Source organism: Methylophaga sp. SB9B (assembly GCF_004832235.1).
GTDB classification, from domain to species: Bacteria; Pseudomonadota; Gammaproteobacteria; order Nitrosococcales; family Methylophagaceae; genus Methylophaga; species Methylophaga muralis.
On sequence record NZ_SSXS01000011.1, the window covers coordinates 57,672 to 115,342 of the forward strand.

Sequence of the window (57,671 nt, forward strand, 5' to 3'; positions counted from 1 at the left end):
AACTCGAAATACTGGAACGTGGTATCACCTTCACGGTGTACAGCGATGCAGGCAATATAGATCGTGCCTGGCCCTTCGATATCATTCCCCGCATCATTCCCAAACGTGAATGGGACTGCACCGAAAAGGGGCTGGTGCAACGGATCCGTGCTTTAAATATGTTCATCAATGACATTTACAATGAAGGTAACTTCATTCGTGATGGACTGATTCCTGAAGAAGTCGTGCTGCAATCCAAAGGTTACCGCCCTCAATGTAAAGGCATGCAACCGGCGCATGGGATTTGGGCACATATTTGTGGTTCGGATTTAGTGCGTGATGACAACGGCACCATGTACGTGTTGGAAGACAATTTACGGGTGCCTTCCGGCGTGGCCTATATGCTGGAAAACCGCAAAACTACCAAGCGTGTGTTACCGGAATTATTCAAATTGCTGCATATCAGTCCGGTCAATGATTACCCTTCTCACCTTTCTGCCATGCTGGCATCACTGGCACCGGATATTGCACAACCTAATATGGTATTGCTGACACCAGGCATTTATAACTCAGCCTATTTTGAGCATGCCGCATTAGCCCAACAAGCTGGGCTAACCTTGCTGGAAGGCGCCGATCTGACTGTTGCCAATGATGGTTATGTGTATATGAAGACCATTCATGGGCTGGAACGGGTCGATGTCATTTATCGACGTATTGATGATGATTTTATTGATCCTCTGGTATTTCGTGAAGATTCCACCCTGGGCATACCCGGAATTATGCAAGCCTGGCGCGACGGTAAGGTCGCGATTGCTAATGCACCCGGCTGCGGTGTTGCCGACGATAAAGTCATCTATGCCTATGTTCCAGCGATGATCCGCTATTACCTTAATGAAGAACCTCTGTTACCAAACGTCCCTACCTGGATGTGTCGAGATCCCGACCAATTGCAGCACGTTCTCGACCATTTACCGGAACTTGTCGTCAAACCGGCTAATGAGTCCGGTGGATATGGCATGTTGGTGGGGCCGCATTCAAGCGAGGAAAAAATTGAGGAGTTTCGCCAGTTATTAATAGCTGATCCCAACAACTATATTGCTCAACCTACCCTCAAATTATCGGTATCCCCCACCAGTTGCGGCGATCACATTGCACCCCGTCATGTCGATTTACGGCCATTTATCCTGTCGGGTAAAGACAACTATGTCACGCCAGGTGGTTTGACACGGGTTGCTTTGGTCAAAGGTTCGCTGGTCGTCAATTCCTCACAAGGTGGTGGTAGTAAAGATACCTGGATAGTGGATGATTCATACTTTGGGGGGCTGAGCTAATGTTGTCGCGAGTTGCAGAACGTGTTTACTGGCTGGCCAGGTATTTGGAACGAGTGGAAAATACTGCCCGGCTCATCAATGTTCATACCGGTCTATTGATGGACTTACCTCGGGATGTTGAAATTGACTGGTTTACGCTGGTCACCATTTTTGATGCTGATATGTTCTATCACGCTAACTTTGATCAGATTAATGAAAATAATGTGATGCAATTTTTGCTGGCAGAACCTAACAATCCAATTTCTCTGCTTAATTCTCTATCGGCTGTTAGAGAAAATGCCCGGACTTCATTGGATATCCTGCCGGAAGAAACCTGGGAACAGGTGAACGAACTATATCTACTGGTTAAAAATGAAATGGCTGCGATCAGTAATCGTCGACGTCGTCAGCAATTGTTATTAACTATTATGGAACGCTGCCAAACGGTCTGGGGCATATTGGCTAACCATATGAGCCGAAACCACGCCTATCATTTCATGCAAACAGCTAAGCATCTGGAACGTGCGGATATGACCAGCCGGATTCTGGAGATGACTTCATTACTGATGGCTGAAAATCGAAGCGAATCCTTGCGGGCGGCCGAGGGCATTTTGTGGACACACTTATTACGCGCATTAAGTGCCCAGCAGATGTACACTCAAACGCATAGCTCATCCATGAATGCTGATGGCGTGTTAACCTTCTTAATTCGCGATGAAGCATTTCCACGGTCATTATTCTTCTCGTTGAAAGCGATTGGACGCTATATATGGCCTTTGCCGCAGTCCACCACAACATTGGAACATCATCAAATAATCATGTCCGAAATATTTACTGAAAGACTGAATGAGCTGCCTGCCGAGATGATCCATACCCGTATGGATGATTTACAGGCAAAACTCGCCAATTTGAGCAGTCAAATCAGTCAGCAATGGTTTCATCCAGATAGATCGGTTGCATGAGACGTTTTTATTGCCATTGCGGGCAAGAAATATTTTTTGATAATACTTACTGCAACAGCTGTAACAGTATTTTAGGTTTTGATCCTGAGCAGCAAAAGCTCATCAGTATCGAGCCTTACAAAGGCCAGTTTCGTTCGGTAAAAAATCCGGAAAAACGCTATAAACGCTGCGTGCATCATCAGCATCAAATGCAGTGCAACTGGTTATTGTCTACTGATGATCATTTTACTCAATGCCTGTCGTGCCGTTTGACGCGTGTGATTCCTAATCAGGTCTATCCTTATAACGTCAAACGCTGGGCAGTATTAGAGTCGGCAAAACGCAGGATGCTTTATGGCTTGCTCAGGCTTGGCTTACCGATTGATAACTGGCCAGCTGATGATATCCAGCGGTTGCAATTTCATTTCCTCGAAGATCAGATTAGCAATCCGATTGATGGTCACGAGCAGGTTTTAAGCGGCCACGCTGCCGGGGTCATCACATTAAATGCCTCTGAAGCTGACAATAGTTATCGCGAAGCTACGCGTGAGGCGATGAATGAACCTTATCGAACGCTATTAGGTCATTTCCGTCATGAAATTGGCCATTTTTATTGGGATAAATTGATTAAAGATCAGTCGATTTATAACGATTTTAAAGCATTATTTGGTGATGATACCGTTGATTATCCACAAGCTTTAGCTGCTTATTACGAGGCTGGCCCTCCCGAAGATTTTCAGCAGGAATATATTTCAGCCTACGCCAGTGCACATGCGCTTGAGGACTGGGCCGAAACCTGGGCACATTATCTATTGATGCACGAAACACTTGAAACGGCAGTGGCGTTTGAGGTTATCAGACAACCCGAGACTGATCGGGAATTTCATGTGTGGTTATCGGAATGGATGCAATTGGTGCTGGTGTTAAACGCGTTAAATAGAAGTATCGGTAATTCCGATGCCTACCCGTTTGTGGTGTCAACCAAAGTACAAAAGAAACTGCAATTTATTCATGATTTGATGCACAGATAGTTAATCAATAACCACATTTTTCTTACTGTTCGCTGAATCGTGGCATCTCGGTAAAGGCTTGACGTAGTTTATCTCCCCAAGCCTTCCTTAACTCAATCAGATAAGGATGCTCTACTCCAAAGCGATAGTGAGTGCTTATATCGTAGCTATCCTTTTTATACATCAGCACTTCAATCGGTGGACCGACGCTGACATTACTCTGCATGGTGGAGTCCATTGAAATCAATGAGCAGGTTGCCGCATCAAGCAGAGAAGTATCCGGCCGGATAAAACGATCTAAAACCGGTTTGCCATATTTGCTTTCACCAATCTGCAGGTAGGGCGTCTCTTTAGAGCTGGTAATGTGATTACCTTGTGGGTAAATCATATACGCCTGTGGTGGACCGCCTTGAATTTGACCAGCAAGTAACAAAGTCGCTTCAGGGGCAAAACCTGACGCTTCATTTTCCGAATACCGGCGGATCCGACTGCTGAGAATTTCACCAATATAGTCAGCGGTATCCGATAAATAACTCAAGGTATTGAGATTTCGCGCCTGACTTTCATGAATATCACGATGGATCTGCTCTACCACAAATTGCGTGGTCGCCAGATTACCAGCACTTAATAACACTAAACAACGGTCTGCATGGGTTTCAAAACGTGTCATTTTGCTATAAGTACTCACCTGATCGATTCCTGCATTGGTTCGGGAATCGGATGTCAATACTAATCCGGCATCTAAGGTAATGGCTAAACAATAGGTCATACACGCCTCTGAAATAATCATGTCAAAGATAGTCGACATTGAGTTACAGAGCAATGCCCAATAAGGGTTATTTGAGACAGTTTTAGAAACTTGGTTGATTAAGCGTTATTTCACTTAAATTTTAAATTCGAATTCTGGCAATCAACGGCAGGTGATCTGAAGCTTGTTGTGCCAGATTGGATTTATGGACCAACAGCTCGGCTTGACAACGTTGTGGTGAAACCCAGATACGATCTAATGCAAAGATAGGCCATCGGGTTGGAAAAGTTGCTAAATGCGGTTGTTCATTAAAATGCCGATGCAGCCAGCGCAATGGCCTACCCCAGAGTAACCACTCATTCACGTCTCCTAACAAACAAGTGATATGCGCTTCCTGTTGTGATTTCAGCTGCAGCAATTGCTTAACCTGCCAGCGTCGCTCTGCCGGTTTCAGGCCTAAATGGGTAGCGATAATCTGTAGTTCGTAGCCGGCAACATCAAATGTCGCTTCAATTGCACCACGAGGCTCACATTTATCGACGCTTAAATCGATATGTTTGAAGGATGTTAAAGGCAGCCGAGTGAGTAAAGCATTGCCGTAATGGCGAGTTTCGCGAAACAAGGTAGGACCAGCAAGGGCTTCATGGCCTGTTTGATAGGCTAGATATTCCAATAAATCAAGATCATCTACACAATGATGCTCTACTTCCTGTAAAGCAATAATATCGGCATCAATCTCTCTTATAACAGCTGCAATTCTTGCAGGATCAAAGTGACCATCAGTACCAATACAGGCGTGAATATTATAAGTAGCAACGGTAAATGTATTTTGTTGTTTTATCTCGGTCACGTGTCTGTTGAAATTCTATTTAGCCATTTTTTAACACCATACATCAAGCCGCCGATGGCTAAAACGACGATTGCAAAAACAGCTATCTCAATTGGCTCGGGTTGTTGGACAACTCTCATCAGTGAATTGGCAAAAATCGTTATCGCCAAAATGCCTGGCAACATGCCGAACAAGGTTCCCAAAATAAAATCCTTGAGTTTTATATGAGATGCACCGGCTACCAGATTGATTAATGTAAAAGGCGCCACTGGAATAATCCTGACCGTAATAATGGCCAGCACACCATGATTAGCCAATCTTTTGGATAGGCGGTTTAATTTTGATCCCGCCATTTTAGAAATGCTTTTACGCCCTAGCCATTGGCCCACTATATAACCAAGAATGGCACTGAGCAATGAACCGGCAATAGCATAGATACTGCCGGGCCATGCACCGAAACTAATGGCAACCGTTACTACCAGCAAGGTCAACGGAATGGCGATGAGACCTGCAATCGCAAAAACCGTGATCACAATGATAGGGGTAAAAGGGTTATCGTTAAGAGTGCTGATCCACTGTCTCATATTTTCTGGGGTCAACCACTCATTTAACGGTGTCCATTTCCATAACGCTGTCAGTGCTATTACAGCAAGCAAAACCAGCGCCGCAATGATAATTTGTTTTTTGGGCGATTGCGGCTCGTCTATCGGTACCAGCTTACGGCTCATTGAAACAGAATCCACTGGACGCTCTGGATCTATGTAATCTGCTGTTGGGGTCAAACCATCGATACTGTCGTCTATTTCACAATCCAGCATGCGTAAGGTACGTGGTAAGTCGTCTCGGGCATCAAGCAATTTAATCAACGAGCCATGCTCGGCAAGCAGGCTTTCCAATTCAGACGCTTCAAGATCTAGATGCTCACAAAGCAAGGATTCCCGGAAAGCTTTTATCGCCTGCTGCTGATCATTATTTTCAGACTCAATGGCTAAATCACATTCACTATCCAAGCCCATTGAGCGGTTACTTAAATTTGCTGACCCCACCCGTAGCAAAGTGTTATCAACAATCATCAATTTGCTGTGCAGACTGATATAAATATCACCTAATGCTTCGTGATGCGGGTAACAAATTCTTAAACGACCATATTTATCGGCATCACATAGTTTGCGACTGACTCTTGAACGCAATACATCCATTGTATGTTGCTCCAGCCAGCCCCCTGTCATTTTAGGACAAACGATCACTACTTCAGGGCCATCGCTTTCCGATAATCGGTGGGCTAAAACCTCTGCGACTTTCCACGAAGTAAAATACTGATTCTCGATATAGATAAGCTTTTTTGCCGCGGCAACAGCATCAAGATACAAGGTTTCAACTTCGATGATTTCCGCTTGCTCATTGAATTCCGGCATAGTGCGGGCGATAGCAATATTCACTTTGTGAAAGTCGGGTTCGACCTCGCTTGGCCAAATATCTTCGTCATAATGTGGAGCTTGCTGCAGTTGCTGCCCGGTTGCTTTCTGCCATCGTTCTCGTGCCAACTCAGCAAGACTTTCTGCCACTTTGCCATCCACCAGCATCTGCATATCATGAAACGGCGGATAGGCGACATCATCAGGATCAATTCGCCGTTGATCTTCAGGGGCATGATCACGGGTGTCCCAGCGATGCTTACCGGGATCGATACCGCCGCAAAAGGCAATTTTGTCATCTATAACGACAATTTTTTGATGCTGTGAGCCGCCAAAAGGACATTCGCCATCAAGCTCGTAATGTAGACGCGCCTGTTTTTTCCAACTGGGACGAAACAGTGGCAGCCACTCTCTCTCAAGGGTATAAAGCATTGCCCAGTCCCAATTGAGAATGTACACATTTAATTCTGGTCTTTCGGCTAAAACCTTATGAATCAATTCACCTAATTCTGCGGGATGCTCTGTTGGGGTGTCACCTCGGATCAAAGTTAAGCGACTATCAATATCCCAAGCAAGAATATAAACACTATGTCGAGCTTGTTTGATAGCTTCATATAAAGCGCCAAAGTAATTTTCACCATCGACCAGCAATGCTGCACGATCGGCTTGCAGATAACGCCAGCAGTTTTCACCTGGACGAATAATTTTAGTTTCTTGCATAAATCGACACGAGCTCCCTGTCGAAGATCAAATATTGACCAAGACTAGCACAGCTACCAGCAGCGATTATTTACACAGGTTAATACCCAAGGAGAGGATTTTTCTGAATGGATGAATGACTCGAATAGAATCAAAGCAACACTAGCTTGATGTAATCGAAAGCCATAATTTTATTGGGGGATAACTCGATAATAGCCACTTTTCCCACGCATTAATAATGCTGGGGTATTTGCTGGTAATTGTTCTTCTGCTTTTTTAACGGCTTGTATCACGGCAATTTTATGGCCGTTTGGTTTATCCAGAATATATTCCACCCCAAGCTGTGACTTTAGCTTTTCATCAATAAATTGACCTGCCAGAGCTCCGCCCACCAAAGCAATAATGGTAATCGCCACACCTGCAGGATTGTCAGCCTGAGTAATACCATAGGCGGATGCACCAGCAACTGTAGCACCTACTGCTGCACCCCAACCTGGACGTTTATTACCCAGCCCTTCGATGGTGACCATTCGCGATGAAACGATCCAAACATCTTCAATGGCCATTATTTCGCCGACTTCTTCGCGATAATAATTACTCTGTGATCGTGATGCACAGCTGGTGATAAAGGGAATCATCATCAGCAAGATAAAGCACCATTTGCTTAAGTCACGAGACATATCGGGCTCCAATGGTATTAATTAACCAAACTACTTTGAGTTATTTTGTAACGATTAATTCAACAAGCCACAGATTCATTTAGCTTTAGGATTCTTTAGCCGGTTTTGCAGACCTTACTTGAGACTTCCATGCCGGCTCCAGTTCAAACTGTTGACACCAGCTTTGAATATCCGCGGCGGGCATTGGACGAGCAATTTGATAACCCTGGGCCAGTTCACATCCCATTGATAACAACATAAGACCATGCTCAACCGTTTCGACACCTTCAGCAACGACCTGGCGATTGAATGCCTTAGCCAAACTGATCACCCCTTCAACAATATTGTAATCATTGGCATCCACCAGCATATCCAGTACAAAACTTTGATCAATTTTCACCGTGTTTGCCGCCAGATGACGAAGATGAGTTAACGAGGAATAGCCGGTACCGAAATCATCAAGAGCAATCTGTACACCGACCAGCTGACGGCAATCATCAATAATTCGACTCAACATTTGCACATCACCCAGCGCACCACTTTCCAGAATTTCCAATTGCAATGAGGCAGGATGTATATCCGGATAGCGGCTTAAGGCTTGTTGTATCGATTCGATGAAGTTATTGGCATGTAAGTGATTTGCTGCAATATTGACACTCACCAATATTGATAAGCCTTTCTGTTGCCATTGCTGCAACTGCTGTAAAGCGGAATCGATGACCCACAGGCCCAAATCAAACTCCAGCTCGCTACCTTCCACATCAGACAGAAAGTCATTGGGATAGAGCAATCCGCGATCTGGATGCTGCCAGCGAATCAACGCCTCTACCGCAATAATTTCACCGGTTTTCATGTTGATTTCCGGCTGATAATGCAAAACAAACTCGTTGTTCAACAAGGCTTCGCGAAGACGTTGTATAACATTGTGCTTATGTACAACTTTTTGATTTATCTCTGGATTAAACAGTCTAAAAGTATTACGACCGGTGATTTTAGCCTGATACATAGCCTGATCGGCATGACGCAGCAGCGTGTCTAAATCAACATTATCCATGGGGTACAAGGCAATACCACTGGAAGCGCTGATCATGATGCGCAGATTATTTATCCAGTAGGGCTCTGCCAAAGTCTGATGCAATCGAGTAAGTAACTGCTCACACTGCTCGTATGAGTTAATATCCCTAAACAAAATAGCAAACTCATCACCACCAAAACGGGAAATTGTGTCTTCTTCCCGCACACTAGCCCGCAAACGATCAGCCACTTCAATCAACAACAAGTCACCAATGTTATGACCATGTGTGTCATTAACCGGTTTAAAGTCGTCCAGATCCAAAAAGCAAACACCCAACCAGGTACCTAACCGCTGGCTATGGATAACTGCCTGGGCAAATCTGTCGGCAAACAATATCCGATTAGGCAAATGGGTGAGCACATCATAATGGGCCATTAGCTCAAGCTTTTCCTGCTGTACCTTGGACTGAGTGATATCGGAAAACAAACCCACATAATTTTGCGTTTGTCCCTGCGGATCTTTCATCGAAGAAATCGTCAACATTAATGCATATAAATGGCCTTCTTTGTGACGATTCCAGATTGCACCTTGCCAGTAATTATTGTTTTCCAGGCTTTGCCACATTTGCTGAAAAAATGCATCGTCATGCTTGCCCGATTTCAACATGGCCGGGGTATTTTGTAGCGCTTCTTCAACGGAATATCCGGTAATTTCGCTAAAAGCTGGATTAACCTGCAGAATCCGGCTTTGCGTATCGGTGAGAACAATACCCTCATGTGCCTGGCTGAAAATCTGTTCTGAAAAATGGATTTGCTGTTCTGCCAATTTATGGGTAGTGATGTCATACACCACCAGCAGCAGTTCATTATTTACCGCATCATGTAACGGTGAAACTGAAAGCAGGGCTAACCGCTCACTGCCATCCAGACAGGTAATCCGAACTTCAACGGAACTATCTGGCAATGTTTTCACCCCTAGATTGGCATCCCACCAATCATTAATGGTTTTCAAAAAGTTTTTAGGGATGTTTGTTTTATTCCACCATAAAGCCAATGTCGGTAAATCATGCATGGAATACCCATAAAGCCCGGTAAATGCAGGGTTGATAAAACTTATCTTGCGATCTCGACCGACCAGAATGTAAGGAACCGGTGACGAATCAATTACCTGCCGAAATTTTAGATTAGCCAATGAGGAGGAAAACATAAACCGAACAAACGCTGTTAACAATGCAAAAATGGCTAGAGCAATTGCAAATATCAAGATTCGGGATTGCCACACAGCATTTTTGTTGGCATTCCAGCCACCTTTAGGCTGCCAGCCAGTGACCAATATCCTTCAGGCAAGGCAAGAGGCATGGTTAACGGATCATTTTCAAATAAGGCAGCATTACCAAAAAAAACTTCACCCTGTGCACCAAGACCATCTTTTCCACGGATAGCTATTTCTATAACTGAATCTTCAGCATTTAACCCAGATGCCTCAAAAAAAAGTCTCGGCATCGATGACCGCAGAAATGATGCCCCAGAAATACTCTTGCCCACTTTCATCTAAGAGATAAACGGGTATTCGGGTAATTAATCCCGTTCCGCCTTGTTTCAGTTCAAGTGGGCCTGCCAGAATGAGTTTTCGAGTAACTCGCGCACGTTCTGCAGCGTCTGCTTGGCTAGGTTCTTGCCGATAATCCAAACCAATCGCCTGCTCATTACCCGCCACTGGATACATATAGCGAATCACCATATCTGGTGCTGCAGCGATATTGCGTAATTGGGTGTGTTTGCCAATAAGATGACTCATGGCAATTTCAAACTGGGCCTGAGTTAATTCGGGATTAACCGCAAACAAGCCTGGCAAGCCTCTGACAATTTGAATGTGATTTTGTAAATTGGTGACCAGATTATTGTGGTATTGGCTTAATTGCTGTTGAACCTTGGACTGAAGAGCACTGGCTGTTCGATCCTGAATAACATGATCCAGATACGACGCCGCCACCAAAATCAGTAATGCGATGATGGCAATCATGCTATTAAAAACCAGTTTAGTTGCTATTAAAAATCGCATTAATCTTCCATTAGAACTATTTGCCAGCAAAGCATGTTCGGCTGGACACGTTACATTAAAGTCTCTGATTACACTATTTATAAAGATAAAAAATTAATTACCTAACGCTGTGGTTTACATCACAACGTGAGCCTTGTAATACAGGTTAACATTCAGAACCCATTTCTCCCCAAACCTTGATTTATCAGACACTTACGGTAACAATGAAACCTCGCATAACTACTGGCTCATTTCCGACAAACTTTTCAGATAATTTTGAAGCGCTGGAATACGAGCAAGCGATAAATCACCAATTGAAAATGGGTTCATCAAATCGAATGTTAAAACGTAAAGCCCTTCCAGCTTACATCGCCATTTTTGCGGATTTAATGACCTTATTGTTGTGCTTCTTTGTTTTGTTGCTGTCGATGTCGGAGCTTGATGTTACCCGTTTGAAAATGGTTGCCGAATCAATGCATAACGCGTTTGGTGTGACTCCGCCAGAAATTCCCGAGCCGATTCCGATGGGTACATCAATAATCAAGCAAACCTTTTCACCGAACCCTTCTGATGTGACCGTTATCCAGGAGGTCAGACAATCCGCAGACCCAACCAAACCTATTCTGGAAACCAGCAATCTCAATTTGTATCTACAAGCTAAACAACAACGTCAACTAAAAGAAATTAACGAAGCACTTCGTGAACAAATCGATGAAGGTATACTCCAAGTAGAAACACGAGAAGATCGAGTGGTGATTATCATTGATGAACAAGCTTCTTTTCCATCGGGATTAGCCTCTATCAAACCGGCCTTTATGCCGGTGCTAAATGTAATTGCAAAAGCCTTGGCAGACATTGATGACCCTCTAGTCGTTTCAGGACATACAGATAATCGTCCGTTAAGCACACCACAATATCGGTCGAACTGGGAGTTATCAGGTTCAAGAGCCACTTCCGTCGTGCACGAATTATTGCGCTACCCTCAATATGAGGCCGAACGTTTCAGGGTCGAAGGCTATGCTGATACACGCCCAGTCACCGAAAATGACACGGAATCAGGTCGAGCACGCAACCGAAGAGTGGAAATAGCTGTCCTTACTCAATAAGAGCTGTGATGCCTCGATTATTTATGGTACAACCAAGCAACGATGCGATGATTGCTCCGCCAACTCCGAGGACCTAGGAACATTCCATGAAAACATCTGATCTGCTGGTGAAAGCGCTAGAAAACGAAGGGGTCGACTATATTTTTGGTATCCCTGGTGAAGAAAACCTCGACTTCCTTGATTCATTACAACATTCCTCGATCAAACTAATCATAACCCGGCATGAACAGGGGGCAGGCTTTATGGCCGCCACCTATGGTCGACTAACTGGCAAGCCCGGTGTTTGTCTTTCAACCTTGGGGCCTGGTGCAACTAATCTCATAACTCCGGCGGCGTACGCCCAGCTTGGCGGCATGCCAATGTTGATCATCACCGGACAAAAACCAATTAAAGCCAGTAAACAGGCACTGTTTCAAATTGTCGACATCGTCAATATGATGCGGCCCATTACCAAATTCACCAAACAGGTCGTTCATGGCAACACCATTGGCGCTGTTGTTCGCGAAGCATTTCGTATTGCGGTTCAGGAGCGTCCTGGCGCGGTTCATATTGAACTACCGGAAGATATTGCGGCAGAAGAGGTTCACGATCGAATCTATGTGGTCGAAAACATTCGACGCCCGGATGCTGATAACACAGCGATAAAAGATGCTTTGGAAATGATTCGCAAAGCCAATATGCCATTGTTATTAATCGGTGCAGGTGCAAACCGGAAACGTGCTAGCAAAGCGTTAACCCGTTTTGTCGAAAAAACCGGAATTCCCTTCTTCAATACCCAGCTTGGTAAAGGCGTTATTGATGAACGTCATGACAGCTATCTCGGTACAGCAGCTTTATCTGAATCCGATTATCTACACTGTGCAATTGAAAGAGCCGATTTGATTATCAACGTTGGACATGATGTCGTCGAAAAACCGCCATTTTTTATGAAAGATGGTGGTGCGCCGGTTATTCATATCAACTTTCAACCGGCTGAAGTCGATCCTGTGTATTTTCCGCAGCTGGATGTGGTTGGTGATATTGCCACATCCATTAATCGCTTATCCGATGCCTTATCACCACAGTCAAATTGGGATTTCTCCTATTTTTATCGGGTAAAACAAGAAGTTCAGCAGCGGCTTGGTTTGTATAGCGATGATGATCGGTTTCCGATTTTGCCACAAAGTGCTGTTACTACCATTCGCGCCGCGTTGGGTGAAAAAGATATTCTGGCTTTGGACAATGGCCTTTATAAGATTTGGTTTGCCCGTAACTACCAGTGTTACGAAAATAACACTTTATTATTGGACAATGCCTTGGCAACAATGGGAGCCGGTCTGCCTAGTGCGATGCTCGCCAAATTATTGAATCCGGATCGTAAAGTGGTTGCTGTCTGTGGCGATGGCGGTTTTATGATGAACTCACAGGAAATGGAAACCGCTGTTCGGCTTGGTCTGGATTTGGTTGTTATCATTCTCAATGACAATGCCTATGGCATGATCAAATGGAAGCAACAAGGCATGGGGTTTAAGGACTTTGGTTTAAGCTTTGGTAACCCTGATTTTGTGAAATACGCTGATAGTTACGGTGCCATGGGCCACCGTCCGACCAGTTATGTCGAGTTCGATAAAATGCTGCGTGATGCACTCGACACTCCCGGTGTACATCTCATTGATGTCGCTATCGATTATTCTCTTAATCACTCAATTCTCAATGAAGGTTTGAAACAGAAAATCTGCATTCTATAAGGAAGCTTTATGTCTACCGCACCCCACTTCGCCCTGTCTATTCCCGGCGTAGCAGCCAAGCAATGGGCTAAAATCGATGTCACCAATCCCTATAACGATAAGTTGATCGCAACGGTAGATGTGGCTGATGCTGACACGGTAGAAACAGCACTACAAACTGCAGATCGACTGTTTAAAGATAGAAGCAAATGGCTTAGCGTTCCTCAACGTTTAGCTATTTTGGAAAAATCACTCAGCTTAATGCAGCAACAAGCAGATGAATTAGCCAAAGGTGCTGCTGAGGAAGGTGGCAAACCGCTGATTGATTCAAAAGTTGAAATGGTGCGTTGTATCGACAGCATTCGTCACTGTCTTGATACGCTACGTCATCAAACTTCCCATCCAGTGCCAATGGGTGTAAATCCTGCTTCCCAGCATCGTTTAACCATGCTGCACAAAGAACCGATTGGTGTGGTTGTGGCTATCAGTGCGTTTAATCATCCGTTAAATCTGATAGCCCATCAGGTCGGTCCAGCTATTGCAGCGGGCTGTCCGGTCATTGTTAAACCTGCAGAAAATACGCCGTTATCCTGTTTCCGTCTGGTGGAGATTTTTCATCAGTCTGGTTTACCTGTTGAATGGTGCCAGGTTTTACTAACAGAAAACCATCAAGTTGCAGAACAGCTTGCCACTGATCCGCGTGTTGCTTTTTTAAGCTTTATCGGCAGTGCAAAAGTTGGTTGGTATTTACGTTCAAAACTGGCGGCTGGAACACGTTGTGCACTTGAGCATGGTGGTGTGGCCCCGGTTATTGTCGATGAAAAAGCCGATATCGATGCAGCCATTCCTGGTCTGGCCAAAGGCAGCTTTTATCATGCTGGTCAGGTATGTGTGTCGGTTCAGCGAATTTTTGCCCATCATTCGATTGCCCGTGAACTGGCTGAAAAGCTGGCCGCAGCCGGTAATAAAATGTTGATTGGCGATCCATTATCGGATCAAACAGAAATCGGCCCATTAATTCGTAATAGTGAAGTGGCTCGGGTCAATGACTGGGTACAAGAAGCGGTTAACGAGGGTGCAGAATTATTATCCGGCGGTGAAGCACTGGAAAATAACTGTTATGCCACGACTGTATTATTTGATCCGCCAGCAGATGCCAAAGTCTCCAAAAGTGAAATTTTTGGCCCGGTGGTTTGTATCTATCCTTATCAGGATGTGGATCAAGCAATTGCTGAAGCCAACAGTCTGGATTTTGCCTTTCAGGCGGCGGTTTATAGTCAGAATATTGATAATGCAATGTATGTGGCAGAGCGGCTGGATGCGTCGGCAGTGATGATTAACGAACACACTGCATTTCGTGTCGACTGGATGCCATTTGCCGGTTTGAAACACTCAGGTCATGGTACTGGCGGCATTGCCTATAGCATGGAAGATATGCAGATCGACAAAATGATTGTTTTGACCTCAAAGAATATTCCGTAATCAGCCTATAAAACCTCATATGGCAGACAAAAAGAGACCGCCCGTAGGCGGTCTTAAAATGAGGGAGAGAGAAAAAGTACTTATTATTGAGACATCGCCCGCAACATCCAGGCCGTTTTCTCATGAATTCGCATACGGTCTGAAACCAAAGCCAATGAAGATTCATCATCCGCAGCTTCTGCCAGTTTCAATACTTCACGGCAGGTTTTAACCACTAATTCGTGATTGTGCGTCAAAATTTCTGTCATTTCTTTCGCTTCAGGTACACCGTCTTTTTCCTTGATCGAACTCAATTCGGCAAACGCTTTATAAGTACCCGGAGCTGAGACACCCAACGTTCTGATTCGTTCCGCTATATCGTCAACTGCCGTCGCCAATTCAACATAATGCTCTTCAAACATTAAATGTAGTTCACGAAAGCGCGGACCAGTCACATTCCAATGGAAGTTATGGGTTTGCAGATACAAAGTATAGGTGTCAGCCAATAGTTTTTTCAGACCTTCGGCGACCTTCTCTCTGTCTTTCTTATTAATACCAATATCAATAGAACTCATACATTTACCTCCTGATAAAACTCGAAGTCAGCCGTGAAATCACGGCGACCATGATCCATATATCTGTTTAGTTCACATCGTTCAGTGAAATACCAATTGCGTCAGCAACACCTTTGCCATAGGCAGGATCGGCTTTCAGGCAATTACGAATATGACGTTTTTTCACTTCATCATCAGCACCGTCAATTGCCCGAGCAGTGTTTTCAAACAATACCTGCTGTTTCTCTGGCGTCATCAAACGAAACAAGTTGCCTGGTTGTGAGTAGTAGTCATCATCATCTTCTCTAAAGTTCCAGTGATCCGCCGCACCATTAATCGCTAAAGGTGGCTCACTAAAATCAGGCTGTTCCTGCCACTCACCATAACTGTTTGGCTCGTAGCCTTTAGTCGCACCGTAATTACCATCGACACGCATTGCGCCATCACGGTGAAAACTGTGTACCGGACAACGAGCAGTATTTACCGGAATCTGATGATGATTTACCCCCAATCTATATCTATGGGCGTCACCGTAAGAAAACAACCGTCCATGCAACATTTTGTCGGGCGAGAAGCTGATGCCCGGTACGACATTGGCAGGAGAAAACGCCGATTGCTCCACATCCGCATGGTAATTCTCAGGATTACGATTCAGCTCCATTACGCCAACATCTATCAACGGATAATCTTTATGTGGCCAGACTTTCGTCAGGTCAAAGGGATGAATATGATAGGTATCGGCATCTTTTTCCGGCATGACCTGTACTTTCAATTCCCAACGGGGATAATCAGCACGTTCAATTGCTTCAAATAAGTCTTTCTGGTTACTTTCACGATCCTCGCCTACCACTTTACCAGCTTCTTCATCAGTCAGGTTTTCAATGCCTTGCTTGCATTTAAAATGAAACTTGACCCAGAAACGTTCATTATTAGCATTGATAAAACTATAGGTATGACTGCCAAAACCATGCATATGCCGATAGCTTTTTGGCAAACCACGATCACTCATTACAATCGTAACTTGATGTAACGCTTCTGGAAGTAAGGTCCAAAAATCCCAATTGTTCTGAGCGCTACGCATATTGGTTTTCGGGTCACGTTTTACAGCATGATTCAGATCCGGAAACTTCAATGGATCACGTAAAAAGAATACCGGCGTGTTATTGCCGACCATATCCCAGTTACCTTCTTCGGTATAAAACTTAACGGCAAAGCCACGGATATCACGTTCTGCATCTGCTGCGCCGCGCTCTCCAGCCACTGTGGAGAAACGGGCGAATAATTCAGTTTTTTTGCCGACTTCGGAGAAAATTTTGGCGCGAGTGTATTGCGTAATATCGTTAGTGACCGTAAAGGTTCCAAAAGCACCAGAACCTTTGGCATGCATTCGTCTCTCTGGAATAACTTCACGATCGAAGTGGGCCATTTTTTCCAGAAACCAGACATCTTGCATAAGTAACGGGCCGCGAGGACCTGCTGTCATACTATTCTGATTATCTACGACTGGTGCGCCACCGATTGTGGTGAGTTTTTGTTTGTCTGCCATGTTCGCCTCCTTGAGGGCAATAAAAAAGACTCATCTACGTGAGTTTGTCCTTACTATAGGCTAAAACATTGAATCGTTGAAACAACAAATTCCTATATTAACAATCGGTTTTATCGATTAAGTTATTTATTAAGCGAATATTTAACGCAATGAACGGTATTCACCTTCCCGGCCTCGCTTACTTAAAACTAACTGCCACAGCTGCCCTTGTTTAGAACGAAAGAATCCGGCACAGCTGTGTAAATAATATTTCCACATTCGGTAGAACCGTTCGTCATAATTACTTGATAACGCTGGCCAAGCTGTATCAAAGTTTTCCCACCAGGCCATTAACGTCTTATCGTAATCAGTACCAAAATTGTGCCAGTCTTCTATGACAAAACGACCATTGATGACCTTCGCCAACTCTTCTGCCGAAGGCAATTTTCCATTGCGGAATATATATCTATCAATCCAGGGGTCGACCTTCAAAGAAGTAGCATGTATGCCGATGGTGTGCAGCAAGAATAAGCCCTCAGGCTTTAATAACTTCAACGCGCTTTCAAAGTAGACGGGATAGTTTTTAGGACCAACATGCTCAAACATGCCAATGGAAACAATCTTGTCAAATTGGCCTTCAAGATCGCGATAATCCATTAACTCAATAGTAACCGGTAATCCTGCACATCGCTCGCGAGCAAGAGTTTGCTGCTCCTTGGAGATAGTGATACCAAGCACTTCAACACCATAATTCTTGGCAGCATATTGAGCAAAACTTCCCCAACCACAACCGATTTCAAGTACCGATTCTCCGGGTTTAAGCATCAGTTTTCGGCAAATTAAATCCAATTTATCAATTTGTGCTTGAGCCAACGTATCGGCATTAGCCCAATAACCGCATGAATAACTCATTGTCGGATCGAGCATCGCCTGAAAAATATCATTACCGGTATCGTAGTGTTTTTTACCTACTTCATAGGCTCGTTTGCTAGTTTGGCGATTAAAAATATTTTGACGGATAATTTCGATAGTCAAACTGAGCTTAGCAACGCCACCCAAATGCTTTTCAACATCGGCTTTAAGTAAACGGTGGAATAACTCATCCAGCTCATGGCATTCCCACATATTGTCCATGTAGCTCTCACCGAAGCCTAACGAACCTTGGGTGAGAATGCGGCGATAGGCTCTGGAATCAAACACCTGAATATCCCATGGATTATCACCGTTGAATTCAACCCCGGCCAAAGCAGCCGCTTCTCGCAAAATAGCTGGAGGTGAAACCGTTTTAGTTTGACTTAGTCGCTCTTCAGTCAACTTAACATGAGCCACTTTTGAATTTGAATTATTCATAGGCGTTATTGCTCCTCTGTTATAAGGTTTATAGCCTTACCTTAGCTGAAAAGCATATTGATTTGTATAAGGTAATTTCTGAATTTTTCCAGGTGTGTCAATAAGATGAAAAAATTCGTGGAAAAATCTAAGCTTTTGAATTTAACACTTCATTTTTTTACTTAAAGTCCCGAGTTAACATGCCGCTATTACGTTAATAGATCACCACCTTTTGGTCAGCATTTCCTCAAGTTAAATAAATATAGAAGGGCAACCTCATGAAAACAAATCTGCCAATAACAAATAATGAAGTTGCCTTCCCTGACGGTGAAGAAATCGTATCAACCACCAGTATGAAAGGCATCATTACGAGCTTTAACAACACCTTTCAAAAAATCAGTGGTTTTGAAGCAGATGAACTGATTAATAAAAATCACAATGTCATAAGACATCCGGAAATGCCGGCAGAGGCATTTGATGATTTATGGAAAGCAATGAAATCCAAGCATCATTGGATGGGAATTATAAAAAATCGTGTTAAAAATGGTGATCATTATTGGGTGGATGGGTATATAAGCCCAATGATCGAAAACGGCGATGTGGTCGGTTATGAATCTGTACGGACCAAACCCACACGTGAACGTGTAGAACGCGCTGAAAGAGTTTATAAACGCATAAATAATGGCCAGTCAGCAATTGATGGCAGTTGGTTTTATCGACTCAATTTAAATTATCGCTTTCTGTTGGCTCACGTAATAGCACTCGTTATTTCATTGGTGGTGGCAAGCTCGCTGTTGCAGGTTGAACCATATAAACTTGCCATCATTGCTGCAGTGACAATTGTGATTTTTTGGGGCTTATCTACCTGGGCTTTTTTACCATTAAAACAAGCAGCTAACCGGGCACGGGAAGAAATCAACAATCCGTTAATGGCATTAATTTATACCGGCCGCTCAGATGAAATCGGCCAAATCCAGTTAACTGCTGAGTTTTTAAAAGGCCGGTTGGGAACCACATTAGGTCGAATCAGAGATTCCGCTGCCAGTATTGAACAAGAGGCAGACAACAGTGCACATTCTGTTTCAGATATTCAATCGGCTATCCGCCAGCAAGCGATGCGGATGGAAGAAGTCGCGACAGCAATGACCGAAATGACTGCCAGTATTCAAGAGGTTGCTACCAACGCCGCCTATGCTGCCACCAAAGCTCGTGAAACTGACGAGCTGTCAAAGCAAGGTGTATCAAGCGCATCAAAAGCTGTAAATTCTTTAGGCGATGTAAGCGCTGCCATCGGTAACATTTCCAAAGTAGTTGCTCAATTGGATAAAGATACTCGTAATATCGGACAGATCATTGAGGTAATTACCAGCATCGCCGATCAAACTAATCTATTAGCTTTGAATGCCGCGATTGAGGCTGCCCGAGCTGGTGAACACGGTCGTGGCTTTGCTGTGGTTGCTGAAGAAGTTCGTTCATTAGCCAGTAAAACTCAACTGTCCACTCAACAAATTCAAAACTTAATTGGTGAGTTGAATAACGCGGTGAAAGAAGCGGTGAAAGTGATGGAACAAAGTCAGCAAACCAGTGGCACCAGTGAGCTGCATGTCAAAGCATCTATCCAAGCGCTGGAAACCATCGCTAATGAAGTCAGCAATATTAATGAGCTGAATTTCCAAATTGCTGCTGCCGTTGAAGAGCAAAGCAGTGTCAGCGAAGACATTAATCGCAACATTGTGCAAGTTAATGAAAGCGCGTCACAAGTTTCGCATGGTGCCGAAATTGCTGACAACGCGGCCCATAGCTTATCAACCCAATCTCATCATATGAGCGACATGATTAAGCGTTTCCAACAAGGTTAGTTTATTTAGCAAAATAGCTTTAAAGTTCAGCTTAAATTAAGCCTGATTGACTAAAATCAGGCTTAATTATGTTAGATAACTCATATTTAGTGATTAGGAAAAATATGCAACGGCTATTTTCTTCAATACTGCCATTAATCGGATTATTACTGATTTCAGTTTTACTCGTAACACCCGTTATGGCTGACGATGTAAGTCATTCAGAAGCACGCATGTTGCGTGAGTCTGGTAAGATCCTGCCATTAGAAACCATTATTGAGAAAGCCAAAACTTATCGCACAGGCCAAGTTATCGACACAGAGCTTGAACGTGATGACGGCATGTTAATTTACGAAATTGAAATTCTTGATGAACAAGGTCGTGTTTGGGAGCTTGAATTTGACGCAACCAACGGCGATTTGCTTGAACTGGAGCTGGACGACTAATTATGCGGTTACTTCTGGTCGAAGATGATGCGCAAATGGGTCCCACCCTGCAAAATGCGTTGTCCCAAGCAGGTTACGCTGTGGATCTTTCGGTAGATGGCATTGATGCTGAAGCGCTTGGTGATATTGAACCATATGATCTAGTTGTACTGGACCTAGGGTTACCCAAACGCTCTGGAATGGAAGTTTTACAAAATTGGCGTAGTCGAGACAATCATGTTCCCGTGGTTATCCTGACAGCCCGAGGCAGTTGGGAAGAAAAGGTCCAGGGCTTCAAAGCGGGCGCCGATGATTACGTTGCCAAACCGTTTCAAACTGAAGAATTATTAGCCCGTATCAGTGCCGTTCTGAAACGCAGTTCCGGCACCAGCGGCGGACCATTACAGGTTGCCGGGTTGCAATTGGATGAAGATGCTCAATCGGTTAAATTAAGCGATGGCACAACGTTTACTTTGACAGGAACGGAATTCCGCTTATTACGCTATTTTATGCTGCATCCTGGTCAGGTTATTTCTAAAAGCCGGCTCACAGAGCATGTCTATGAATACGATAGTGACAAGGACAGTAATGTTATCGAAGTTTATGTTAATCGCCTGCGACAGAAAGTGGGCACCGATTTAATTCAGACCCGCCGCGGGCAGGGCTATATTTTCGGCTCAGCATAATGTCGCTTAAACGCCGGCTTTCACTAGGTCTGACGTTTACCTTAAGTCTGTTGATCTTACTGCAATGGGCATTGATTACGCTGGTAATTGAACGGGTTACCGAAACACAATTACTGGAACGGCTGGAAAGCGAAAGCGAAGGATTACTGGCCAGTGTCGAAATCAACCCCGATGGCAGCTTCGAATTAAATTCATTACGTATTAGCAGTTTGTATCAACGACCATTCTCCGGTCATTATTTCGTTGTGTGTACCGAACAGTCCTGCAGACAATCCAGATCTTTATGGGATGAGTCGTTAAACATCGAACCGATCCCCAGCGGTGAGAGAGTTCAGGCATCCTTGATCGGACCAAATGATGAGCGTTTATTCACCTTGCATCGAGGCTATTACAAACAAGGTCACAATCTCACCATTATGGTGGCTCAGAATATCAGTGCTTTGGATGAAGATATTTTTCAGTTTCAAATGCTTTATTCATTGGTTTCCGCCATTGGTTTAGTCTTATTACTTTTTATTCAATGGCTAATTGTCGGTAAGGCATTACAACCATTACAACGAATCCAAAAACAGCTATCTGGTTTGCGCCGCGGAGAAACAGCAAAAATTGATGCCAAGGGACCGGCAGAAATTCAACCGATGATTGAAGAGCTGAATCGTTTGCTCAATACCATGACCCGCAAAACACAACGCTCCCGAGCCGCGTTAGGCAATCTAGCTCATGCCCTGAAAACCCGGCTGACATTGCTAAATCAAACTGCTGAACGCGAGGCAATAAAAAACCTGCCGGATATTCAAAGCTCATTAAATCAGGTGAGTCGCGATATGGGACAAATTATTGAAAGAGAATTAAAACGTGCTCGCTTATTGGGTTCTGCAATGCCAGGTCAAAAAGTTGAACTGGAACAGGAAATTGCTGAGCTAAGTAAGACATTACAACTGCTTTATCGTGACAAATCCCCAGTCATTGACTGGGAGATAGAACCAGACTTGTTATTTATCGGTGATCGGGAAGATTTGCTAGAGATGTTGGGCAACTTGCTGGAAAATGCCTGTAAATGGTGCCGAAAGCGGGTCAACATTAGTGTCTATCAAAATGATTATTGTCATTTTGTGGTCGAAGATGATGGTAAAGGTTGTGATGAAAGCGAATTATCGCAACTCCCCCAACGCGGATACCGAGCTGACGAATCCGTCCCTGGAAGTGGGCTCGGATTAGCAATTGTTTCAGATATAGTAGATAGCTACAGTGGTGAAATGTTGTTTAGTCGCTCTTCAATGGGAGGCTTGAAAATAGAGGTTCGATTACCGCTTATCGTATAAAAAAACCCGCCGAAGCGGTTTCCGAAAACCATTAGAACCAATCCCAATCTCTGCTGACTTTTCTCACCTCACCGGTCTCGGCATTAACATAGACATCCCATTCCTTACCGTCCTTACCCAGCACTTCGATTTCATAATCCCAGCCACCAAAAAATGAACGGTTTTCCAAATCAATGTCATCAATGATGCCCGGCTTGGCTTCTAAAGCAATGGATTTTGCTTCGTCCACACTAATCAAACCCAGCTGTTCACTTTTCGTTTGCATTTCAACTATATCATCAGCAAAAGCTGAAAAACTTATTACAGAACTCACCAGCGTAAACATTAATAATTTTTTCATATCGCCACCCTATTAGTTATGGATTTTTACGATATAAAATTAAAATTAAATTAAGCTGAATTATTCAATCTATTTTTAGCTACAACAAATAAAAAAACGCCCGTCAAAGACGGGCCGCTGCTTTTTACACCAGGATAGAGTTAACTATCAATCACGTTCTACTTTACGAAGCTCACCAGTTTTGGCATGAATATCGATATCCCATTCAGTACCGTCTTCCTGGACTACTTCAACTTCATATTCCCAGCCACCGCCGTTATCAATACTATCCAGTTCGATATCTTTAACTACGCCTGGTTTTTCCTGTAATGCGATGTTTTTAGCCTCATCAATGCTTATCAAACCAAACTGTTCAACTTTCATTTGCATTGAAGCTAAATCATCATTAGCGATTGCAGTTGCAGCTGAAAATGTCAGCGCTGAAGCAAGTAATGTCGCTAATGTCATTTTATTTAAATTTTTCATTTTTGGTACTCCTTTCCGATTAAGGTGGGTTCACTTTACAAAACCAAACTTAAATCAAACTGAATACAATTAATTTTTATTTTTTTGATTTATATTTCGTTGTTCTGCATGTTCAGCAGCAAACTCATATAAATCCACTAAATCTGTTTCTGAAACATCTATGACGGTATCTATTTGAGAAAGTGCCCATTGAAAATCCGCTTCGTTTAACAGCAGTTTTTCATCCGCACTTTTAATAAATTGCTGATGATGTTTATGGTGGCTATCTCGTTGTGGATAATGGCGTCCGGGCAGGAGGTTGTTAATTAATAACGAGAGGAAAAGCAGGCCTCCAGCATTGATGATCACCACGGCATAAACAAACTGCCAGGCAATGGCGCTGTGTTCCGGAAGGCCGATTACAGCAATTATTGCGGTAGCGGCGGCTGGGGGATGTAGGGCATGCAATAGATGCATTAATAGCACTGATAATCCCACTGCTGTTGCTGTAGCGATAATTGGATCGGCTATCCAATAATTACAGTTCACCCCCACAACAGCTGCAATTAAATGGCCTGCCATTAATGGCCAAGGCTGTGCCATAGGACTATGCGGCAACACGAATAATAAAAACGTTGACGCTCCCATTGAGGCAAGCACCAATAATTCCATTTCCATTGTGAGTTGAAGCCGGCTTATGAGGGACATTAGCAGCAAAATTGCAGTAAATGCCCCAAGGCTAGCGCTTATTATCTCTCTGGATTTAGGATGATTTGATAATACTTTTTGCAAAACTTTGAATGAATTCATTGCGTGATAATGCTTTACTGATGAAGGTTGAAATCCATCTACTGGCACTCTTGAAGCAAACGGATTTCACTATTTGTTTGAAGAAGATTTGTTAGAGAGCTTCAGCCGGACCAAAAAACTCTGCAAAGATGGCTGAATCTTCAACACCCTGCTGTTGAAGCAATAATCGTGTTGTCTTCATCATTGCTTTCGGACCGCACAGGTAATAATCCGCTTGAGGATCTGGTAATAACTGCTCCAATAAGGCTTTATCTATGTGACCTAGGCTTTGGTGCAATTTGTCAGAATTGACGATTGAAGCAGGTTGGCTAAGGCGAACATGCCAGTCAAAATTTTCATAGGTGTGAGCCAGAACTGACAGCTCTTCATGAAACGGCAAAACATCATTATTTCTGGCCAATTGTATTAAGGTAAAAGGCCGCTGCGGAGAATGGGCTAATCCATGATGTAACATGGAAAGCAGTGGGGTGATGCCAACGCCACCGGCAATAAATACCACCCGCCGATGGTTATCTGATGGCAGCTTCAAAGTAAAAACTCCACTTGGGGGTGTCACTAAAAGCTGATCGCCTTCGTGAAAACTGTCATGTAAACGATTGGATACCACGCCATCCGCATGTTCAGGCAATTGGTTTTTTTCTTTTTTGACACTGATACGAAAGTAATCTTCTCGCGGAGCAGCAGACAAACTATAATTGCGCATCACTTGGCTGCCGTCGGCCAACTGAACTTTAAGGGTAATGTATTGGCCTGGCAGATAGGCTTGTAAGGGCTTTTTATCCATCGGACTTAAATAGAAAGAAGTGATGTTGCTGCTTTCCTGATGACGTCGAATCAGGTTAAAAGCTTTGAAGCCTTGCCAACCATGTTGCTGAGTTTGTTGATTATATAAATCATCTTCTCTATCGATAAACAGTCCTGCTAATAACCCATAAGCATCAGCCCAGGCATCAATAATATCGTCGCTTGCAGCCTCACCTAAAACTTCACGTAATGTTAATAACAGATTATTCCCAACGATGGGGTAATGCTCTGGCTTAATGCCTAAAGCAACATGTTTGTGCGCGATCAATTCAATTGCGTGCTTTAATTTTTCAGGATTATCAGCATGTTGGGCATAGGCGCAGAGTGCACCTGCCAAGGCGCGTTGTTGCGTGCCTTCGTGTTGATGAGCCGGATTAAAAAAAGTTTTTACTTCCGGATTGTTTCGGAACATATTTTTGTAAAAACAATCCGCTATTTTCTCGCCATGCAGCTCTAATATTGGCAGTGTTTGACGAATAATATCGAAAGTTTCTGGCTTCATTGCCAAACTCCTATCGTTTAAATAGGTATTTTACATGCTTATTTAAAAACGCATAGTATTGTCCATCTTTTAGGAGTTAACGAAAAATGCAACTCACCACGCATACCGACTATGCGCTTAGATTGTTAGTGTATCTGGCAGTACATCATGGTAAGCAACCTGCAACCATTCAGGATGCAGCGACACGATTCGACATTTCTTCCAATCACCTTGCTAAAGTCGCGCAGACTCTGGTGCAACATGGCTATATTGTCAGCCATCGCGGTCGGGGGGGTGGTTTAAAACTGGCCTTACCCGTTGCGGATATCGGTATTGGCAAGTTAGTTCGTAAAACCGAAAACTTGCAATTACTTCCCTGTTTTAGTGATGAAATCGCCTGCCCAATCCAACCGGCGTGCATCTTGAGAAACGCACTTCATAAAGCTCAGGCAGCATTTTTAAATGTATTGGATGACTATACTCTGGCCGACGTCATCTTTAACAAAGATCGTTTACAAGAGTTACTGGAAATCCCAGAATCCACATGAAAACTTCTTGGCAGAAATGGCGCAGTGAACAACGATTTAGTTTGACTGAAAAACGTCTCGGATTTGCCAATGAATTACGTCTGTTACACCAAGCCGCATTATTTAAAAATTTACAATCCATCATCGACCCCTTACCCAAAGGCACCATCGGATTTTATTGGCCAATTCGTGGAGAGATTGATTGCCGCGATTTTATTTTCGGCCTTATCAAACAAGGTTGGGCTGCAGCCTTACCGAAAATTATCGATGCTGATAAAGCCTTGCAGTTCCGCCAGTGGGGACCAGACTCGTTTATGCAGGCAGAGATTTGGGATATTCCTGTTCCTCAAAATACCCTTATCGTTCAGCCAGATGTCCTAATTATTCCCTTGGTCGGTTTTGATATCGATTTATACCGTCTAGGTAATGGTGGCGGTTTTTATGATCGAAGTTTAGCTACTCCGACAAAACCTCTAAGCATTGGTATCGGCTATCAGTGGATGCAACTGCCAAGCATTCATCCTCAGCCGCATGACGTGCCAATGGACTATATTGTTACCGAAAAAAATATTTATTGTTAATTCGGCTATCCCGCTATCACTCGCCGCAACGGCAATTAGCAGCGCTGAATATTAAAAGCATGTGACGCCTCTCACTATTCCAGTATATTCACATTCTGAGTTGCATTTTGTCACCCAAGCAGGATGACTGGAGTCATCTATATATGAATCAGACTATGAGCCGTTTATTGAACAGCCGTCTATTTGACTGGCTGATTTTTTTATTGCTGATAATTGTATTTGTGACCGATAGATACACGATTGCAGGATTTGCTCATGGTGTATTGTACGCCCCCATTCTAATGTTGTCTGGGCTAGGCAAAAGTCTTCGCCGCCTTACCATAACATTTATTCTTTGCGTAATTTTAATCTGGGCCGGCTCTCTTATTATGCCGATCAGCTTTGATAGTTTGTTAAAAACTCAGTTTATCGCCAATCGTATACTCGCTACTCTGGCTTTAATGACGATTTTTTTGCTAAGCAGCTTTACCATCCGCTCACAACAGCAACAGACTAAATCTCAACAACAACTTAAGCTCGCCGCAGGAATTGCAAAACTAGGTTATTGGCAATTAGATAACTCTGGACATTTACAGCTAAGTCCCGAAGCGGCTCGTCTAATCCATCAACCCGGCCATAGCAATATTTCTCAACAGCACTTTGTCTCTTTGTTTATAGCCCAACAGCAAAACACGCTAAATCAAGCGTTGAATAACTCGCTCAGCCATCAAGCTCCATTGGATGGCGAGTTCTCAATGATCGGCACAGATGGACCGCATCGGATACGGATAATGGCTCATCATGATGCGCGATTACCAACACAAATTCAGGGCGTGATCCAGGATGTAAATGACAGCAAACTCGTCGAGGCAAATCTGGCTGAAGCACAACGTCGTTCGCATTATATGGCGGAGAGTACACACCAGTTCATGTGGACGGTTACCGCAGAAGGTTCCATCGACTCGGTATCTGAGCTTACGGTAGCTTTTTTTGGTAAGCCCGCAGCACATGTTCGGCAACATTGGATTGAGTTATTACATCCAGAGGATCAGGCTCGAGTACAAGAACGCTGGCTGTATTCCATAAAAACCGGTGATGCATACTCGGATGAATATCGTCTGCGTCGCTTTGATAATGAATACATCTGGTTTTTGGCTCAAGCTAGTCCCATTCGTAATGAACAAGGCCAAATCAATAAATGGTATGGCTCCAGCATCAATATCAATCAAATAAAAATGCTGCAACAACAAAGTGAAACATTATCACTGCAGTTACAAAACACGCTGGACAGCATTACCGACGCTTTTTTTACGTTAAATAGCAACTTGCGCTTCAACTATGTAAATAATCAGGCAGTAACGCTATTAAACACGCCACGCTCAATTTTGCTGAATGATAAAGGCATTGAAAATACTGATATTGATCCGGCGGGAGCTATGCTTAAAAAATTATCTTTGGCATTAGCACAACAGCAGGTGATTTCCTTTGAACATTTTTATGAAGCAAAACAATTATGGCTGGATATCAAGATTTATCCATCAAGCAAAGGCTTAACCGTCTATTTGCGGGACATCACACGGCAAAGAAGAGAAAGTGAAGAACTAAAACTACTACGAAGTGCTGTTTCCCAACTAAATGATGTGGTCATCATTACCGAAGCGCCACGTTATGCTCACGAAAAACCGAATATTGTTTTTGTGAACAGTGCCTTTGAACGGATAACCGGTTACAACCGTCAAGAAGTCATCGGCAAAACGCTTAATATCCTGCACGGCCCTAAAACGGAAAAAAATGAGCTAAACAAAATCAAATTGGCTTACAAAACCTGGCAACCGATTCGAGCTCAACTGACGCAATATCATAAAAGCGGTCGTGAGATAGTGCTGGAATTAAACAGTGTACCGATTGGCTTAACCGCAGGCTGGTACACCCATTGGGTCTCAGTGGAGCGCGATATTACCGAAGAAATACATATTCAAAAACAATTACAACTGGCACAGCGTATGGAAGCAATTGGCCAGTTGACGGGAGGTATTGCACATGATTTCAATAACCTGTTAACGGTCATCACTGGAAATAGCGAATTATTAATTGATGAACTGTCTGAAAAGCCTTCTTTACAACCACTTGCCAGACTTATTAGCAGTGCAGCTGAACGAGGCGCAGGGTTAACCCGTAATCTACTGGCATTTGCTAGGCGTCAGCCACTGTCTCCAGAAGCGGTTAATATCAATATGCTGATCCGAAATATGGAAGCATTGTTACGAAGTTCACTGGGGAATAAATATCAATTGGATTTGAATCTCAGCAGCGATATCTGGCCAGTGATGATCGATCCGGTTCAACTAGAAAGCAGTTTATTAAATCTTACGCTTAATGCGCGAGATGCGATGCCTGATGGTGGCAAATTGATGATAAGTACTGAGAGGTTTATTTTACTCAATCCAGATACATCATCTCAGAATGAAATGGCTGCAGGTGAATACGTCAAAATTGATGTGATGGATAACGGTGATGGCATACCACAGGACTTGCTAGATAAAGTTTTTGAACCATTTTTCACCACCAAACCAACGGGTAAAGGCAGTGGTTTAGGCTTAAGCATGGTGTTTGGTTTCATTAAACAGTCCGGCGGAAATATTGAGGTTCAGTCTGAACACGGTCATGGCACACGCTTTCAGTTGTTTCTTCCGCATACTGACACGGTGTCTCCTGCAGCAATTCTTCATGATATTGAAGCTCCAATGCCATTACAAAATTCTCAACAGACGATTTTGGTTGTCGAGGACAATGATCTGGTACGGCAGTATGCCATCTCTCAACTGCGCGATGCTGGGTATCAAGTTCTTGCTGCTGCTGACGGCCATCAAGCATTAAACTGGCTTGCTTCTGCACAGCAAATTGATTTACTGTTCACTGATGTATTGATGCCTGGCGGACTAAGTGGCTATGAATTGGCTCAGCAAGCGAAACAGCTTCGTAAAAACCTGCCGGTTCTTTATACCTCTGGCTACACTGAAAAAGCTTTGACAGATGAAGAAATTCAAAACGGCAGCATTGCTATTTTGAATAAGCCTTACCATCGTGCGGCTCTTTTAAACAGGTCGCGCAAATGCTCACTTATAAAAGCTGAGAGAAAGATACATGTCTGAGCATAAACTGCTGATATTAGATGATGACGAACTGACCGGAGAAACCATCCGCAACGTTGCAGAATATGCAGGTATGTCTGTCCGGGTAACTACTACCGCCACTGATTTTTTCGATCTGCTACAACAATGGAAGCCAACACATATCGCGCTTGATCTGATCATGCCAGACATGGATGGCGTTGAAGTGCTGGGCGCATTAGGTGAACAACAAATTAGTGCCAAAATTATTATTACCAGCGGTGTAGGACATCAAGTTCTTCAAGCTGCTGCAAGATCAGCCGCAGCTCATGGGTTAAATATAGTTGGAATCCTCCCTAAACCCTTTAACCCTAAAGCTTTTCGCGAAATGATCGACCTGCCGTCACCAAATCTAACGGACCTCATTGACGGCGGTCAGCATCAGCAATCAGGATTAAGCTTGCCCGCCATAACTGCAAAGGATGTTGCCGAGGCGATTAAAAATCGTGATATTACCTTGGCATACCAACCCAAAGTGAGTTGCGCTAGTGGTGTATTAACGGGTTTTGAGGCGTTGGCACGCTGGTATCACTCTGACCACGGCTTCATTGCACCTGATGTATTTATTGCAATAGCAGAGCAAAACCATTTAATTGATGACTTAACCCTTCTTGTATTTGAGCAGGCATTACCCTGGTTTAATCAGTTCTGTAAAGAACAACGACATCCCCCCGCCACTGCACAAGCTAGTCAATTAATCTGCTCTATCAATATTTCCGCCCTGTCGTTACCAAATCTCAACTTGTTTAATCAAGTCGAAGCATTGTGCGGATTACATGATGTAAAACTTCACAGCATCATGCTGGAACTGACTGAAACCGGCGCAATGGATGATCCGGTTGCGTCATTGGATATTTTGACCAGATTGCGGATGAAAGGCTTTCAATTATCGATAGATGATTTTGGTACTGGCTTTTCATCCATGTTGCAGCTGGTACGTATGCCATTTTCCGAAGTGAAAGTGGATAAATCTTTTGTGATGACGGCGCAACAATCTCGTGAATCCAGATTAGTGATTCAAGCCATCATTGAATTGGCTCATAGTCTGGATATGAGAGTAATTGCTGAAGGCATCGAAGACTATGCGACCCTGCAATTTTTACAAAAGCTCGGTTGTGATAAAGCACAAGGGTATTTTATTGGTAAACCGGTACCTGCGAATCAAATCAATGAATGGTTACAACAACGCAAATTAGCCTTGGAGCAACAAAGACTTAGAGCACTCGAATCGTTGCAAATTATGGACACTTTGGCTGAGCAGCGCTTTGATCGGATAACTCGCTTAGCAAAACGTATGTTTGATGTACCGATTTCATTAATTACTTTGCTTGACTCGAAAAGACAGTGGTTTAAATCAAAAGTCGGTGTCGACATTTATGAAACTCCACGCGAAATTGCCTTCTGCAATTACACAATTGAACAAGAAAGCAGCTTTATAGTGAATGATGCAATCACTGACCCACGTTTTTCTGATAACCCTCTTGTCATCAAGGCTCCCTTTATCCGCTTCTATGCCGGATACCCTATCAGAGCTCCGAGTGGGGAAAGATTGGGTACTGTTTGTGTAATTGATCAAAAACCACGTTATATGAGTGAACGTGATTGCCGATTGTTACGTGAACTTGCCTTAATGGTGGAAGAAGAAATCGCCACCAACCAACTACTCTGTGAAGACCATTTAACCGGCCTGCTCAATAGAAGAGGCTTCGAATTCAGGGCCAACCATGTATTGCATTTGTGCCAAACCCAGGATTATGAAGCTTCTCTAGTCTATTTTGACCTAGATAACTTTAATCAAATCAATGACAATCTAGGCCATCATGCTGGTGATAATGCGTTACTGCAGTTCTCAAGCCTATTGAATACCACATTCCGAGATTCAGATTTGATTGGCAGGATAGGCGCTGATGAATTTGTCGTATTGATGGTGAATCAAAAAGACACCGATCAAACCACCATTCTTCAAAGGCTTTCAAATAAAGTCGACATTTACAACGCCTCCACTCATGCTGATATTCATCTGCATTACAGTTTTGGTATAACCACAACCAAATCGTTAAGCGATTACGATTTACAACAGCTTTACACCCTTGCCGATGAAGCCATGTACCGCAACAAACGTAATGGTCAGCATTTAAACCTAGCCATCAACATTAATAGCCAACCAAACCATTAATCGTTTTTAACGATTAAAACAACCTGAATAAGTTGTTTTATTAATCATTTTTATTTCGATACACTGCTCGCAACTGGATAATTATTCAGGTCACATCAACCCCGTAAAGGAGATTAAAAGCATGACTCAACGAGTTCCTAATGTTGTATTCAAAACCCGTGTCCGTGATGAAAGCATTGGCGGTGATAACCCGTTCCGCTGGCAGGATGTTACTACTGACGAGATTTTCAAAGGCAAAAGCGTGATTGTTTTTGCACTGCCCGGCGCTTTCACACCGACCTGTTCAAGCACTCACTTGCCTGGTTATGAAGAACACTACGATGAACTGAAAGCCAAAGGCATTGATGAAGTTTACTGCCTGTCTGTTAACGATGCTTTCACCATGTTCCAGTGGGGAAAACGTCAGGAAGTAAACAAAGTTAAATTGCTTCCAGATGGTAACGGTGACTTTACTCGCGGCATGAATATGTTGGTGAAAAAAGAGAATCTGGGCTTTGGTGCACGGTCATGGCGTTATTCAATGCACGTTGTAGACGGTGAAGTTAAACAGTTGTTTGCTGAACCCGGCCAGATGGATAACTGCCTGATGATCCATTTGAAGTCAGTGGTGTCGATACGATGCTGGATTATTTGAACAAACAGTAAGATCGCTTTAGCCATGATTCACCGGACCTGCATAAATCTCAGGTCCGGTGTTTTTTTGCAAAGTTAAGCAGTAAACAGGAGTTTTACAGATGAAATATGATTACGATTTATTTGTTATTGGTGCCGGCTCAGGTGGTGTTCGTGCAAGCCGGATGGCGGCATCTTATGGTGCAAAAGTCGCTGTTTGCGAAGATCGTTATCTGGGCGGAACCTGCGTCAATGTCGGTTGCGTTCCCAAAAAACTCTATGTTTATGCTTCTGAATATTCATCACACTTTAAGGATGCAAAAGGCTTTGGCTGGCAAGTAAGCAAACCGGCATTTGATTGGTCAACCTTACGTGATAACAAAACCGATGAAATCAGCCGACTGAATGTTGTCTATGAAGGCATTCTGGATCGGGCCGGGGTTGAGATCATTGATGGCAGAGGCAAAATTGTCGATGCCAACACCGTTGAAGTTAATGGCAAAACATTTACTACCGAACGTATATTAATTGCTACCGGCGGCTGGCCATTTATACCTGATATACCCGGCAAAACCCACGCCGTGGATTCAAACGGCATATTTGATTTGGCAGAATTTCCGCAGCGTCTGGCAGTTGTTGGCGGTGGCTATATTGCCGTTGAATTTGCCGGTATTTTTCATGGTTTGGGATCACAGGTCACCCAATTAGTGCGTGGTGGTGGTTTATTAAATGGTTTTGACAAAGAAATTGCCGAGTTCGCCGCAGAGCAGATCCAGCAAAACGGTGTGCATATCCGTTTTAATACCGAAGTGAAATCCATCAAAAAACAACAAGATGGCAGTCTGTATTTAACCATGACCGATGGGCAGCATTTAACCGTCGATGCCGTGCTGTTTGCCACCGGTAGAAAGCCTCACCTCGATGGTTTGGGGCTGGAAAATGTGGATATCAAACTCAGTAAAAGTGGCCATATTGCGGTTAACAAAACTTTTCAAACCTCCGAGCCCAGTATTTATGCCTTGGGTGACGTCACGGGGGGAATCGAGTTAACGCCGGTTGCCTTGGCTGAAGGCATGGCATTAGCCGGTTATTTGTTTGACAAGCAACCGTGTAAAGTGGATTACAGCAATATTGCAACAACGGTATTTTGCCAGCCCAATATCGGCACGGTGGGTATGACCGAAGAGCAGGCGCGTGAAGAATACCCTAATGTATTGAAATTCCGCTCAAACTTTCGTGCGATGAAAAACACGCTTGGTGGATCGCAGCAACGTACATTAATGAAACTACTGGTCGACGCTGATACCGATAAAGTGCTTGGTGCACATATGGTTGGTGAGTCAGCCGGAGAAATCATGCAAGGCATTGCGATTGCTATGAAATGCGGTGCCAGCAAAGCGGATTTTGATGCCACCATTGGCATACACCCAACTGCTGCTGAAGAGTTTGTCACTATGCGTACACCGGTCAGCGATTAATCAGGAAAATCCTGAGTGTCGTCAGGTGTTTCACTGAGGTTTTAGTTGTTGGTTCGCGATAATCTATTCCTAAGTCAGCAAACGCTGATACCAAATAACAGGAGAGATATTATGTGGACTAAACCAGAATATTCAGACATGCGTTTCGGTTTCGAAGTAACAATGTACATCTGCAACCGTTAATACGCAGTAGCTAAAATAGAAAAGCCTCAATCTTCGGATTGGGGCTTTTTTTTTGCTGCAGGAAACCTCGCCTCACCACATTGGTCAGATTGCCAAATTCATTTCACAACGGATCACCATGAGCAAAATCGCCATCATTGGCAGCGGACTAGCCGGCCTGTCCTTGGCCCACCAGCTGCAGCCATTTGCCGAGATCCAACTATTCGATAAAGCTCAACGTGCCGGAGGTAGATTGGCCTCCCGTTCTGTTGGTCAATTTCATTTCGATCATGGCGCTCAATTTTTCACGGTTAAAACCCAGCGGTTTGCCGAGTTTATTCAACCGTTGATTGAACAAAAAATAATCCGGCGCTGGGATGCAGAATTTGTCGAATTCTCCAATAACAAACAGATTACCCGCCGCCAATGGAATGCTGACTATCCACATTATGTGGGCAGCCCGGATATGCAGGCTATTGGACAGGCTCTTGCCGCTCCCTTAAATATTCAGTTTGACTGCAAGGTTACGCATCTTGAGCAACACCTGGGAATGTGGCAACTGTTCAGTGATCATAACCGGGTTGCAGATAACTTCGATTGGGTGATCTGCTGTCTGCCAGCTAAACAGACTTCAGCGCTGTTACCTGATAACTTTCAAAATATTAATGCCATTCAGCAAACACAGATGCTGGCTTGTTACGCGCTGATGCTGGGGTTTGATGATCCGCCAGAACTGGATTGGCAAGCCGCCCTGGTCAGTGATGCCATCATTAGCTGGATGTCGGTCAATAGCAGCAAGCCATCTCGTCCTGATGGGTTTTCCATGGTGATTCAGGCAAATAATATTTGGGCCGAAAAACATCTGCACCACGCAGATCAAACCATTCAGCAATTGATGCTCGCAGAGGTGCAGCGAGTCAGTGGTATCAATGTTGCCGAAGTCAGCCATGTGGATTTCAAGCGCTGGGTCTACGCTAACCTTCCAGCCCAAACGGGTCAATCTGCCTACCTTGATACCCAACTAAAATTAGCGGCTTGTGGTGATTGGTGCATTCAGGGGCGTGTTGAGGCGGCTTTCAGCAGTGCCGATGCCCTGGCACAGCAACTTATCCCACAATTAAGCTAATGACGATGCTGTTCCACAAAGCTGACGATAGGTGCCAGTAACGCTCCATCGCCACGCAAAGGTTTAGCCAGTTTGGCCACCATGGCTACATGTCCGTAATTGCTGAGTTCTATCAACTCGACGTCATTACCATATTGTTTAAGCTTTTCCGCAAACCGATAACTGTTGCGTGGCAGCACTGTGCGATCGTTATTGCCCACCAGCAGTAAGGTCGGTGGATGATCTTCGCCGACAAAATTCACCGGCTGACTTTGCCATTGACTGGCATCATCACCAAAAATCTGTTTTAGCGTCGGACTTGTTAACGGCAGGAAATCATAAGGCCCGGCTAAGCCGATCATGCCTCTTAATTGTTCAGTCTCTAAACCAGCTTGCTGAAGATAATGCGGATTGACCGACAACATTGCAGCAATATGTGCTCCGGCAGAATGACCAGCAATAAACAGTTGCTCTGGATCACCCCCAAACTCAGTAATGTGCTTTCGGGTCCAGGCCACTGCCTGAGCAGCATCTTCGATAAATTCAGGAAACACTGCCTCAGGAAAGACCCGATAATCAGGAATAACCACAATCATGCCCTGTGATGTCAGCGCTTCCGCCACAAATTTATAATCGGCTTTTTCGCCTGCTTCCCAGCCTCCACCATAAAAGAAAATCACCGTTGCAGGTTTTTGACTATCTACAGAATGAGCTGGTTGATAAACATCCAGTTTAAGACGATCGTACTCTCCATAGACTAAATCTGATCGATGCTGATAAGCGGATTCAGGCACCATGGCATTAAGTAATGTCACCGGTGAACAAGCCGTTAGCGTTAATGCCGATAAACTGCCAAACAAAGTTTTAATAAATTGGCGAATCACACTGTGCCTCGAGTGTTAATGGACTATGCAGACACACTCCGCCACTAAGGGGTTCCAATATCAATGTGAACGTGAAGCAGACCGAAGTTTATTACAGACTTTCTCGGCATCTTTTAAATTTCGTTTTGCTTTCTTAACTCGCTTATCTTCGATCATCGCGATCATACCAACTACCCCGACAATACTGGCAATCGCCCCAGCAATACCACCGGACAGCCAGGCAATTAGCATCGCCAGAATAATTAAGCCAAACACTTGGACCACGGTAAATTGCGAAGCCAGTTTTTCTTTTTGACAGGTTGCGAGCTTTTTTTCCCATAACTGAGTCAGCTCAGCCAGTTCTTCGTCGGTTAACACATGAAAGTTAACGTAATACTCAAGGCCTATAATTTCATCATTATCATTTCGAGAACTCATATCAATGGTTTCGGCCATCAACTTCAGCGCACTATACGTATCTTCATCCTTTTCCATACACGCTCCGTCAACTTTGTTGATTCACTATCGCTCAAGCTGTTATGCGGACTCCAGAGCGATTTTTCCCAAAATTTATTTTCACGAGCTTTTCACCCAATTGAGAACAGACTTAGTATGGGAATATTTCCTGGGGCAGGTTTGACCTATGAGAAAAAAGCTTTTTAAAACATTGGGGTATATTTTGTCAGCGCTGACTTTAATATTCACCGGCTTCACTGCCAGTTATGGCTTCCAGCCTACCATGGCCTATGTAGAAAATCTGCAGATCGATCTGATCTTTGATGATGCTGGCAGTTTTAACAATGATCGCGCCGCAGTAATGATTGCCCATCAGGGGCGAGCACAGTTCGCCATTATCAATCCTGATGGTGACATTTTATTCACAGCTGATGAAATCAATGATTTGGACAGCGGTGTGACGGCTTATCGGAAAGGTAATTTATGGGGTGTCGTTGACCGCGATGGCAACATAATTCTTCAACCAACCTATCCCCGAATTCAATCCTTTAAACAAGGATTTGCGGCGTTTATTCAAGATGGGAAATGGGGATTCCTCAATAGCTCGGGTGAAGAAATGGTCCCCGCTCAATATGACAAGGTTGGCATCTATTCCGAAGGTTTCGCTGGGTTTCAGAAAAATGGTAAGTGGGGTTATCTCAATACCGAAGGCGAAGAAATTATCAAAGAGCAATTTGATGAAACGCATATTTTCAGTGAACAACGTGCGGCAGTGAGAGTTGATCATAACTGGGGCTATATTGATGCCGAAGGTCATTTACTGATTGAACCACAGTTCGAGCAGGTAAGAGTGTTTCGCGAGGGTTTTGCCGCTGTTTTGCTTGATGGGAAATGGGGTTATATCACCCAGCAAGGTGACTGGTTGATACAACCGCAATTTGAAGAAGCCAAAGCCTTTGATGAAGGTTTTGCCGTTATTAAACAACAAGGATTGTATGGTTTTATAAATTCCACAGGAGAAATGCTGGTTCAACCCTATTTTGATGATGCCTGGAATTTCAGTGAAGGCCTTGCGCGAGTGGAAAAAGATGCCATGGTGGGTTACATCAATACTCAAGGTACGATGGAGATTGAACCGCTATTCGCATGGGCCTACTCGTTTTCAGATGGCCTGGCGGTGATAACCCATAACTACCGACAATATGGTTTTATCAATCGTCAGGGTGAAGTGGTTATCGAACCCCAGTTTGAACACGCCCACCCGTTTAAGGAAGGTCTGGCGGCAATAATGATTCGTGATAAATGGGGTTATATTTCCAAAGATTAGCGCCTATTTATCTTTTATAGCTGGCTCTTCAGTCTCATCACTCTCTTCATCCAGCCAGCGATACAAAGTACGGCGACCAATACCCAGTAAAGCAGCCGCTCGACGTTTATTGCCATCGACTTCACGTAATACCATGTTCACATAACGTTTCTGTAATTGGTCTAATGTGGGTAACACCGCTCCAGCCAATAATTCATCATTTTGCTTTTCCGTAGCCGGGCTGGCTAAAACTTCCGATGACGTTTGATTTTCCAGTAACCGCGCCGGTAAATGCTGCGGTTGTACCCAATCTTCGGTACAGAAGGCAAACGCTCTTTCCACTACATTCTGCAATTCTCTGACATTGCCCGGAAACGCATAGTGACGGATGATCTCCAGAGCTTTGTCACTGAAGCCTTTAATATTTCGACCTTGGGCTACTACTAATTGCTGTAAAAACTGTTGGGCCAGAATTTCTCTGTCTTCTTCACGATCCCGCAGAGGTGGTACTGATAATGCAAAGGTTTCCAGACGATAAAACAAATCCTCCCGGAAACTGCCATCGACCACCTTCTGCTTTAAATCCCGATGGGTAGCGGCAATAATTCGTACATCGACTTTTTCCTCGGTATCCTGACCGACCGGGCGGATCGAACCATCTTGTAACGCTCGCAGCAATTTTGCTTGCAGCGCCATTGGCATTTCACCAATTTCATCCAATAGCAGACTGCCGCCATTGGCTTCTTGCAACAAGCCTTTACGAGCTTTTTTAGCCCCCGTAAATGAACCGGCAGCATGACCGAAAAACTCGCTTTCCAGTAACTCTTGAGGAATACCGGCACAGTTGACTGCCAAAAACGGTCCATCGGCTCGATCACTTTCTGCATGCAATGCTTTGGCAACCAATTCCTTACCAGTTCCACTTTCACCATTAATCAGCACTGGACCTTGAGCACGGCCAATCACCTTGATTTGCTGAAACAGATTACGCATCGCTTCACTGCGACCAAACATCTGATGAAAAGCTGGTTGACGATTGAGTTTGCGGAACTGAAATAACTCATCATGCAGTTTACGTGTTGCAACCACGCGCTCTACCGCCAGCAGGAAATGCTCCAAATCAAGAGGTTTGGTAAGAAAGTCATCAGCACCCGCCTGTAATGCCTGTACCGCCTGACGCACACTGCCAAAAGCCGTTATGACAATCAGCCCTGGTCGTTGTTCTTCCGGCCAATGCGTAACGACCTGCTCAACTATTTGCATGCCATTGCCATCAGGTAACCGCAAGTCACTGACAATCAGCGCAGGTTGATTGATTTTCAGCCACTCCAATGCCGATTGAATCTGATGATGAACTACCATACTCCAGCCCTCGGCTTCCAATTCATCGCTGATTAATCTTGCCAGTGCCTGATCATCTTCAATTAATAAGATCGGTAAATTTTTGTTCTGCTTGTTTTTCATACTGCTGTTCCAGAATCGTTGCTCGACACTATCGGTAAAGTCAGACTGAATCTGGCACCGCCTAACGGGCTGTTGCTCAATGTCACTTCTCCCTGATGCTCCCGCATAACTCTTTGTACGATTGCCAGCCCCAGACCGCTCCCTTCACCCGGTGCCTTGGTGGTGACAAAGGCTCAAATACCTGGCTTTGTTGATCGGCGGTAATACCCGGGCCAGCATCATCAATATGAATATGTAATTGCTCGTCCACTTGCCAGGAAAGCTCAACCGGCCCAGTTGGACAAGCCTGACAGGCATTGCGTAATAAATTTATTAAGGCCTGCTCCAGACTTAACGAATCGCCGTTAATTTTTGCCGGCGGTCCTTGGATAAGACTGACTCGATAACCTTGATCCGCTAACAGAGATTCCGATCTTTCAATCAATGAAGCCACATCAAGATCACGTAGTTGTGCCCGTGAGGAACGACCAAAACTAAGCAGTTGCTGAATAATGGAAGTCATTCTGGCCGCTTGCTGGCGAATTTCATTTAACTCTGCAATATCTTTTTCATTGCCCATACGGCGTAATAAACGATTGGCCCGTCCATCAACTACGGTCAGCGGCGCACCGAGTTCATGTGCCACACCAGCGGACAATTGTCCGAGCGCTGCCATGGTTTCAGTCTGGCGTAACCTTTCGGCCATCTGTTCTCGTGCCATGCGCTGTTGAGCTTCGCTGATTTCAACCTGTTCGATCGCATCAAGCATGCCATTGAGTCCTTTAGCCAGTTGACTGATTTCGATTGGCCCTCGCTCAGCGGCACGATGATGCCTATCACCATGGCTGACCCGGCGCATACTTTCGACCAATCGCTGCAATGGCGCTTCAATCGCCCGCTGATGCGAATAACTGATGACCCCTAAAATAATTAAAGACACCAAACCAAAGCCACCCCAGGCCCAGTACTTCAGTTCGGTTAATTCACGATCTATATCGCTGCGACGTCTAGTAACCTGCAGTAAACCGTTTGGCTGACCGGTCGCATCAAATAACGGCATAAAAAACGAATACACATCTCGACCACGAATGCGTTCATATTGAGAAAATTCACCCTGCATGATCTGCTGTAAGGCATCGGTTGCTTGTTCTTGAGTAGGATTTACCACACCAAAGCTGCTTAAGCGCTTGCCGTTGGAATCAAATAAATAGGCGCCATAGACTTCGGTAATTCCAAACACCGACGCCATGCTGTTTTGTAATTGATCCAGATCTTGCCTTTCCAGCGCCTGCGATACCGGCAGATGGATGGTTCTGGCGACCTGCTGCAAATCGCGTTGCATACGCTCTTCGATAAACTGACCCACCATCGATAAACCAATCACCAGGATCACAGCCAATACCAGTAACACCGGTAAAGCGACCTGCATAATCAACACCAGACGTAAATTGCTGAAAATTGAAGGAAATCGCATTTTGAAGCCTCTTAAAGATACCGGGTTTTATGGCACATGAGCCAAAATGACACACCTAATGGTACTGGTCAAGTGAGACAATTTTTCCTGAATAAATCACCATCAAATATATATCTTTTAAATTCAGCAACTTATAAGGTGTTACTGAGATTGGCACAGAACTCGCAACAAAGACCGTGTGTTTCATAACCAATAAAGGAAAACACCATGAAAAAAACAGCTACGTTAGTTTCAATCTTAATGGCATTAGGTCTAAGCACTTCTGCGATGGCAGAACAGGGTTACGGCTCACCGGAGCAGGCTACACCCCAAGCACCCATGCCTGAAACTGCTCCAGCTGCCGATTTCAGTGAAGCTGATCTACAGAAGTTTGCTGATGTTCAGGATGACCTTGAAGGCATTCGCAGCGAATATTCAGGCCGCCTGGAAAGCACAGAAGATCCAGATCAAGCTGCACAACTACAACAAGAAGCGAGCCAGAAAATGGTTCAGACTGTTCAAGACAAAGGTTTAGATGTTGAAACCTACAGTAATATTGCTTTAGCTATCCAAAGCGATCCAGAATTGCGCGATAAAGTGCAATCTATGCTGAACTAAGTTCGTTTCAGCTTCGTTTGTAGTAAAAAAGCGGGGTTCTCCCGGCTTTTTTATGTCTGTCAGCTGTGATCTGACCTTGTTTTGTATCGATGCGCTAAAAGATATAACGCAGGCAAGACGATTAATGTCAGTAAGGTAGAGGACAAAATACCACCTACCACCACAGTTGCTAACGGTCGTTGCACTTCTGCACCGGTGCCAGTATTGAGTGCCATCGGTAAAAAACCCAAACCCGCTACTAAAGCAGTCATCAACACCGGCCGAAGCCGTTGCATGGCCCCCTGGAAAACCGCTTCCAGTAAAATCAACCCCTGATCACGTAACTGGCGGATAAATGTCAACATCACAACACCATTCAATACCGCGATACCGGAAAGCGCAATAAATCCGACTGCTGCAGAAATGGATAACGGCATATCCCGCATCATTAAGGCAATCAAGCCGCCGGTTAATGCCATTGGTACACCGGTAAATATCAATAACGCATCACGCAGTGAATTAAAGACACTGAACAATAACAGCAAAATCAGCAATAACGTCACAGGCACCACAATCATCAAGCGCTTGCTAGCTGACTGCAATTGTTCGAAAGTACCGCCGTATTCCAGCCAATAGCCTGCAGGCAGATCCAGTTGTTGTGCGTTCTGCTGCACCTCGGCGATAAAGGACCCCAGATCTCTATCGACCACATTGGCACTGACAATCACATGGCGTTTACCACTTTCACGGTTTATCTGATTTGGACCACTGATTTCATAAATATCGGCAATCTCCCCTAACGGTACATAGGACAAATCCGCATCATCACTATTAGGTAGCCATATGGGCAACTTCGCCAGCCGATCCGGGTTCTCGCGTATTTCATCAGCAAGCCTCACCACAATACGAAAGCGTTTGTCGCCTTCATAAATCAATCCGGCGGGTGTGCCACCAATCGCGGTTTGGATGCTTTGTTGTAGACTGGCGATATCCAGCCCCAACAAGGCCAGATGATCTCGTTGCGGTTCAATCGACAACATTGGTAAGCCGGTAAGCTGTTCCATCCTGACATCCGTCGCCCCAGCAACTTCTGCCAACATTTGCTCAGCCTGCCCGCCTAGCTGATAAAGCATATCCAAATCATCACCATAAATTCGTAACGCCACATCAGCACGTACTCCGGCAATCAGTTCATTGAAGCGCATTTCAATTGGCTGGGTGAATTCATAGAGATTTCCCGGCACGTTTTCTACCGCTTCACGCAATTGATTAAGGAATTCAGCTTTGCTAAGACTAGGATCCGGCCATTGTTCAACGGGTTTAAGAATAACAAATGTGTCGGCTACACTCGGCGGCATCGGATCGGTGGCAATTTCCGGTGTGCCGATTTTTGAATAAACATGTTTCACCTGAGGAAATTCAGCGATCACCGATTCCAACTGATTTTGCATGGCAACCGACTGCTCCAGGCCTGTTCCAGTAACACGTAGAGCATGCAAAGCAATATCACCTTCATCAAGCTGTGGCAGAAATTCACTCCCCAGCTTTGAACCATAATGAACGGTGACACTGACAAACAACGTAGCAGCTAATACGATAAGCAACGGCAAGCGTAATGACAGTTTTAAAACTGGCTGATATATCCACCGAGCAAACCGCATCAATGGGTTTTCTTTTTCAGCAACTTTACCAGTGACCAAAATCGCAATGGCTGCCGGAACAAAGGTGACTGCAAACACTAAAGCGCCGATTAACGCAGCGACCACAGTAAAAGCCATCGGATGGAACATTTTGCCCTCGACACCGCTGAGCGCAAAAATGGGCAAATACACCAGCATGATAATAAACATGCCAAATACCGCCGGGTTAAACACTTCACGGGTACTATCAATTACCTCCGCAAGGCGTTCCTGCAAAGTTAATAAACGCCCCAGCCGTTGTTGTGCCAAGCCCAAACGACGTAAGGCATTTTCCACCACGATCACCGCCCCATCGACTATCAAGCCAAAATCGATGGCCCCAAGACTCATCAAATTGCCGGAAACCCGATTGCTGACCATGCCGGTAACCGCAAACAACATACTTAATGGAATGACCAGTGCTGTTATCAAAGCTGCCCGAATATTTCCCAGCAATAAAAACAGCACCACAATCACCAGCAAAGCGCCTTCAAACAGGTTCTTTTGCACGGTTTGAAGTGTTCTATCCACCAGCGTAGTGCGGTCATAAACGGCTTCAGCCACAATGCCTGCCGGCAAGCTTTGATTCACCTGTTCCAGTCGTTCAGCCACTGCTCTGGCAACCACACGACTATTTTCGCCAATCAACATAAATGCTGTGCCTAGCACTGTTTCCTGCCCATCACGTGTCGCTGCACCAGTCCGTAGCTGTTTGCCATAAAATACTTCGGCAACATCTGAAACCCGCACTGGCGTGTCATCACGTTTGGTAATAACTACGTTAGCGATATCTTCAAGTGAGGTTAATTGCCCCGGAGAACGCACCAGCCATTGTTCACCGTTACGTTCAATATAACCTGCACCAACATTTTGATTGTTGCGGGATAAGGCTTCGTTCAGCTCTGCCAGACTGATCTTGTAGGCCAGTAATTTGGCCGGATCCGGAGCCACCTGATATTCACGTTCAAAACCACCGATACTGTTTATTTCAGTAACACCAGGCACTTTCACCAGCTGAGGCCGAATGATCCAGTCCTGAATAGTTCGTAAATCCTCAGCCGTGTAGGGTGTTCCATCGGCTTTCACAGACCCGGTTTCTGCCCGCACACTATAGGTAAACACCTCGCCAAGACCGGTCGCGATCGCCCCATCTGCGGCTCTATTCCATCAGGTAATGTATTGCCAATACTCTGCAAGCGCTCGCTGATGAGCTGCCGGGCAAAATAAATATCCGTGCCTTCGGCAAACACAACAGTGACTTGAGATAAACCATAGCGGGATAACGAGCGGGTGTAATCCAGATTAGGTAACCCTGCCATCGCATTTTCAACGGTATAAGTTATTCGCTGTTCAACTTCCAATGGTGAATAACCAGCTGCTTCAGAATTAATCTGTACCTGGACATTGGTAATATCCGGCACAGCATCAATGTTTAGTCGAAATACATTGTAAGTACCCACTCCGGCAATAAGTATGGTCAAGAAAAGCACCAGCCATCTGCGCTCGACAGAAAAGCGTACAATTAAATTAATCATTTTCTGCTCCAAAGGGCCTGTTTATCTTTCATAGCCGCCTCTGTTGTGAATTGAAAAAATGCCAATCAAGGCGCGAGGAATGTCGTTTGGTTATTCCAAATAAATGACGAGCAACGCAGAGTGGTGTTTTTTCAATCACAACCCGAAGGGCTGGGGCTATTTTTCCGCCCCCCTGCGTTGAAAATTACTTATGTAGAATGACTACACCACATAATTTCCGCCTTGTTGGTCGAAAAAATAGCCGCCAGCAGTGGTGGCTCTGATAGATAAATAGGCCCTAATGATCATGGGTGGCGCCCGCCTTGAGCACCTCCGCTTTGAGCAGAAAACTATTTGTTGTCACATATTCACTGCCGGGTTTTAAGCCTGAAAGCACCTCGACATAGTCAGCATCCTGTTTACCAAGAGTCAGCATTCTGACTTCAAAGGTATTTCCATAACGGACAAACACCACCGGCATATCACGAAAACTCTGAATGGCACTGCGTTTAACGGCGAGTTTTGCAGGATATTGCTCTACCATCACCTCAGCATTAATATGCATTCCCGGTCGCCAATTGCCCTTGGCATTACCGATTTCAGCGCGCGCACGGGCGATATGGCCAGCAGTCATTTTTGGCGATATATAACTGATGGTCCCTTCGGCTGATTCATGCTGATGTAAATCATTTACCTGAACCGGCAGTCCAACCCTAAGCTGTTCGATATCAGCAGGAAACATCGATAACTCAACCCAAACCCGGGATAAATCACTGATTTGCAGCAAGTTTCCCATATCACTATGGTCACCGGCATTGGCATTACGTTGAGTCACTTCACCGTTTGCCGGGCTAGTAATCGAATAACTTTGCAGGGTGGCCTGGTTACGCACTGTCAATAAAACCTGGCCTTTTTTAACCTTGTCGCCGGTTTTAACTAATACTGACTCAATAATCCCTGGATATGGCGCATTCACGCGGTACTGACGATCTTCGGGCAGCGTGACCACTCCATATAACGCATTGGAAATCGATAAGGTTTGCGGACTGGCATTTTCGGTTTCAATGCCCGACAGCTTTATCAAACGATCACTAATCTCACTGCGACCCTCAAAATTATCGTAATGCCAGTGATAGGACTGTCCCTGATATTCCGCCTCAACCACGACCTCAAACGAATGTGGTTCCTCAACGATAGTATCGCCGACGAGATAATCGGCCTCAGCAGCAAAGTCGATAATATTCTGTTCACCATCCAGGCGAACCAGCGTGACCATCAACTCGACTTGCTCAGGATCAACTGGCTTATTTTGCTCAAATGCATAAACCCGCAGTTCCGGCGGCACACCTTGTTCATAAAATGTGATTTCCAACGAAAACTCACCACTTTCCAATAAACGGCCACCATGCGGTCCTTCCACAGGTTCTTCATGATCATGTGAATCGGCGTGATCGTGGGCCGGTGCAGCTATTGCCATCGACAATGGCAGCAATAGCAGACTAAATAATAATGTTATGAATTTCATGGGCTATTCCTGATAACTGGCTGTAAATATTGAACGGCTAAGCGGTATGCCGGTTAAGCGTTCCAGCTCGAGTAACTGTAAATGCACCGCGGTTTGGGCTTCGATTAAGTCACGTTCAACGCTGAAGGATTCGATTTGTGCATCCACCCACTGCAGTACGTTGTATTGCCCTGATTGGTAACCTGCTTCAGTTTGTTTAAGCAGCTCACGGGTAAGAGGAATAAGCGTTTGTTGCAGCCTTTCCACCTGTTGCTGGTTATTACGCATGGCCTGATATATTTCCAGCAATGCCATGCGTAATTCGGTTTGCGTCAGCTGTTGCTGCAAAACGCCGGCTTCATATTCCGCATGAGCGGCAGCGATATTGCCTTGATTACGATCCCGGAATTGCAGAGGCATGGAGAAGCTGAAAACCAAAGCATTGTCATTGGCAGCCTCTAAACGTCTTATTCCAGCACCCAGAGTAATGTCTGTTCTGGATTGTGCTTCACTGAGACGTAACTGCGCTTCACGTAAGCGAATCAAGGCATGACTTTGTAAAAACGCCGGTGATTGACTGATGGCTTGTTCCAGAGTGTCGCGCTGCGGCAATGTTGGCAGTTGCTGTAATTGTCCTTGAAGGCGCGAAAAATCAACCTCCTCGCCCCAGCTAGCTGCCAATTGCTGATAGGCCATCTGCCGTTCGCCAATCAGCTGTTGTGCTCTGGATTCTGATCGCTCCAGCAATAGCTGCATTCGTAATACATCGGCTTGACCGACAGCACCGGCATCGGCACGCTGCTTAATGATCTGCAAAGCCTGTTGTTCAATCTGCAGTCGGCGTTGATTCCAGCTCAATAAGGCATCAATACGCAGCCCTTGCAGGTAACGCATCGTGACATCCGATAAGGTATCAAGACGTTGGCGCTCAAACTCGTACTGCAACTGGCTGGAGCTTGCATCGACCAAATCAATACGTTTCTGGCGTTTATCGCCCATTTCAATAAGCTGACTTAACGATAGCGTTAACTCTGCACCGGAAAGACCACGGCTCTGCCCCGTACCCAATACATTTTCCAAATCGGCCTGCAGTTGTGGATTAGGCGGCAAGCGGCTTGCAGTTTCTGTGCTTCAAGTGCCCGTTGCTGATAGGGAAACTGTTGCAGTTGCGGGCTTTGCAGTAACGTGCGTTCGATCGCCGTTGCAAGATTAAGACTCGGCTGGTTTTCTGCCCCTGCAGGCATAGCCCACAGTGTCAAAGCTAACAGTAACGGACAGATCGATAGCCTGTTAGCGAAAAAATTCGTTTGATAATTCATGATGAACTCCATAGCACCACCAGCTGAAAAGCCGGCAGCAAAACATTAAGTTGTTTAAAGCGTTATGGAATTAAGCGTTGGGGGGTGGTAATAGCGGCGAATAATACAAGGTAACCAGCTGACTGCTACTGGTTCGGCTGACAGCGTCCGCAGTCAGAGTATGAAGAATCATAGTGAAACTGACTAAATCAGCAATCAGATGCAGGTGCAACTGATGATCATGATCGATGTTGTCGTGATGTTGTCCGTGATCTGCATGACTATGCACGATACTCAAATGGGCTGAATAATGATCGTCCGGCAAATGAGCCACTGACGCAGTCACACCGCTGACCATCAATAAATTGATGATAACAAATACAGCAGTTAGCATACGCAGTCGTAAAGTCATGGATAAATCTTAGCTTAAACACATGATAAAAGTCAGCCTTTTAACAGCACGGCATTATCGGGTACATCCTGTTTAAGCTTGTCACAGTCACCTTGAGCCGGCTGTTGTTCCGGAGTACGGTTTTTATACCAGATACGACAGAATCCCGGTGAAGGAATATATTCGGCTGGTACTGCACTGGATGAGCCGGAATACCGGTCACTATTGACCACACTATAGGCAGCACAGCTAGTTAATACAGCGAATATCGGCAAAGCCAGCAGTCGGTGAAAACGTGATGTCGATATTCTCATCTGTTTTTCCTCACAAAGAAATTACCTTACTGATAATCTCAAAAACCATTAACTACGAGCCAGTTTGGCTGCTTTTGCTGCAGCTTTATCCACACTGGTAAAGGCAATCAGATTAGCAAAGAATCCAATCACTAATGCATCAATTTGCCAGGGTTGTTGCAAAATCACATTCCAGACGATGGCAGAACCGATTCCGGCAACGGCTCCTGCAATAAACCGTTTACGGCTCACATAACAGCCGAGAATTGCCATTGTTAACGGCACCAAAACCGTCGGAGCCCAGAAGTTATACGCGTAAATCAAAATATCAATCACGCTATCAATCGACAAAGCGAAGACCATCGACGCAATACCCACCAGCAATGTGACCACTCGCGCCAGCAATAATTCTGCTTTTGCAGTTAATGGATTTTTTCGTAATGGTCTGACGATGTCGTTACTGAAGGCAATGGAAGCGGAATTTAAAAACGAGTCTGCCGAAGACATGATGATCGACACGATCGCCGCCGCCACAATACCCTGCAGTATTGGAGGCACTGCCTGCTGAATAACATAAGGCATCGCCAAGTTGGCGTCTAAAGCTGGCTGCATGACCAGAGCCACCAAGCCAATTAAACCAGTGACGGCAAAAAACGGAATTGAAAATAAGCCGCTTAATAAAGATCCACGGATAACATCTTTACTGCTTTTACCAATTAATAAACGTTGTAGATAGGGGGGCACCAATGTCTCGCCCAACATAAATGTCATAAACAAAGACAATAGGGCAATGATGGCTAATGGCTCCGTTGGTAAAGATAGATGAGCTTCCGGTAAATTTGTTTGCATGGCCTGCCAGCCACCGACATGCTGCAAACCAAAGTACAGTGTCATCGGAATACCGATGGCGAGCACAATAAACTGGATAATATCGGTCCAGACAACCGAGCGCATACCGCCGACTGTTGCATAAGCAATAACAATACCGCACCCAATCAGTACACCCCAAACTCGATCGACATCGAGAAACAGGTTAAATACATAACCCATTGCGCCAATTTGGGCACCGAGAATCCCAGCACATAAGGCCAAAGAAAATACACCACTGAATAGTCGCGCTTCTTTGCCGTAATGCTCATCCATGATATCGCCTACGGATATAGCATTGGGATAACGCATCATTTGCGGTGCTATATAGCGGGCGACCAGAATTTCTTTTATGCTGAAGCCCCACAAAGCCACAATATTACTGATACCGACCAGAAATACTTTTTCGGCATTACCCATCGAAAACCCGCCGCCGATAAACGAAGCGGATAAGGTTGCAAAAATCACCAGCGTGCCAAAGGATTTTCCTGCCAAGGCATAATCGTGCATGGTTTTGATGCCCCGCCCAGCCCATAATCCAATCAGTAACACAAAGATCAGGTAGACGATTACAACCAAGGATTCCATATTTAGTTTGTCCGAGTAATTAGGGGCTAGTCGAAGCTTACGTGTTTTTCAGACATTAAAAAACCACCCGAGCACATAGACTGGGGTGGTTTGAGATAATTCTTCTGTAAAAAGTGTTTGTTAGGTCATTAGACTTTTACGTTAATAACATTACCCAAATTACCTTGGGGCATTGGAACCGCATCCAATAACTTCATTACTGCCTGACCTTGGGCAGCAATCTGATCATTAGTTAATTTCAGCGTTGCGACCATTTGTTGTTGGGCAGAGTTCTGTACTGACAACTGGGTTGCCATTGCAGCAACGTTTGTTGTTTCCATAATCGACTCCCTAATACTAATTAAAGCTGTTATCGGCAGCTTATTTCAAAACTTTATCGGCAACTTGTTCGACAACAAATCCCAATATCTGCCGTATTTCATTTCGAGGTTGTTCTTCCATCTCGGCAATTTCAGCAGCCGAATGGCCCGCCGACCAATGCTGACGAACAATACGCATCTGTTCTGCGGTTAATGAGCTAAGCACTTCTGCTGTCATTTGATCTTCAATAAAATCCGGATCAATTTCACTTAATTCATTTTCATCTGAGACCGGGACTCTTTCTTGCTGTCCCCACCGTTCAAGCAACAGACCTGCTTTAGCGATTCTTTCCTTGCGCTGATTTTGCAAAGTCTCAATCCGCGTTTTACCTGCGGTTCGATTCAGTTTTTTTCCCACGGTACACCTGCCTACCTTCAATTAACTGAATGCTAACAACCGAATTTCAGCTTAATTTGTCGAGCATTTCAGCATTATTTTTCTTCAAAAAAACGTTTTAAAACGCTTTTTGCAGCATTACGTGTATCGTCATTGTAACCAACAACTAACCCTGCAAGTAAAGTCGCCATTACTGATTTTCCAGGATGCTGATGAATCATTTTTGTAATTGCTGGTGTGATCACCAACTGAAGAACATTCTCCAAATCGTCAACATCCGGCGATCTGGAGCGCTCCAATCCCGGTGCGGCTACTTTTGTGCGATATACAGCAAATCTGGCGATTAGCATCACCAAAATGGCTGCCAAGGCGTACCCCCCTGCCGTAATGACAGCGGCAATATTGGGGGGATAATGAACTAGCAAGGCGAGATAAATAGCAAAACCAGCGAAACCGAGTGCAAATATGCCTAACAGTGTTGCTACCGTTAATGCCACGGTATTAATTTGTACTCTTGAACGCCAGCCCATGTTTATCTCCTGCTACTTAATTCCATCTTACCCCGCAAAGGGCCTTTTAACGATCTAGAATTTTACCAATCACCAGGCCGATACCGAAAGCAACCGCCATGCTGCTATAAGGATGACTTTCGACTTCACCTTGAACTTTAGTAAATGATTCTTTTACTTGATCCTGAGCATGACCTGCTGCAACTTTGACACGATCCTGGCTTTCTTTGGCATAGGCTGCCGTCATGTCTTTTAGTGTTTTAGTAACTTCCGCAAAGTCCTTACGCAAAGTATCTAATTGTTCTTGAAGTTCTTGATTTGTTTGAGCCGTAGCCATTTAAATATCTCCTTGAAAATTTAGAACAAAATTATCTGCCATTTTTGGCAGCTTAAAATGTGACAATAGGATTAAGCTGATTACTTCAATCGTTTAATTTGTGGCATCTTCAATTGCATCGCCAGCATCTTCAACTGTTTCATCAATTGCTTCACCCGCTTCTTCTGCTGGACCTTTATCATCACACGCAGTGATAAATCCAACACTAGAAATAGCGAATGTCATGAGCAAAATCTTACATAAAAACCGGAATGGATTTGAATCAGTTTTGTTTATCATTTTCTATCTTCCTCTTAAATCATTAAGTTTTGATGTCAGAATGCAGAACTGCAATTGATTAATTGAATCTTGCTTAAACATTTATTAATTCACTTTAACAAGTGTACTCCCAAGCTATCTTTTTAATCTAAATTTCGCTTTAACCTGTGTTAAGGAGCTTTTTTTATAATCGTCCTATCGTGTAATTCCCATCAACTTTAACAAGGACATACCATGATTAGTTGGGCGTTAACGTTTTTAATCGTTGCAATTATTGCGGGTGCTTTAGGTTTAACAGGTGTTGCAGGTACAGCTAGCAGCATTGCCTGGATTTTATTTGTTGTGGGTTTAGTACTCGCACTCATATTTTTTATTACCGGCCGCAGACCACCACTATAAAAATAAATCACCTTTAATTAATTAAATTTATAAATCAACAATAACTTAAAAATGCTTAGATCCTAAGATTATTCAGTTATTGATACCAGATGAAAATGAAATAACCTTCACCCCAACCATTTATATTATTTTGACGGATTCCGTTCAAAATAATTTAAATGGTTACCTTTGACACTGTCCGATTCTCGGATGGTGTCTTTTTTTTGGGTGGCTATATATATTAGATTGACTTCGGATTTTTCCGGGGTATATTTCATCACCATCATAATTTCTTTGTGGATATTAAAGGACGCTTATGAGTTCAACTTTGCCTGACAGTTGTATTGTTCATCAATTTTCAAAATTTGCTGATCTTAATGAACATGAAATCAACCTATTGAAGGCATTGGAAAAAGATCCTCGTAGTTATGAGGCCGATCAACCCATGGCAATTGAAGGTGGAAAGGCTGAACGGTTTTTCACACTTCAGTCAGGTTGGGCTTGCGCGACCCGAACCCTTGCAGATGGCCAGCGCCAGGTGTTGGATATTTTTCTGCCAGGGCAAATCCTTGGTCTACGAGAAATCAGTTTTGATCGAAACCTTTCCGAGTTTCGAACTTTGACGGAAGTGAAAGCCTGCCCGTTTCCACGACAGCGCTTGACGGAGATCTTTGATCAAGCACCACGCTTGACGGATTTATTCTTTTTAATTCTTGCTCGTGAACAATCAATGCTCATTGAACGAGTCATAAATATAGGCCGTCGTAGTGCGGTAGAGAGACTGGCGCATTTTATTGTGGAAATGAAAGTCAGGCTGAACGTTGATACCGACAAGTTCGTGCTGCCGATGAATCAAACCATCATTGGCGACACCTTAAGTTTATCTTCCGTACATGTCAGCCGAACCTTTAAAGTATTGCGTGACCAAGGCTTGCTTGAGTCTAATAACGGCGATATTCATATTCTTGATCTGGATGGCTTAATTGAAATATCCGGTTTTGATCGCAATTATTTAGACAGCCATTCTAACTGGGCCAGACAAGACTAATTACTATCTGCTGCTTTTTTCTATTCGATTAATATCCTGCATACAATCAATATCTATCAATACACCTGATTGATTAGTGTCGACTTTTTGGATGAATTCAGCATCGCGCTGAAGCAGCTTTTTGGCACCAGAATCACCCTCCTGTGCCAACAACTCATCTTTGTACAGACGATTCAACCCAACAGGATGGCCACGCTGTCCATCAAAATAGGGGGCCGTAATCAGGGCGCCCAATTTCAGATTTTGATATACCTGATTCAGCACTGAAAATGGGATTAATGGCATATCTGCCAACCCAATCATCCAACCACTCGATTCAGAATTGGCCTTGATAGCCGCACTGAGACTATGCCCCATCCCCAGAGCAGCATCGCGGCATTCAATCAGGTTAATATTTTTATGCTGTTTTTCGGCAAAGTCCATAATGGTTTGTCGTAACGGCGGTGTGTCCGTTCTTATAACGACAGATATTTCATCAAATAACAAAAACCATGACTGCAGAGTGTGTTGGATCAGCGGCTGACAGTCACCCTCGATGGTTAACTCATACAACAATTTGTCTGAGCCGAAGCGGGAAGACATGCCAGCGGCTAGAATAATCCCTGCCGGTTCAGACATCGTTGATTTCAACTACAAACTGATTGAATTTCAGCAGTCTCATTTACGGCCTTAACAAGATGAATGCGTCTTAATTCAATAAGCTCAGCCAAGATAGCAATAGCTATTTCCGGTGGTGTGCGACTGCCAATCGGCAAGCCAACAGGGCCATGCAAACGCTCAATTTCGCCTGCAGATAAATCAAACATCGCCAAACGTTTACGGCGATTGGCATTGTTCTTTTTGCTGCCCAAAGCACCAACATAAAAGGCAGCAGATTTCAGTGCTTCCAACAACGCCATATCATCAAGTTTCGGATCGTGCGTCAAAGCTACAATAGCCGTGTGTGCATCAGGCTGCATCGCCAACACAGCATCGTCCGGCATCATATTGAGCAGCTCTACGTTCGGCACATCCCAGCTTTCAATCATCGCATCACGCGGCTCACACACAGAAACTTGATAGTCCAGCGCTTGTGCCATATTCGCCAGATACACAGAAGTCTGTCCTGCACCAATAATCAATAAACGCCATCTCGGGCCATACACAACGGAGAGTTGCTGATCGGTAATTTGCACTGTCGGATCAGTCACTTTGGCATCGCTACACTGGGTTTGTAATGAAGCAAGCTGCAAATCTCGTTTTATCAAGCGATGATTGTTAATAGCATTAAGTATTTCATCTACCCAAACGGTGTTTTTGACCGGTTCGATAATCAATTTCAGTGTTCCACCACACGGCAGGTTGAAGCGTTGTGCTTCTTCGCGGGTCACCCCATAAACCATTAATTTTGCCTGCTGGGTGGGTAATTCTCCTGACTGGGCTTTATCTACCAGATCATCTTCGATACAACCACCAGAAACCGAGCCAACTAACACACCATCTTCTCTGAGCACCAATAGTGCACCCGGTTGACGAGGGCTGGAACCGAAGGTTTTCACCACGGTTACCAGCCACACGTTCAAATCGGTTTCCAACCATTTCTGCAGGTTTTAAAAACCGATAAATCAACACTGTCCATAATCAGCTTTCCAATTGATAACGGATGGGCAAGTCACGAATACGTTTGCCTGTCGCAGCAAAAATGGCATTACACAAAGCCGGTGCTATTGGTGGCAAACCGGGTTCGCCTACGCCGCCTAATGGTGTGTTGAAATCTTCCGATGGTAACAAGTGCACATGAATTTCACGGGGAGACTCATTCATTCGGGTGACTTGATAACCGTCAAAGTTATCTTCTTGTACGGCCCCGTCTTTAAAACTGATTTCTCCAACCATTGCCAGGCTGACACCCATAATGCAGGCACCTTCCATTTGCGAACGGATCCGTTCCGGATTTACTTGCGGGCCACAATCCACGGCAATATCGATTCTCGGAATGCTTAAATCACCATCTTCAGAAACTTCAACCTCAACTATTGCCGCCGTATAGGTAACAAAGCTGTAATGTGTCGCCAATCCCAATCCTCTACCAGCTGGTAAATCACGTCCCCAATTGGCTTTTTCGCAGACAGCTTCCACCACCCGGCGTAATCTTCCGGTATCCAGCGGATAAGCTTCCGGTGACTCGCCATAGTTCCACTCATCTTTCAGTTCAATCGGATCAATTTTTCTGGCTGGACCAATCAGTTCCAGTAAAAATGCTTTGTGATCCTGTTCCAGTTCGTTGGCCATTTCAGCGATAAACGATTGGATAGCAAAGGCTCGGGGAATATTGGCTACCGAACGGAACCAACCGATACGGGTGTGGGCTTTGGCGGCAGGATTTTCCAGTTGAATATTATCGATGGCAAAGGGAATATTCATCACCCCCATGCCCAGCTCGATCGGCATTTGATGCTCCGAAGCAGCATCAAAAGTTGAAGATATCGATGGGGCAACGGTACGATGCAGCCAAGCAGTGGTTTTGCCCTGCTCGTTTACCCCGGCTTCAAGATGTTCTATCGAAACGGTGTGGAGATAACCGTTATGCAAATCGTCTTCACGACTCCAGGTCACCTGAACTGCTCGTCCATCCATCGCTTTTGATAATAAAGCGGCTTCGACCAGATAGTCAGGTTTGGATTTTCGCCCAAAACCACCACCCAGCAGAGTGACATGGACGGTAACATCATCCGATGACATATCAAGCCATTTGGCAACGGTATCTCTGCCTGCCTGAGCGGCCTGTGTCGGTGCCCAGACTTCACATTTGCCATCCTGAATTCGGGCTGTAGCAACCGGAGGTTCCATCGGAGCCTGAGATAAATGCGGGACGTAATAATCTGCCTTAAAGGTCTTATCGGCAGTTTCCATGGCTTTAGTAATATCGCCGGTACTGCGCAGCACTTTGCCACCAGATTTTGAGCCCGCTTCCAGCATTTTCTGGCGATATTCGTCAGAGTTGTAGCTGACGTTTTCGCCATGATCCCACTCTATTTTCAGTTTTTCACGACCTTGCATTGCAGCCCAGGTGTTTTCTGCAATAACGGCAATCCCACCTAAAGGATTGAAAATTGCCGGTGGCGGACTACCTTTCAATGTGACCACTTTAATCACACCGGGGACCTTCATTGTCTCACTATCATCAAATGACTTAACTTTGCCGCCATAAACTGGCGGGCGAGCAATAACGGCATACGCCATGCCATCCAGCTGAATATCTATGCCGTAAATTGCTTTGCCGGTGACAATGTCCTCACCATCAATTAATTTGGTGGATTGTTTGCCGATATAGCGAAATTGATCCGCAGTTTTTAACTGCAGTTTTTCCCGTTCTGGCACATCTAGTTGTGAAGCGGCTTTCGCTAACTCACCATAACCCAGCGTTTTACCGGAAGGGCGGTGCTTGATTTGATGATTTTCAGCAAACACCTCGTCAACACTCACACCCCAATGTGCTGCGGCAGCCGCTTCCAGCATCATTCTGGCAGCAGCACCGACATTACGCATCGGCATAAAGAAGTGTCTTACGCTACGTGATCCGTCGGTATCCTGATTGCCGTAACGTTCTTCATCACCTGGTGCCTGAATAACCTTTACTCGACCCCAATCTGCTTCAAGTTCATCAGCAACCACCATTGGTAAACTGGTCCGCACGCCTTGCCCCATCTCTGATCGGTGAGAAACGATAGTCACGGTACCGTCTTCAGCAATTGCTACGAATATCAAAGGATTGTCCACCCAGCCATTTGGCATGGCGTCGCGACCATATTTGGGTGCTTCTTCACCTTCTGCAAAACCGACAAACGGCATACCCACCGCTAAAACAAAGCCGGTTAATGCAAAACCCTTCAATAGATTTCGACGACTGATATTGGTGATTTCAGTTTGTAAAGTTTCATTTTTAAGGGGCTTATTCATTGTGCGTCTCCACTTTTAGTGGCAGCCAATTTTATGGCATCACGGATCCGGTTATAGGTGCCACAGCGACAGATATTGCCACTCATCGCATTATCAATATCCGTATCACTGGGGTTGCTATTAGCACGTAACAAAGCTGTGGCTGAAACCACTTGGCCTGACTGACAATATCCACATTGGGGTACTCCCAGCTCCACCCAGGCTTGCTGTATCGCGCGGCCAACTTTATCTTCACTGACCGCTTCTATCGTAGTGATTTGTTTATCTTTGGCTGCACTAATTGGGGTGGAGCATGAACGGATGGGTTGTCCGTCGAGCATCACGGTACAAGCACCACATAATGCTTTACCACAACCAAATTTAGTGCCGGTCAAGCCCAGCACATCGCGTAAGGTCCAAAGAATCGGCATTTCTTCAGGCAAATTGACTTCATGACTTGCGCCATTGATCGATAATTTCATTGTGCTGTTCCTATGTGATCTAAAACTGAAAGGCCTACTCTGGCCCATTTGTAGCTGATAACGCTATCAGCTAAAGATTATCGTTTGATTAAGGACATTTACATTATAACAAAAAATGCCAATGTCATGGTCTAAATTTTGCTGAACTATGATCTAGTCACTATTGATTCAACCATACCATTTACAATCCGTGCAGCACCCTCTGTTTTTGTGCCCCTGAAGGTAGAGACTAACAGCTTGGCTTCGTTATAAGCGGTATCGATTTCCTGGCGAAACAATTCTCGAAAACGTTTACCCCCCATAACAAAAGATCCATGTTGTTGGGTGATTTGTTCAAAGATCTGGCTTTCCGTGACGTTATGATTTTGTACTATCAGCTGACCAGCCAATCGACTGAAAACGGGGACGGCCATCACAAAGGTAATCAGCTTATTTACTTCACGAGGGTTTCGCTGTTTCCAATATTGCGCATAAGAAGAAATTTTGCGAAAGGTTCGCCAATCAACATCGGATAAATGGCTTATTGG

The 57,671-nt window shown here is 44.5% G+C and carries 53 protein-coding genes and 3 pseudogenes (2 of these 56 cut by a window edge); 22 read left to right on the forward strand and 34 right to left on the reverse strand.

The genetic code is table 11. From position 1 onward, the window contains the following. The 3 genes in view from E8Q33_RS11905 to E8Q33_RS11915 are tightly spaced (each overlapping or abutting the next) and all read left to right on the forward strand, a layout consistent with a single transcriptional unit that may run on beyond the window. On the forward strand, positions 1 to 1,310 hold the 3' portion of the coding sequence (locus E8Q33_RS11905; protein WP_136554972.1) for a circularly permuted type 2 ATP-grasp protein. 151 nt of this gene lie to the left of the window's left edge; 1,310 of the gene's 1,461 nt are visible here — the last part of the coding sequence; the start codon falls outside the window, past its left edge; its stop codon occupies positions 1,308 to 1,310. After that, on the forward strand, positions 1,310 to 2,251 hold the full coding sequence (locus E8Q33_RS11910) for an alpha-E domain-containing protein (RefSeq protein ID WP_069295836.1): 942 nt from the start codon (positions 1,310 to 1,312) through the stop codon (positions 2,249 to 2,251). Before E8Q33_RS11905 ends, E8Q33_RS11910 begins: the two co-directional genes overlap by 1 nt. Then, entirely contained in the window at positions 2,248 to 3,261 is a 1,014-nt protein-coding gene (locus E8Q33_RS11915; RefSeq protein WP_136554974.1) for a putative zinc-binding metallopeptidase, read from the forward strand. Before E8Q33_RS11910 ends, E8Q33_RS11915 begins: the two co-directional genes overlap by 4 nt. Positions 3,262 to 3,283: 22 nt before the next feature. Here the strand turns inward: E8Q33_RS11915 and E8Q33_RS11920 are convergent, their stop codons facing one another. From E8Q33_RS11920 to E8Q33_RS16175, 7 genes are all read right to left on the reverse strand, one after another. Continuing rightward, positions 3,284 to 4,009 (reverse strand): proteasome-type protease, encoded by a 726-nt coding sequence (locus tag E8Q33_RS11920; protein ID WP_069295834.1) that lies wholly within the window; start codon positions 4,007 to 4,009, stop codon positions 3,284 to 3,286. Between the two features lie 121 nt (positions 4,010 to 4,130). Then, complete coding sequence (locus tag E8Q33_RS11925) at positions 4,131 to 4,838, reverse strand: endonuclease/exonuclease/phosphatase family protein (protein WP_247870081.1); 708 nt, start codon at positions 4,836 to 4,838, stop codon at positions 4,131 to 4,133. Then, complete coding sequence (locus E8Q33_RS11930) at positions 4,835 to 6,952, reverse strand: VTT domain-containing protein (RefSeq protein WP_136554976.1); 2,118 nt, start codon at positions 6,950 to 6,952, stop codon at positions 4,835 to 4,837. The genes E8Q33_RS11925 and E8Q33_RS11930 overlap by 4 nt, the downstream gene beginning before the upstream one ends. 170 nt (positions 6,953 to 7,122) lie before the next feature. Further along, positions 7,123 to 7,611, reverse strand: coding sequence for a hypothetical protein (locus E8Q33_RS11935; protein ID WP_136554978.1), 489 nt, complete (start codon positions 7,609 to 7,611; stop codon positions 7,123 to 7,125). Between the two features lie 85 nt (positions 7,612 to 7,696). Beyond that, positions 7,697 to 9,796, reverse strand: coding sequence for an EAL domain-containing protein (locus tag E8Q33_RS11940; protein WP_247870082.1), 2,100 nt, complete (start codon positions 9,794 to 9,796; stop codon positions 7,697 to 7,699). Between the two features lie 68 nt (positions 9,797 to 9,864). Beyond that, positions 9,865 to 10,107: a hypothetical protein gene (locus E8Q33_RS16170; protein ID WP_247870083.1), complete on the reverse strand. Its 243-nt coding sequence runs from the start codon at positions 10,105 to 10,107 to the stop codon at positions 9,865 to 9,867. Continuing rightward, the gene (locus E8Q33_RS16175; RefSeq protein WP_247870084.1) at positions 10,088 to 10,666 is read right to left on the reverse strand and encodes a CHASE domain-containing protein; all 579 of its coding nucleotides are present in this window, start codon (positions 10,664 to 10,666) and stop codon (positions 10,088 to 10,090) included. The genes E8Q33_RS16170 and E8Q33_RS16175 overlap by 20 nt, the downstream gene beginning before the upstream one ends. A gap of 203 nt (positions 10,667 to 10,869) precedes the next feature. Here E8Q33_RS16175 and E8Q33_RS11945 point away from each other — a divergent pair, with 203 nt between their 5' ends. The 3 genes from E8Q33_RS11945 to E8Q33_RS11955 all read left to right on the forward strand — a co-directional run bounded on the left by E8Q33_RS11945 (position 10,870) and on the right by E8Q33_RS11955 (position 14,939). After that, positions 10,870 to 11,751 (forward strand): OmpA family protein, encoded by an 882-nt coding sequence (locus E8Q33_RS11945; RefSeq protein WP_136554980.1) that lies wholly within the window; start codon positions 10,870 to 10,872, stop codon positions 11,749 to 11,751. A gap of 86 nt (positions 11,752 to 11,837) precedes the next feature. Further along, positions 11,838 to 13,478, forward strand: coding sequence for an acetolactate synthase large subunit (locus E8Q33_RS11950; protein ID WP_069295830.1), 1,641 nt, complete (start codon positions 11,838 to 11,840; stop codon positions 13,476 to 13,478). A 9-nt stretch (positions 13,479 to 13,487) separates the two neighbouring features. Further along, positions 13,488 to 14,939: an aldehyde dehydrogenase family protein gene (locus tag E8Q33_RS11955; RefSeq protein WP_136554981.1), complete on the forward strand. Its 1,452-nt coding sequence runs from the start codon at positions 13,488 to 13,490 to the stop codon at positions 14,937 to 14,939. 83 nt (positions 14,940 to 15,022) lie between these two features. Here E8Q33_RS11955 and E8Q33_RS11960 read toward each other — a convergent pair whose 3' ends face one another. From E8Q33_RS11960 to cfa, 3 genes are all read right to left on the reverse strand, one after another. Next, positions 15,023 to 15,493: a Dps family protein gene (locus E8Q33_RS11960; protein WP_069295828.1), complete on the reverse strand. Its 471-nt coding sequence runs from the start codon at positions 15,491 to 15,493 to the stop codon at positions 15,023 to 15,025. 67 nt (positions 15,494 to 15,560) lie between these two features. Next, positions 15,561 to 17,018 carry a catalase gene (locus E8Q33_RS11965; RefSeq protein WP_136554983.1) on the reverse strand — a complete coding sequence of 486 codons (1,458 nt, stop codon included), beginning with the start codon at positions 17,016 to 17,018 and terminating at the stop codon, positions 15,561 to 15,563. Positions 17,019 to 17,159: 141 nt separating this feature from the next. Next, on the reverse strand, positions 17,160 to 18,347 hold the full coding sequence (cfa, locus tag E8Q33_RS11970) for a cyclopropane fatty acyl phospholipid synthase (RefSeq protein WP_136554985.1): 1,188 nt from the start codon (positions 18,345 to 18,347) through the stop codon (positions 17,160 to 17,162). Positions 18,348 to 18,604: 257 nt separating this feature from the next. Between cfa and E8Q33_RS11975 the strand changes: the two genes are divergently transcribed. From E8Q33_RS11975 to E8Q33_RS11990, 4 genes are all read left to right on the forward strand, one after another. Then, on the forward strand, positions 18,605 to 20,185 hold the full coding sequence (locus E8Q33_RS11975; RefSeq protein WP_136554987.1) for a PAS domain-containing methyl-accepting chemotaxis protein: 1,581 nt from the start codon (positions 18,605 to 18,607) through the stop codon (positions 20,183 to 20,185). A 104-nt stretch (positions 20,186 to 20,289) separates the two neighbouring features. Next, positions 20,290 to 20,610, forward strand: coding sequence for a PepSY domain-containing protein (locus E8Q33_RS11980; protein ID WP_069295825.1), 321 nt, complete (start codon positions 20,290 to 20,292; stop codon positions 20,608 to 20,610). 2 nt (positions 20,611 to 20,612) lie between these two features. Further along, the gene (locus tag E8Q33_RS11985; protein ID WP_069295824.1) at positions 20,613 to 21,275 is read left to right on the forward strand and encodes a response regulator transcription factor; all 663 of its coding nucleotides are present in this window, start codon (positions 20,613 to 20,615) and stop codon (positions 21,273 to 21,275) included. After that, on the forward strand, positions 21,275 to 22,597 hold the full coding sequence (locus E8Q33_RS11990) for an ATP-binding protein (RefSeq protein ID WP_247870085.1): 1,323 nt from the start codon (positions 21,275 to 21,277) through the stop codon (positions 22,595 to 22,597). The genes E8Q33_RS11985 and E8Q33_RS11990 overlap by 1 nt, the downstream gene beginning before the upstream one ends. A 31-nt stretch (positions 22,598 to 22,628) precedes the next feature. On the opposite strand, the gene E8Q33_RS11995 is transcribed toward E8Q33_RS11990, so the two are convergent. From E8Q33_RS11995 to hmpA, 4 genes are all read right to left on the reverse strand, one after another. Continuing rightward, on the reverse strand, positions 22,629 to 22,937 hold the full coding sequence (locus E8Q33_RS11995) for a PepSY domain-containing protein (protein WP_136554991.1): 309 nt from the start codon (positions 22,935 to 22,937) through the stop codon (positions 22,629 to 22,631). Between the two features lie 147 nt (positions 22,938 to 23,084). Continuing rightward, the gene (locus tag E8Q33_RS12000; protein ID WP_136554993.1) at positions 23,085 to 23,402 is read right to left on the reverse strand and encodes a PepSY domain-containing protein; all 318 of its coding nucleotides are present in this window, start codon (positions 23,400 to 23,402) and stop codon (positions 23,085 to 23,087) included. A 69-nt stretch (positions 23,403 to 23,471) separates the two neighbouring features. Next, complete coding sequence (locus E8Q33_RS12005) at positions 23,472 to 24,059, reverse strand: HPP family protein (protein WP_168800204.1); 588 nt, start codon at positions 24,057 to 24,059, stop codon at positions 23,472 to 23,474. A gap of 223 nt (positions 24,060 to 24,282) precedes the next feature. Then, complete coding sequence (hmpA, locus tag E8Q33_RS12010) at positions 24,283 to 25,497, reverse strand: NO-inducible flavohemoprotein (protein WP_136554996.1); 1,215 nt, start codon at positions 25,495 to 25,497, stop codon at positions 24,283 to 24,285. Positions 25,498 to 25,583: 86 nt separating this feature from the next. Between hmpA and E8Q33_RS12015 the strand changes: the two genes are divergently transcribed. The 8 genes and pseudogenes from E8Q33_RS12015 to E8Q33_RS12050 all read left to right on the forward strand — a co-directional run bounded on the left by E8Q33_RS12015 (position 25,584) and on the right by E8Q33_RS12050 (position 35,287). Continuing rightward, entirely contained in the window at positions 25,584 to 26,024 is a 441-nt protein-coding gene (locus E8Q33_RS12015) for an Rrf2 family transcriptional regulator (protein ID WP_069295818.1), read from the forward strand. Beyond that, positions 26,021 to 26,584, forward strand: a complete 564-nt coding sequence (locus E8Q33_RS12020) for a 5-formyltetrahydrofolate cyclo-ligase (RefSeq protein WP_136554997.1) — start codon at positions 26,021 to 26,023, stop codon at positions 26,582 to 26,584. The genes E8Q33_RS12015 and E8Q33_RS12020 overlap by 4 nt, the downstream gene beginning before the upstream one ends. Positions 26,585 to 26,727: 143 nt before the next feature. Next, positions 26,728 to 29,715, forward strand: coding sequence for a PAS domain-containing sensor histidine kinase (locus E8Q33_RS12025; RefSeq protein WP_136554999.1), 2,988 nt, complete (start codon positions 26,728 to 26,730; stop codon positions 29,713 to 29,715). Beyond that, on the forward strand, positions 29,708 to 31,909 hold the full coding sequence (locus E8Q33_RS12030; RefSeq protein WP_136555001.1) for an EAL domain-containing protein: 2,202 nt from the start codon (positions 29,708 to 29,710) through the stop codon (positions 31,907 to 31,909). The genes E8Q33_RS12025 and E8Q33_RS12030 overlap by 8 nt, the downstream gene beginning before the upstream one ends. Before the next feature lie 121 nt (positions 31,910 to 32,030). Next, positions 32,031 to 32,554: pseudogene (locus E8Q33_RS12035) on the forward strand (peroxiredoxin). Positions 32,555 to 32,643: 89 nt separating this feature from the next. After that, positions 32,644 to 33,999 (forward strand): glutathione-disulfide reductase, encoded by a 1,356-nt coding sequence (gene gorA / locus E8Q33_RS12040; protein ID WP_136555003.1) that lies wholly within the window; start codon positions 32,644 to 32,646, stop codon positions 33,997 to 33,999. Positions 34,000 to 34,110: 111 nt separating this feature from the next. Then, positions 34,111 to 34,182: a pyrroloquinoline quinone precursor peptide PqqA gene (pqqA, locus tag E8Q33_RS12045; protein WP_081443609.1), complete on the forward strand. Its 72-nt coding sequence runs from the start codon at positions 34,111 to 34,113 to the stop codon at positions 34,180 to 34,182. 118 nt (positions 34,183 to 34,300) lie between these two features. Further along, positions 34,301 to 35,287, forward strand: a complete 987-nt coding sequence (locus tag E8Q33_RS12050; RefSeq protein ID WP_136555004.1) for an NAD(P)/FAD-dependent oxidoreductase — start codon at positions 34,301 to 34,303, stop codon at positions 35,285 to 35,287. On the opposite strand, the gene E8Q33_RS12055 is transcribed toward E8Q33_RS12050, so the two are convergent. Further along, entirely contained in the window at positions 35,284 to 36,150 is an 867-nt protein-coding gene (locus E8Q33_RS12055) for an alpha/beta hydrolase (protein ID WP_247870087.1), read from the reverse strand. The two genes, E8Q33_RS12050 and E8Q33_RS12055, sit on opposite strands and share 4 nt — an antisense overlap. Before the next feature lie 60 nt (positions 36,151 to 36,210). After that, the gene (locus tag E8Q33_RS12060; RefSeq protein WP_069295811.1) at positions 36,211 to 36,624 is read right to left on the reverse strand and encodes a hypothetical protein; all 414 of its coding nucleotides are present in this window, start codon (positions 36,622 to 36,624) and stop codon (positions 36,211 to 36,213) included. Between the two features lie 148 nt (positions 36,625 to 36,772). Here E8Q33_RS12060 and E8Q33_RS12065 point away from each other — a divergent pair, with 148 nt between their 5' ends. Continuing rightward, positions 36,773 to 37,912 carry a WG repeat-containing protein gene (locus E8Q33_RS12065; protein WP_136555006.1) on the forward strand — a complete coding sequence of 380 codons (1,140 nt, stop codon included), beginning with the start codon at positions 36,773 to 36,775 and terminating at the stop codon, positions 37,910 to 37,912. 3 nt (positions 37,913 to 37,915) lie between these two features. On the opposite strand, the gene E8Q33_RS12070 is transcribed toward E8Q33_RS12065, so the two are convergent. Together E8Q33_RS12070 and E8Q33_RS16575 are read right to left on the reverse strand one after the other, a co-directional pair. After that, on the reverse strand, positions 37,916 to 39,355 hold the full coding sequence (locus E8Q33_RS12070) for a sigma-54 dependent transcriptional regulator (RefSeq protein ID WP_136555007.1): 1,440 nt from the start codon (positions 39,353 to 39,355) through the stop codon (positions 37,916 to 37,918). Further along, positions 39,352 to 40,808: pseudogene (locus E8Q33_RS16575) on the reverse strand (sensor histidine kinase). The gene E8Q33_RS12070 and the pseudogene E8Q33_RS16575 overlap by 4 nt, the downstream one beginning before the upstream one ends. 207 nt (positions 40,809 to 41,015) lie before the next feature. Here E8Q33_RS16575 and E8Q33_RS12080 point away from each other — a divergent pair. Next, positions 41,016 to 41,405 (forward strand): DUF4168 domain-containing protein, encoded by a 390-nt coding sequence (locus tag E8Q33_RS12080; protein WP_069295807.1) that lies wholly within the window; start codon positions 41,016 to 41,018, stop codon positions 41,403 to 41,405. 59 nt (positions 41,406 to 41,464) lie between these two features. On the opposite strand, the pseudogene E8Q33_RS12085 reads toward E8Q33_RS12080, so the two are convergent. The 11 genes and pseudogenes from E8Q33_RS12085 to E8Q33_RS12135 all read right to left on the reverse strand — a co-directional run bounded on the left by E8Q33_RS12085 (position 41,465) and on the right by E8Q33_RS12135 (position 51,339). Then, positions 41,465 to 44,598 (reverse strand): annotated as a pseudogene (locus E8Q33_RS12085) (efflux RND transporter permease subunit). A gap of 277 nt (positions 44,599 to 44,875) precedes the next feature. After that, on the reverse strand, positions 44,876 to 46,102 hold the full coding sequence (locus E8Q33_RS12090) for an efflux RND transporter periplasmic adaptor subunit (protein ID WP_136555009.1): 1,227 nt from the start codon (positions 46,100 to 46,102) through the stop codon (positions 44,876 to 44,878). 3 nt (positions 46,103 to 46,105) lie between these two features. Further along, a complete protein-coding gene (locus E8Q33_RS12095; protein ID WP_136555011.1) occupies positions 46,106 to 47,191 on the reverse strand; it encodes a TolC family protein in 1,086 nt (361 codons plus the stop codon). A 279-nt stretch (positions 47,192 to 47,470) separates the two neighbouring features. Continuing rightward, on the reverse strand, positions 47,471 to 47,791 hold the full coding sequence (locus E8Q33_RS12100; protein WP_069295803.1) for a hypothetical protein: 321 nt from the start codon (positions 47,789 to 47,791) through the stop codon (positions 47,471 to 47,473). Between the two features lie 32 nt (positions 47,792 to 47,823). Then, positions 47,824 to 48,084 (reverse strand): hypothetical protein, encoded by a 261-nt coding sequence (locus E8Q33_RS12105; protein ID WP_136555013.1) that lies wholly within the window; start codon positions 48,082 to 48,084, stop codon positions 47,824 to 47,826. Between the two features lie 48 nt (positions 48,085 to 48,132). Beyond that, positions 48,133 to 49,518 (reverse strand): sodium:solute symporter, encoded by a 1,386-nt coding sequence (locus E8Q33_RS12110; RefSeq protein ID WP_136555015.1) that lies wholly within the window; start codon positions 49,516 to 49,518, stop codon positions 48,133 to 48,135. Positions 49,519 to 49,646: 128 nt separating this feature from the next. Beyond that, positions 49,647 to 49,838 (reverse strand): hypothetical protein, encoded by a 192-nt coding sequence (locus E8Q33_RS12115; protein WP_069295800.1) that lies wholly within the window; start codon positions 49,836 to 49,838, stop codon positions 49,647 to 49,649. Between the two features lie 40 nt (positions 49,839 to 49,878). Beyond that, complete coding sequence (locus tag E8Q33_RS12120; protein WP_069295799.1) at positions 49,879 to 50,235, reverse strand: hypothetical protein; 357 nt, start codon at positions 50,233 to 50,235, stop codon at positions 49,879 to 49,881. 74 nt (positions 50,236 to 50,309) lie between these two features. After that, a complete protein-coding gene (locus tag E8Q33_RS12125; RefSeq protein WP_069295798.1) occupies positions 50,310 to 50,744 on the reverse strand; it encodes a phage holin family protein in 435 nt (144 codons plus the stop codon). 46 nt (positions 50,745 to 50,790) lie between these two features. Beyond that, a complete protein-coding gene (locus E8Q33_RS12130; protein ID WP_069295797.1) occupies positions 50,791 to 51,060 on the reverse strand; it encodes a YqjD family protein in 270 nt (89 codons plus the stop codon). Positions 51,061 to 51,153: 93 nt separating this feature from the next. Further along, entirely contained in the window at positions 51,154 to 51,339 is a 186-nt protein-coding gene (locus tag E8Q33_RS12135; RefSeq protein WP_136555016.1) for a hypothetical protein, read from the reverse strand. 213 nt (positions 51,340 to 51,552) lie between these two features. Here E8Q33_RS12135 and E8Q33_RS12140 point away from each other — a divergent pair, with 213 nt between their 5' ends. Beyond that, positions 51,553 to 51,717: a DUF1328 domain-containing protein gene (locus tag E8Q33_RS12140; RefSeq protein WP_136555018.1), complete on the forward strand. Its 165-nt coding sequence runs from the start codon at positions 51,553 to 51,555 to the stop codon at positions 51,715 to 51,717. A gap of 295 nt (positions 51,718 to 52,012) precedes the next feature. Beyond that, positions 52,013 to 52,744 carry a Crp/Fnr family transcriptional regulator gene (locus tag E8Q33_RS12145; protein ID WP_069296967.1) on the forward strand — a complete coding sequence of 244 codons (732 nt, stop codon included), beginning with the start codon at positions 52,013 to 52,015 and terminating at the stop codon, positions 52,742 to 52,744. Between the two features lie 3 nt (positions 52,745 to 52,747). On the opposite strand, the gene E8Q33_RS12150 is transcribed toward E8Q33_RS12145, so the two are convergent. The 5 genes from E8Q33_RS12150 to E8Q33_RS12170 all read right to left on the reverse strand — a co-directional run. Further along, positions 52,748 to 53,362, reverse strand: coding sequence for an NTP transferase domain-containing protein (locus E8Q33_RS12150; RefSeq protein ID WP_136555020.1), 615 nt, complete (start codon positions 53,360 to 53,362; stop codon positions 52,748 to 52,750). Between the two features lie 8 nt (positions 53,363 to 53,370). After that, complete coding sequence (locus E8Q33_RS12155; protein WP_247870088.1) at positions 53,371 to 54,300, reverse strand: XdhC family protein; 930 nt, start codon at positions 54,298 to 54,300, stop codon at positions 53,371 to 53,373. Between the two features lie 64 nt (positions 54,301 to 54,364). After that, positions 54,365 to 56,683 carry a xanthine dehydrogenase family protein molybdopterin-binding subunit gene (locus tag E8Q33_RS12160; RefSeq protein WP_136555022.1) on the reverse strand — a complete coding sequence of 773 codons (2,319 nt, stop codon included), beginning with the start codon at positions 56,681 to 56,683 and terminating at the stop codon, positions 54,365 to 54,367. Further along, positions 56,680 to 57,144: a (2Fe-2S)-binding protein gene (locus E8Q33_RS12165; protein WP_136555024.1), complete on the reverse strand. Its 465-nt coding sequence runs from the start codon at positions 57,142 to 57,144 to the stop codon at positions 56,680 to 56,682. The genes E8Q33_RS12160 and E8Q33_RS12165 overlap by 4 nt, the downstream gene beginning before the upstream one ends. Before the next feature lie 146 nt (positions 57,145 to 57,290). Further along, positions 57,291 to 57,671 carry the 3' portion of a hypothetical protein gene (locus E8Q33_RS12170; RefSeq protein ID WP_069296972.1) on the reverse strand. 267 nt of this gene lie beyond the right edge of the window, so the window shows 381 of its 648 coding nt (coding positions 268-648); the start codon falls outside the window, past its right edge; its stop codon occupies positions 57,291 to 57,293.

Coding starts and splice junctions, on each gene's coding strand:
- E8Q33_RS11910 (WP_069295836.1), top strand. CDS start 1,310: ATGTTGTCGCGAGTTGCAGAACGTGTTTACTGGCTGGCCAGGTATTTG.
- E8Q33_RS11915 (WP_136554974.1), top strand. CDS start 2,248: ATGAGACGTTTTTATTGCCATTGCGGGCAAGAAATATTTTTTGATAAT.
- E8Q33_RS11920 (WP_069295834.1), bottom strand. CDS start 4,009: ATGACCTATTGTTTAGCCATTACCTTAGATGCCGGATTAGTATTGACA.
- E8Q33_RS11930 (WP_136554976.1), bottom strand. CDS start 6,952: ATGCAAGAAACTAAAATTATTCGTCCAGGTGAAAACTGCTGGCGTTAT.
- E8Q33_RS11935 (WP_136554978.1), bottom strand. CDS start 7,611: ATGTCTCGTGACTTAAGCAAATGGTGCTTTATCTTGCTGATGATGATT.
- E8Q33_RS16170 (WP_247870083.1), bottom strand. CDS start 10,107: ATGCCGAGACTTTTTTTTGAGGCATCTGGGTTAAATGCTGAAGATTCA.
- E8Q33_RS16175 (WP_247870084.1), bottom strand. CDS start 10,666: ATGCGATTTTTAATAGCAACTAAACTGGTTTTTAATAGCATGATTGCC.
- E8Q33_RS11945 (WP_136554980.1), top strand. CDS start 10,870: ATGAAACCTCGCATAACTACTGGCTCATTTCCGACAAACTTTTCAGAT.
- E8Q33_RS11950 (WP_069295830.1), top strand. CDS start 11,838: ATGAAAACATCTGATCTGCTGGTGAAAGCGCTAGAAAACGAAGGGGTC.
- E8Q33_RS11955 (WP_136554981.1), top strand. CDS start 13,488: ATGTCTACCGCACCCCACTTCGCCCTGTCTATTCCCGGCGTAGCAGCC.
- E8Q33_RS11960 (WP_069295828.1), bottom strand. CDS start 15,493: ATGAGTTCTATTGATATTGGTATTAATAAGAAAGACAGAGAGAAGGTC.
- E8Q33_RS11965 (WP_136554983.1), bottom strand. CDS start 17,018: ATGGCAGACAAACAAAAACTCACCACAATCGGTGGCGCACCAGTCGTA.
- cfa (WP_136554985.1), bottom strand. CDS start 18,347: ATGAATAATTCAAATTCAAAAGTGGCTCATGTTAAGTTGACTGAAGAG.
- E8Q33_RS11975 (WP_136554987.1), top strand. CDS start 18,605: ATGAAAACAAATCTGCCAATAACAAATAATGAAGTTGCCTTCCCTGAC.
- E8Q33_RS11980 (WP_069295825.1), top strand. CDS start 20,290: ATGCAACGGCTATTTTCTTCAATACTGCCATTAATCGGATTATTACTG.
- E8Q33_RS11985 (WP_069295824.1), top strand. CDS start 20,613: ATGCGGTTACTTCTGGTCGAAGATGATGCGCAAATGGGTCCCACCCTG.
- E8Q33_RS11990 (WP_247870085.1), top strand. CDS start 21,275: ATGTCGCTTAAACGCCGGCTTTCACTAGGTCTGACGTTTACCTTAAGT.
- E8Q33_RS11995 (WP_136554991.1), bottom strand. CDS start 22,937: ATGAAAAAATTATTAATGTTTACGCTGGTGAGTTCTGTAATAAGTTTT.
- E8Q33_RS12000 (WP_136554993.1), bottom strand. CDS start 23,402: ATGAAAAATTTAAATAAAATGACATTAGCGACATTACTTGCTTCAGCG.
- E8Q33_RS12005 (WP_168800204.1), bottom strand. CDS start 24,059: ATGGAAATGGAATTATTGGTGCTTGCCTCAATGGGAGCGTCAACGTTT.
- hmpA (WP_136554996.1), bottom strand. CDS start 25,497: ATGAAGCCAGAAACTTTCGATATTATTCGTCAAACACTGCCAATATTA.
- E8Q33_RS12015 (WP_069295818.1), top strand. CDS start 25,584: ATGCAACTCACCACGCATACCGACTATGCGCTTAGATTGTTAGTGTAT.
- E8Q33_RS12020 (WP_136554997.1), top strand. CDS start 26,021: ATGAAAACTTCTTGGCAGAAATGGCGCAGTGAACAACGATTTAGTTTG.
- E8Q33_RS12025 (WP_136554999.1), top strand. CDS start 26,728: ATGAATCAGACTATGAGCCGTTTATTGAACAGCCGTCTATTTGACTGG.
- E8Q33_RS12030 (WP_136555001.1), top strand. CDS start 29,708: ATGTCTGAGCATAAACTGCTGATATTAGATGATGACGAACTGACCGGA.
- gorA (WP_136555003.1), top strand. CDS start 32,644: ATGAAATATGATTACGATTTATTTGTTATTGGTGCCGGCTCAGGTGGT.
- E8Q33_RS12050 (WP_136555004.1), top strand. CDS start 34,301: ATGAGCAAAATCGCCATCATTGGCAGCGGACTAGCCGGCCTGTCCTTG.
- E8Q33_RS12060 (WP_069295811.1), bottom strand. CDS start 36,624: ATGGAAAAGGATGAAGATACGTATAGTGCGCTGAAGTTGATGGCCGAA.
- E8Q33_RS12065 (WP_136555006.1), top strand. CDS start 36,773: ATGAGAAAAAAGCTTTTTAAAACATTGGGGTATATTTTGTCAGCGCTG.
- E8Q33_RS12070 (WP_136555007.1), bottom strand. CDS start 39,355: ATGAAAAACAAGCAGAACAAAAATTTACCGATCTTATTAATTGAAGAT.
- E8Q33_RS12080 (WP_069295807.1), top strand. CDS start 41,016: ATGAAAAAAACAGCTACGTTAGTTTCAATCTTAATGGCATTAGGTCTA.
- E8Q33_RS12090 (WP_136555009.1), bottom strand. CDS start 46,102: ATGAAATTCATAACATTATTATTTAGTCTGCTATTGCTGCCATTGTCG.
- E8Q33_RS12100 (WP_069295803.1), bottom strand. CDS start 47,791: ATGACTTTACGACTGCGTATGCTAACTGCTGTATTTGTTATCATCAAT.
- E8Q33_RS12105 (WP_136555013.1), bottom strand. CDS start 48,084: ATGAGAATATCGACATCACGTTTTCACCGACTGCTGGCTTTGCCGATA.
- E8Q33_RS12110 (WP_136555015.1), bottom strand. CDS start 49,518: ATGGAATCCTTGGTTGTAATCGTCTACCTGATCTTTGTGTTACTGATT.
- E8Q33_RS12115 (WP_069295800.1), bottom strand. CDS start 49,838: ATGGAAACAACAAACGTTGCTGCAATGGCAACCCAGTTGTCAGTACAG.
- E8Q33_RS12125 (WP_069295798.1), bottom strand. CDS start 50,744: ATGGGCTGGCGTTCAAGAGTACAAATTAATACCGTGGCATTAACGGTA.
- E8Q33_RS12130 (WP_069295797.1), bottom strand. CDS start 51,060: ATGGCTACGGCTCAAACAAATCAAGAACTTCAAGAACAATTAGATACT.
- E8Q33_RS12135 (WP_136555016.1), bottom strand. CDS start 51,339: ATGATAAACAAAACTGATTCAAATCCATTCCGGTTTTTATGTAAGATT.
- E8Q33_RS12140 (WP_136555018.1), top strand. CDS start 51,553: ATGATTAGTTGGGCGTTAACGTTTTTAATCGTTGCAATTATTGCGGGT.
- E8Q33_RS12145 (WP_069296967.1), top strand. CDS start 52,013: ATGAGTTCAACTTTGCCTGACAGTTGTATTGTTCATCAATTTTCAAAA.
- E8Q33_RS12150 (WP_136555020.1), bottom strand. CDS start 53,362: ATGTCTGAACCGGCAGGGATTATTCTAGCCGCTGGCATGTCTTCCCGC.
- E8Q33_RS12160 (WP_136555022.1), bottom strand. CDS start 56,683: ATGAATAAGCCCCTTAAAAATGAAACTTTACAAACTGAAATCACCAAT.
- E8Q33_RS12165 (WP_136555024.1), bottom strand. CDS start 57,144: ATGAAATTATCGATCAATGGCGCAAGTCATGAAGTCAATTTGCCTGAA.